A 57,671-nucleotide genomic window follows, 5' to 3' on the forward strand; every position below is an offset into this window, starting at 1 on the left:
ACCCGTGTGAGCCGGCCTGCTCACGGGCGCGGAAGGCCAGGGCACGCTCGCGCCCTGGCGGGCACTCCCGCGTGGGCCTTCACCCCGGCGTGAACACCGGAGCACTGGCCCACAGTTCGGTAGAAGTCGGCGCTCGCGATCGGGAGGACCACCTCATAGGTGAAGACGCCCAGGATCGGGCAGAGCGACCTCTCCGGGCCCACCCTCGTCAAGCGCAACGGCACGGGCGTACGTCGTCTACCACGGCAACAGCGGGAACATGTTCATCACCGAGGTGGGAAACTCGTTCGACCGGGAGGTCCACCTCGGGGTCTTCCACCGGCCGCTGGCCGGGGCTCCCGACAACGGCCGCAGCGCAGCGCCCTCCTTCGGCACCGACGGCGGCGTGCAGTACATGTTCTACGAGGCCGGCCAGCGAAGCCGGTCGACGATCGCCGTCGCCCGCGCCTTCCAGGGACACGCGTTCCCTGACGGCGCGATCCGGGAACGCGAGGTTCTGGGGTGCGAAAGCGGCATCCCGCACCGGGTGGTGGGGGTCAGGGTCTCGATCCTGGTCTAGTCTCACGATCGTGACGATCAGGAACTCGCACTGCTCCTTCTGCGGTGCGGCCTTCGCCCCCGGCCAGTCCTGGCCGCGTACCTGTGCCGGCTGCCGGAACACCTCCTACCTCAACCCGCTGCCGGTCGCGGTGATGGTGCTGCCGGTCGACGACGGCCTGCTGGTGATCCGCCGTGACGTCGAACCACACCGGGGCGGGCTCGCCCTGCCCGGCGGCTACGTCGACATGGGCGAGTCCTGGCAGCGGGCGGCCGTCCGGGAGCTCCGGGAGGAGACGGGAATCGTCGTCGACGCGGACGAGGTGCGCCTCCTCGACGTGCTCAGCGCCCCCGACGGCACCGTACTGATCTTCGCTCTGGGGCCGAGGACCCTTTCGGCCGCCCTCCCGCCGGTCACGTCCACGGCCGAGACGACGGAGTGGCTGCTGATCGACGGGCCGAGGGAACTGGCGTTCCCGTTGCACACCAGGATCGTGGCGAAGTACTTCGAACGAAACGATCACTAGTGCGACGTTCCTCATTGGAGGCACAGATTCCTGCTGGCACGGGATGCCGAAGGCGAGGGAAGGCCTCCCGGCAACCTCGGGTTCTCCGCCGCGTGTTCACTACCCCGTTGAGGAACGCAGCACTAGATGCACACGAGCGCCCCGGCGTAGCGGGCGCCAAACACCACCCGGAGGAAATTTGGGCGATGGCGCCCAGATCGGCGGCGATAGACAGGTTCAGCCGAGCCGTCCGCCGATACCGCCCTCAGGGATGATCTCGGCGATGCGGGCGAGTTCGTCGGCGGTCACGGTCAGCTCGGCCGTGGCGATGTTCTGCGCCACACGGCCGGAGTCGCGAGAGCCGGGGATAGGGACGATGGAGTTCTTCTCGGCGGACGACTCAGCTGACCCCTCACTCGCCCACCCCGACGTCATGAGGCTGTGTCTGCAGTGAATCCAATGCTGTGGCCACACCCACACCCACACCCTGCCGACACGCCGAACGAACCGCCTGCCGTTACGGCCGCCTCGCACGTCGCCCCTGATAGGCGGCTGACGAAGCGTCGGCGGGGAAACCTCAAAACAGCGGTATGGCCGGTATGAGCAGGACGACGCTCATCACCGGCACGACCCTCCATAGGCCTCAGGTGCCGGTGGGGATGACTTGGTCTCCCAGCGTGCTGATCGCGGCCGGGAATGCCTCGCCACCTCCATGTCCGCCCTGATCTGCAGGACAACCGGTGCTTTGGCCGCCTCGAACACGAACCGGGCCTTGCAGCCGTTACGGGCGCCGTGGTGTCCGATCCGCCACTCCCTGCAGGACAGGACAGTCGCGGTCCCGGGCGCGCCTTTCATGCCGAGTGCCGCCCGTACGTCGGGCAGGGTGGAGTCGATGGCGCTGACATCGACGACTCCGATTCGTGCGGTGGGCCGGGCGGGGCGTCTTCCAGATCCTGACGAACGGCGTGCTCACCGAGGCGGCCTTGCGTGGACAGGTAGATCTGAGCCTGGTCGGCGTGGACTCCACAATGGCCCGTGTCCACCACGATATGCCAGGAGCGCCACCGGCAACCCCGCCACCGAGGACCTGCCCTGGCAACTGGCCGGACTCGGCATCGACACAAGCGTGGACCTGGACAAGCCGGTCGAGGCGAGCACCTGGCTCATCGCGCCTCTGAAGCGTCCGAGCCCTTCGCCTACGGTCCAGGCTCTCACGCGGTCCGCGTGTTGAGCGGGAGCCGGAGGACGAAGCGTGCTCCGCCCGAGGACGCGTCCTCGGCGTGGAGGGTGCCGTGGTGGGCATGGGCGATGTCACGGGCGATGGCCAGGCCGAGCCCGGTGCCGCCGCGGTCGCGGCTGCGGGCGGTATCCAGCCGGGCGAAGCGCTGGAAGATGTGCTCGCGCTCCGCTGGAGGCACGCCCGGGCCGTCATCGGTGACGCTGAGCTCGGCCATGTCTCCGGCGCGGCGCACCGTGACCACCACGTCGCGCGCGGCGTGTCGTTGCGCGTTGTCCAGCAGGTTGTCCAGCACCCGGCGGATCTGTTCGGGGATGGCATCGGCCATCACGCCGGCGGTGAGGTCGAGCCGTGCCAGGTGCGGATCGCCGGTGCGGCGCGCGGTTTCGGCCTCGGCCAGTACGGCCAGGTCGACGGGCTCCAGGGCGGCGGGAGGTGCCGCTCCGATCCGGGCCAGCATGAGGAGGTCGCTGATGATGGCCTGCAGCCGGTCCACATCGCCCAGGGCGTGTTCCACCAGGTCGGCGAGCTCGGTCTCGTCGGGGTGAAGTTGCGCCTCCTCCAGCTTGACCCGTAGCCCGGCCAGCGGAGTGCGCAGTTCGTGCGAGGCGTCGGTGGTGAAGTTCCGCTGCTGGTCGAGCGCCTGCTGCAACGACGCGGTGACGCGTTCCAGCTCCGCGGATATAGCGTGCTCGCGGGTGTAGCGGCGGGCGTTGTCGACGCACACCGCGGCGCGGCCGACCAGTTCCTCAGTCAGGGCGAGTTCGTCCTCCTCGAAGGCGTCCTTGCCCGTGGCGCGATAGAAGCTCACCACCCCGAGCGTGGCGCCCCGGGCCCGCATCGGCACCGCGATGAGCGAGTGGATGCCCTGCTCACAGATTCTCTGGCCGCGCTCGGGGTCTTGTGCCAGCCACCCGAAGGTGGTGGACAGCACCGGGCCGAGCACCGGCTGCTCGGTGGCGAGGCTGCGCCCCTGCGGCGTGGACGGGAGCGGGTGGATGAGCGTGCCAAGCTGGTATAGAGCGGCCCCCTCCCCGATGCCCGCGAAGGCGACCCGGCGCAGCCCCGCGTCCGTGCTGCCGGGCTCGTCGCCCCGCAGGACGCAGTCGGTCAGGTCGACGGCGACGTAGTCGGCGAACCGGGGGACGGCGACCTGGGTCAGTTCCTCGGCGGTCCGGGTGACCTCCAGGGTGGTGCCGATTCGAGAGCCCGCGTCGTACAGCAGGCTGAGTCGCTCGCGTGCTCGCAGGGCGAGCCGGCCGATACCCGGCTCGCTCGCGGCGAGCAGCCACCCCTCGGTTCCGATCACTTTTCCCCGTTCGGCCGGGCCTCCTGGTCGTCGGTGAGCCGCGCCTTCACCGCGATGGCGGTGGAACCGATGATTGGCTGGGCCACGAGCGTGGCGGTGCGGCCGTCTGAGAGGGCCATCTTCACCACCGCCGCCCGGCCCTGCGCGACCAGCCTGACGGCGGCGTCCTCCAGGGCAAGCCGATCACGGCGGCACAGGTCCGGGGGCGTGGAAGCCGTCGCGCCGTCTCCGTCAGGTGTCCGGAGGAACTCCTCTGTCAGGGCCCGCTCGTGTTCGGCCGCCATTTCGAACAATCGCCGCTCGACGGCGGCGGCCGATCGCCGGGCCAGGACCATCATCTCCGCGTTGGCCGTGTCGTTCGGGCCGACGACGCTGATGACCCCGTTCACCCGCCCGCTGAGCGGGTGGCGTATCGGGGCAGCCACGCCGGTGAGCCCGCGCAGTTCCTGCGCGAAGTGCTCATTGCCGGTGACCTGGCAGATTCGCCGTTCCACCAGCGCCGAGCCGAAGGCGTTGGTGCCCATGTCCGCCTCGGCGAAGCGGAACCCGGGCGCGGCACCGACCGCGTCCAGAGTCCGGCACAGGGCCGGTTCGCCCTCGTTGCGCAGGAACATGACCCCACTCGCATCGCCCAGGAACATGCTCACCGGGGTGCCCCCGATGACGGTACGCAGCCGCTCGAACACGGGTCGGGCCGCGCGCGCCACTTCGCAGTCGAAATCAAGATCGCCGAGCAGGCGCGGCTGCACGGTGCTGGGCGTGAGTCCCGCCTCCTGGCACCGCCGCCACGAATGCAGGGTCGCGGCGCGTACCTCATTCCCCGTGAGCTTCCCATCCAGGAACCGCTCCACGAGCTTCTCGTCGGGCCCTTCCCCGTCGTCCCAGCCATCTGCCATCCGGCTCACTCCAAAGACTTCCACACGGTGAGCTTTATGCACCTTCCGCCCAGAATATGGAGGAACCACATCCCTAATCTCATATCCCGGCAAAGAAATACCAGGTCCTGGCTTTTTCTACAGAGGCCGCCATGCCCGGGCCCCCTCAGATGGCGGCCTTGCGCTCGCGCAGCAGTTCGCGCGCCCGCAGGAAGGCCAGGTGATCCTCCTGCCCGTGCCGATGGCCGACCTGGCCGGGGAGCCCTCCGGGGCCATTACCGCGATGGCCTCGAACCGCCTTTTGGGGGCACCGCCTCTCTCAACAGCTTGTCGGCGCGCCTAGTCACGGCCAGTTCGGTCTCCAACTCGGCGATCCGGCGCCGGGCCGCGACTGGCTCGGTGTGATCCGACAAGGTCAGGCCGGGTTTCTGACCGGTGCCGATCAGCTCTTGCTCGCGCCAGTTGTAGATCGTCCGATCGCTGATCTGTAGATCGAAGGCCACTTGGCGGACGGTTCGACCGGCCTTCAGCAGGTCTAGGCCTTGCGGCGGAACTCGGGGAGATATCTCCTTGCCATGCCGATCTCTACTGAAGGGGATGTAGACATGTAATCGATCAAAGCAACTCCACGAAAGCCGGGGTGCGTCAGAGTCTCCACCGAACCCGGCGCGGTTCACTGCCGAGGTAGGAGGCCATCGCGGCGCCCTGGGTGCCGACCTGACCCGGAGTGCCGCCGGTGCTTATCGTGAAAGAGCAGGTGGTTGCCATGGCGTCATGGGCAGGTGGCATTGTGAAAGCATCCGAGATCGACTATGAGGCGGTATTCCAGGCACTGCCGAGCGCGGTGGCCCTGTTCACCACAGACCTGGTGTACGCCGACGTCAATGAGGCGTTCTTGAACAGCATGGGGCGCACCCGTGAGCAGGTGGTGGGCCACCACCTGGCTGATGCCTTCCCCAGCGACCCCAAAAACCCCACCATGACGGGCATGCTCCAGCTGCAGGATTCGCTGCGGTGGGTGGCCGCCACCGGGGAGCGCGACGCCATGACGCTGCACCGCTACGACGTGGAGTACCCCGATCGGTCCGGGGTCTGGGAGCAGCGGTACTGGAGCCCGATCAACGTCCCCGTCTTCGGCCCGGACGGGCGGGTGGCGCTGCTGCTTCACCGGGAGGAAGACATCACCGAGTTGATCCGCACCCGCGGTGGCCAAGGCAGCGGAGAGCAGGTGACGGTACTGGAGGCCGAGCTGTTCACCCGAGCCCAGGAACTGCAGGAGGTCAACGAACGGCTGCGCCAGGCCCACGCCCGCGAACACGAAGTCGCCCTGAGCTTGCAACAGGCGATGCTGCCCGCCCCCGGGCCTTTGAAAGACCACCGCTCAGCAGTGCGCTACCACCCGGCGGTCGGGGCCCTGAACGTGTGCGGGGACTGGTATGACCTGGTCGACCTGCCGGGTGACCGCATCGCGGTGGCCGTCGGCGACGTCGTCGGCTGCGGCCTGGCCGCCGCCGGTGTCATGGGCCAGCTGCACAGCGCCCTCAGCGCCGCTTCCCGCGTCGCCGACAGCCCCGCCCAGGCCCTGCACGTCCTGGACCTGTACGCCCGCTCGGTCGACGGCGCGGAGTCGACCACAACGGTCCTGTCCGTCATCGACTGCACCAACCGCACCATCGCCTACAGCAGCGCCGGCCACCTTCCGCCGGCCCTGCTGCACCCCGACGGCGCCGTGGACTTCCTCGACCAGGCCACCGATCCCCCACTCGGCGCCTGCCCTGAACATCTCCCCCGCCCCCAGGCCGAGGCCGCGTTCACCGAGGGGGCCACCCTTGTGCTGTACACCGACGGGTTGATTGAACGCCGCGGTGAGGACATCGATGTCGGCCTGGCCCGGCTTGCCGACTCCCTCACCCGCCACCAAGGCGCCGACCCCGAAACACTCGCCGACGCCCTCTTGAGCGACCTGCTCCCACCTGCCGGTGCCACCGACGACACAGCCCTGGTCATCCTCCGTTTGTAGCGAGAGTGCCATCGGTCGTGTCGCCCCGAGCGTCTCAGTGCGTGTTTGAGAGGTGGTCGTGGTGCTGTTTTGCCAGGTGGGTATGGGTGAGGCATGACACGAGACCGGTTTTTACCCCTCTGATCTGATCGATGAGCAGTGGGCGCTGATCGAGCCGCTGCTGCCCGCCCCGCATTGGGACGGCCGCCCGGACAAGCATCCACGGCGAGAGATCGTGGACGCGATCATGTACCTCGTACGCACCGGCTGCTCCTGGCGGCAACTGCCGGCCGACTTCCCGCCCTGGCAGACCGTCTACTGGCACTTCGTCCGCTGGGAAGAGCAGGGAGTGACCCAGCAAATCTTGGATGTGCTGCGTCGGCGGGTCCGCAGGAGCGTCGGCCGCAGTGATCGACTCCCAGAGCGTCAAAGACGCCGACACCGTGTCCGGAAGGCTGGGGGCTCCTCACCCTCTCAAACACCACCTCCCCGGACGTGGCCCGGTACGTCCCCCGAGCATTCGGGTTGTACCCGTACGTGGCTAACACCATGTCCGATTTCCGCCAGAGCCCACGAGAAAGTTTGAGACAGGCTGTCCGTGGGCCGGCACACGACGTGCCCTACGGCCTGGACACCTCTGTCGAGATGAGAATGCGTGAACCACGACGACCATATGTTCTCGGACTCGCCGGTTGACGACCTAGAGTTCGGTGACATTCTCCAGCGTGCGTACCGGCACGTGCTGAGCTGGCGGCAATCGGTTACCGATCGCCCGGTTTTTCCCGTGGTGACATCGGATGAGCTGCGCGATCTTCTCACGGACGGGGGCCCACCCGAAGCCGGCACCGATGCGATCTCGACTCTGGACATCCTGGCGCGGGCCGGTGAACTGGGGTCGACAGCCAGCGCGGGGCCGCGCTACTTCGGCTATGTCATCGGCTCCTCCCTGCCCGTGGCCGTGGGCGCGGACTGGCTGGTCACCGCCTGGGACCAAAATGCGACGCTGTACTCGTGCGGCCCTGCGGTCTCGGTGATCGAGGAGGTCTGCGCCGACTGGTTGGTGAAAATGCTCGGACTGCCTCCGCATACGTCAGCGGGATTCACCACAGGTACCCAGATGGCCGCCTTCACCTGCCTGGCGGCGGCCAGGCACCATCTGCTGGCCCGGCAGGGCTGGGACGCTGAGGCGGACGGGCTGTGGGGAGCGCCGCGCATCCCGGTGATAGCCGGCGAGCAGCGCCATGCCTCGATCGATCGCGCCCTGCGCTACCTGGGAATGGGGACGCGTGTTCACAATGTCGGGTGCGACGCCAACGGCGCGATCGACCTCTCCGCGCTACGCGCGGAACTGGACCAGGTGGATCGACCACCGATCGTCTGCGTGCAGGCCGGCAATATCAACACCGGTGCCGTCGACCCGCTGCGCGAAGTGTGCGAGCTCACGCACGACCGAGGCGGATGGGTGCACGTCGATGGAGCGATCGGACTGTGGGCTTTGGCCAGCGACAAGTATCGCCACCTTTTTGACGGAGCACACCTGGCGGACTCCTGGACCACAGACGCGCACAAGTGGCTGAACGTGCCCTTCGACTGCGGCATCGCATTCGTCGCCCATCCCGACGCGCACCGGGCGGCTGTCGGGGTCACCGCGGCCTATCTGGAGGCATCCGCCCACCGAGATCAGATCAACACCGTGCCGGACTGGTCCAGGCGTGCCCGCTCGGTTCCCGTCTACGCAGTACTGCGGACGCTGGGCCGGGCAGGCATTGCCAGGCTCATCGACCGCAACGTCGAGCACGCTCACCGCATCGCCGCCCACCTCGCGGCGGAACTCGGCATCGAAATCGTCAACGAGGTCGTCCTGAACCAGGTCCTGGTGCGATTCACCGCACCCGGCCACGACGATGACGAGCTCACCCGAGAGGTCATCGCCAGGGTCCAGGACGACGGCACCTGCTGGCTCAGCGGATCGGTCTTCGATAACCGAGTAGTCATGCGCATATCGATCTGCTCGGCGTACACCACGGTCGAAGACATCCGGCGAAGCGCCGATGCCATCATCCGCTGCGGCCGCGACGCCATGGCCAGACGGGCGCGGACCACGGGTACCGGCTGACCCGCGCCAGTCCGTTGGCGCGGAGCCACAAGGTAGAACGAATCAGCACTTCACACCGTCTCTGGGGTTGAGGAACCCGCGGACAGGGCCTGTCTAATCATGAATCTTCGCCCCTGGTCAGAGGTCGATCATTTTCCAGCACGTCGTCCGAGGGTGTGTGGCCGCCCGGCCAGCCGTGGCTGCGCCGGCCGCTTGCCCGTCCTCGCCCCGGGCCTGCGCGGCGCGTACCCAGATCCACAGCGTCTCGCGGCCACCCCCAGGTCCCGCGCGATCGACGTGATCGTCCATCCGGCCTCGACAGCACCAGCGCCACCGCGTCGGCCTTGAACTCGGGCGGGTAGTTCTTCATCACCATCAGGGACGTCTCTTCCCCGACCGTCCTTCTCCGCCGGCCGCGGCCCCGCACCCGGCTGGCGGTCCCCTGGCCGAAGAACCGGAACCCGCCTTCTTACTCACCCCTGGGGTTCTCACCCAGGCGCGGGCGGATAGCCCCGATCGGCCGTAACAGCCCTCGCCGATCTTCCTGCGAATAACATGCAGGTGCATCTGACTCGTAGAATGTTCGCCACCCGGGAGGGTTCGCCTCGTGCACGCCGTCGACCAGGAGTCCGCACTGCCCATTCGCCATGTCGGCGACCCGATCCTGCATCGTGCGTGCGCGCCGGTGACCGCCTTCGACGCCGACCTCGCGACACTGGTGCGGGACATGTTCGCCAGCATGTACGCCGCCCGGGGCGTCGGGCTGGCGGCCAACCAGATCGGCGTCGGCCTGCGGGTGTTCGTCTACGACTGCCCCGACGACAGCGGGGGGTTCCGCAAGGGCGTCGTGGTGAATCCCACCTTGGTCGTGCCTGAGGTAGGACAGCGCAGGCTGCACGAGGAGGAGGAGGGTTGCCTGTCGGTACCCGGCCAGCGGGCCCTCCTGGCCAGGCCCGACCGCGCCATCGTGCACGGTTTCGATGTCACCGGCGCCCCGATTACCGTCGAGGGCACCGGCCTGCTGTCTCGCTGCCTGCAACACGAGAGCGACCACCTGGAGGGCCGTCTCTACATCGACCGCCTGCCGGCCAAGCGGCGCAAGGAGGTCCTGATATGAGATCTACAAGGTGGGCGCCGCTCCTCATTGGCGGCCGGGCCTGGACCTGCTGGGCGTCCTCGGCCTCAAGGTGGCGGTCGTCCCGCACTACGACAACGCCGAGGGCGGCACCCACGACACCCGCTACTGCTATCTGGGCGAGCGGCGGCTGACCCAGATGGAATCAGAACTGCCGCCGGGCGCTGCCGTCCTGGGGATCGACGAGCACACCGCGCTGGTCGTCGACCTGGGCACCGAGGAGGCGCTGGTGGCCGGTCGGGGCCGCGTGACGATCCGCCGGCCCGGCTCCCAGGCCGTCCTGCCTGCGGGCACGAGCACGAACCTGGAGGAGATCCGCCGCTTGACCCGCGGTGAGACGACGGTGAGCGGCGGGGCACCGCAGGTCATTTCCCCGGCGCCGCACCAGATGAGTCTGGCAGAGGCGACCCGCTCCTGTGAGGAGCGCTTCACCGCCGCGCTCACCGGGCACGACGCCGCCCGGGCCGTACTTGATCTGGAGGCAGAGGTCGCCCGCTGGGGCGCCGACACCGAGGAAGACGAGGGCGGTGTCGAGCACGCCAGGGAGAGCCTGCGACTGCTGATCGCGAAGCTGGGCGCCCGAGCGGGCGCCCCGAGTCCGGGGGATCTGCTCGCCTCCCTGGTCGGATCCGTGCTCGCGCTACGCGGTGAGTTGCGCCGCCAGGGACGCTACGACATCGCGGACGCGCTGCGCGCGGCACTGCTGCGCGGCGGGGTACTGGTCGCAGACACCCCGGACGGCCCTCGCTGGACCTCTGCCGGGAGTGACCGGCCACCGGTGAACGCTCTGCTGACGCCCGGTTACTGACGGAGACCCGCTGGGTGTCCTCGTTCGGTGATGTCGACGAGCGTGTAACTCACGGCGGTGAGCCTGCACTCCGGGTTGGGAGCCGGGCCTGGTACGGCCCGTCCCTGGTCGAGGCGCCCGATGCCCTGCGGGCCGCCCTGGGATGACAGACGCCTGTTCCTCTTCACACCGTTTCCGCCTCACACCGGCAGTTGCCGCTTACCGCCGTCAACCGTCGATGCCGGCCTCCCGGTTGACGACCGGATAGGGAACGTGGGTGCGGCGGTTCTCGCCGATCGACAGCCGCCCCCTGCCGGGGGGCGCTCGCTGCACACAGTCGCGCCGCTCACAGATGCGGCAGCCGACTCTACGAGGACGAGGACGGCTTCGTCGCCTGGATGCTCGACGGCCCCGACGCCGCCCACACCGTCTCGCTGCCGCAACCCGGCGAGCCTTTGCGCGCGATCCCGCAGACCTACACCGAGCAGCACTCCGCCGAGTACCAGGCCCAGGCCGTCATCGACCTGGCCCACAGGCTCCGCGACAAGATCGGCCCCTTGGCCGTGGAGAAGATCGTCCTGCACACCAGCCTCACCCTCCAGGCGGTCAAGGCCATCGGCCGGGCCGACGCGTTCCTCGTCCTCGACAAAAGCGAGGCCAAGCACGACCTGATCCGGCTTGGCCAGGGCATGATCGAGACGCACGCCCGCGAGCCGTACCGCCTGGCGGGGACCTGTGACCCCGAGCGGGCCGGGCCACCCCGCCTACGCCGCAGTCGTCGAGGAGTGGCGGACACGACGCTTGGCCGCAAGAGCGCTGGTCCAGCATCACGGTTCCCTGTTCGCCGAGACGCCTTCTTCGGGGCTCACCACGGAAAGCTCTTGGACGAGCGGGGCTTTCCCCGCTCTGACCAGGCCAGGCGGGGTGAAAGCGTGCAAGGTGAGGATGTCGGGCATCGGTGCGAGGCCGGGACCACCGGCCTGAACCCAGGCGGCGATATCCTCGGCGGCATCGGGGTGGTTGACCAGGCCGAGCCATACCGGCCGCCCGCCCGCGGCGCGTCCGGCGGGTGAAGGCCGCACGACGATCACGTTGGCCTGCTCGCACACGTCCAGGCAGTCGCTGATGTGGACATCGGCGATCTCCGACAGGCGGCGAAGCTGCTCGTCATGGTCGAGGGCGGGGATTTTGCGGATGCTACCGCAGCAGCAGTCCCGGCAGACGGTGAGCCTGCTCATGCGTGCTTGAACCCCTTTCCGGTGCGATCCAGCGGGTCGGGCTCCAGCCCAAGGTAGGTGGCCCTGAGTTCGTCCCAGGCCGTGAGGCGCTCATAATCGGGCGGGTCGAGGATCTGCTGGCGGTCGGTGAGGAACGGGTTGGGCAGCAGCACCGTCATCAGCTGGTCGCCTTGGCCGTTGAACATCCGCACGCCCCAGGAGACGGGGCTGCCGCCGGCGCCGATGGAGCGATACAGCTCGGCGCGGGCGCAGCGGCGGATCCGCCCGAGTTCAGGACCGCTGGCGGTGTGCTCGCCGATGCACAGGTGAAAATGCCAGCGGCCGAAGTCGACGGTGACATAACCGTCGTACAGGCTGATCCGCTCAGGTGCGTTGGGCGCGGCGACCTCCCAGGCCGCGCCTTGGACGATCACGCCGAACCAGATGTGCTCCCAGTGTTTTTCGAAGATGCCGGTGACCAGGGCCAGCAGGGTCTGCTCATCGGTGGGCAGTGCCCACACGTGCAGGGTGCCGGCCCCGAACTCCTCGACGACGGTGTAGCTCATCAGGCTCCTTCGGTCTGTCGCAGGGACGGCGCCCACTGCTCACGGCGGGTTTCGGGGTCGATCAGGGCGCAGTCGCCGCACTTGCCGCCGCCGGGCAACCGGTAGTACAGGCAGCAGCTGCGCCGCACGAAGAACGGCCGGCCAGGGGCGGGCTCGACCAGGTCGCCGCTGCCCCTTAGCATTTCCAGCGCCAGCAGTTCGCGTCCGAGTGAGACGGCCCGCGCGGTGAGCTCGGGGCGTTCGCGGGCGACGGCACGGACGGTGCCTGCCAGGGCGGAGGCGGCGTTGCCCCACAACAGCCCAGGGGCGATCTTCACGACCTCCTGTACGGCCTGCGCCAGTGGCTCCAGCAACTCGGTCATCACGTTGCGGTGCAGCGGTTCGGCGATCCTGGCGGGGTCGAGAATCTGCCAGCCGGTCAGGCGCTCGGCCCGCAGCGGCAGCGGCCCGCTGGACACCGCCTGCCAGTGGACTCGGAAGGGGGCCAGGTCCAAGAGCAGGTCGTGCGCTACCGCCGCGCCGACGACGGGTGACCACAGCCGGGCCGCCAGCCCCTGGAACAGGATGGAGGCCGCCACCCGGAGCTCATCGGTACCCAGGCGTCCGGCGAGATCGGTGATCCGCTGCCGCAGGGGCTCGGGGTCGACCAGCAGGTCGGTGAGCGGTCGCCAGCCTGTCTCGATCGGGCCGATCGGGCCGATTCCGAGTTCGAAGTAGCCGCTGATCGTGGAGACGTCGGCGACCGCGGCCGACACCGCCGACGGCGCGGCAGGAAGCAGTCCGGGCCGGGCGACGGCGAGCCGGGAGCGCGCCGTGCGCGTCCAGGCGGCCAGGTCGGGCAGGGTGGCGAACCAGTGGGTGGTGCCGTCGTAGGCCGCCTCGTAGCCGTCGCCCGTCCATTCCACCGCCAGCTCGGCTGGCTCGCCGCCGGCCGTACACCAGCCCTCTCTGGCCAGCGCACGCTCCAGCAGCGGAGTATGCAGCCCCTGGGCGAGGAGGTGGACGGTGCCGCCGGCCCCGTTCTGGAGTACGAACATGCCGGAGGCCGCGTCGAAGGCCAGTTCGCTGCCGTCGAAGGAGGCTCCGATCGCCCCGCGCAAGGTCAGCTCCTCCGGGGTGCCGGTGTGCAGGTGGCCCGCCGGGTCGATCAGCCACATCCGGTCGGCGACCCGCAGCGCGAGCTCCAGATCGTGGGTGGAGACCACGATGACCAGGTTCTTCTCGCGGGCCAGGCGGCGCAGCAGGCCCATGAGGGAGACCCGGGAGGTGACGTCGAGGAAGGCGGTCGGCTCGTCCAGCAGGATCGCCGCCGGTTCCTGGGCCAGGGCGCGAGCGACGAGCACCCGCTGGCGCTCGCCGTCGGACAGCTCACTCACCGCCCGGTCGGCCAGGTGGCCCGCGTTCACGGCGGTCAACGCCCACGTGATGACCTCGTGGTCACCGGGCGACAGCCGTCCGGTGAATCCGGTATGCGGGTGACGGCCCAGCCCGGCCAGTTCGCGGGCGCTCAACAGCGGCGGCAGGTCGCGTTCGGTGAGCACGACGGCCAGGCTCCTGGCCAGATGGGCGGCGGCCAGGGTCTCGATGCCGACGCCGTCGACGCGCACCTGGCCGCCCAGCGCGGGCTGGAGCCCGGCCATGGTGCGCAGCAGCGTGGACTTGCCGGTCCCGTTTGAACCGATCAGCACGGTCAACTCCCCCGCCACAGCCTCGGTGTCCAGGTCGTCGAGCACGCGACGCTCCCGCTGCCCCCGCCTGGCGGGGTATCCGGCGTGCAGTCCGCGCAGTTCCAAGCCCATGCTCATACCGCCAATCCGGTTCGGGCCGCGCGGCTGCGCAGCAGTACGGCGATCACCACAGGCGCGCCCAGGATGGTGGTCACGGCGTTCAGCGGCAGCACGACCCCGCTGCCCGGTGCCTGGGTGGCGACGCAGCACGCCAGCGCCACGGCGGCGCCCAGCAGGACGGCCGCGGGCATCAGCACCCGGTGGTCGGCGGTGCCCAGCAGCAGCCGGGCCACGTGCGGCACCGCCAGGCCGAGGAAGGCGATCGGCCCGCAGTAGGCGGTCACCACCCCGGCCAGCACCGAGGAGGTCAGCAGGGTGAGCGTGCGCACCGCCCGGACCCGCACACCCATCGTGCGTGCGTAGTTCTCGCCCAGCAGCAGCGCGTTGAGCGGTTTGACCCCGGCCAGCGCGCCCGCCAGCGCGGCCACGCAGACCGGCACGAACACCCCGAGGTCTCCCCAGGTGGTGCCGGCGAAGCTGCCCAGACCCCACATGATGAACTGCTGGGCCCGCTGCGGCTCGGTATAGACCAGCAGCAAGGTGATCACCGAGACGGCGGCCGACCCCACCATCACGCCGATGATCAGCAGCGTCACCACCGACCTGACCCGCCGCGACAGCACCAGCACCAGCCCCAGCACCGCGGCCGCACCGGCCGAGGCGGCCACCACCACACCCGCGCGGCCCAGGCCCGCGACACCCGCGGTGAACGCGCCCGCCGCGCCGCCCCACCCGATGATCACCAGGGCGACGCCCAGGCTCGCGCCCGAGCTCACCCCCAGGATGTACGGCTCGGCCAGCGGGTTGCGAAACAGGGTCTGCAGCTGTACTCCCGAGACCGACAGGGCCGCTCCGGCCAGAGCCGCGGTGATGGCGCGCGGCAGCCGTACCGTCCAGATGATCTCCTGAACCCCCGGATCCGCGCCGGTGCCACGCAACAGCGCGAACAGCGCCTGGTTCAGCGGGATCAAAGTCGAGCCGAGCAGGACCGCCAGCGCGAACGCCAGCGGCACCGTGATCCCCATGACGACCAGGACGACGCTCCGGCGGCGTCGGGCCGCTTCCGGAACATCGGGGAGGGCCGGAGCCGTCACTTGGTCAGCTGCTGGTAGAAGGTGAAGGCGTGATCGGGCGCGAGGTCTGGGTGCAAGATCGCGACCAGGTCGGCCAGGATCAGGTCCGGGTGGCCGACGCCGCGCTCGTAGAAGTCGTTGCCGCCCCCAGGCCCGAGCGTCCTGTTCGCCGACCAGACGCTCCCGGACTCGAACGCGCCGAACTTGGCATAACGCGGGTCGGTCTTCTCCACATCGGCCAGGCTCTTCCACTCGTTCACGTTGGCGAGCCACACCTTGGCGTCCTTGGCCTTGGACAGGACGGCCTCCAGGTCCAGGGTGGTGCTGCCGGGGCCCAGCGTGTCCGCCCACGGGTAGGTGCCGCCCGCGTCCTTGATCAGTCCCGCGACGTAGCTGCCTCCGTTGGGCACCGACCACTGCCCCTCATACATCTGGCCAGGTAGCACGGTGACCGGTGTGGCCGCCTTGGCCTTGGCGGCCAGGGCGGTGTAGTCGGCCTCGACCTTGCCGAACACCTCGCCGGCCTTGGCCTCGGTACCGGTCAGCGCGGCCATCACCTTGATCCACTCGGCGCGGCCCAGTGCGGTGGACTCCAGCCATTCCGCGTTGGCCACCACCTTGATCCCGGCCTGACGCAGCGGGCCGTAGGACTTGTCCTCGGTGCCGCCGCTCATCAGCACATCCGGCTTGGCGGCGATCTCCTTCTCGGTGTCGACCTCCTGCCCCTTGGCATACTCGGTGATCTTCCCGGCCTTCACCTGGGCCAGCACCTGAGCCGAGGTGATGTACCCGGCCGACGAAACGCCGCTGAGCCGCTCCAGCACGCCCAGGTCGGTGATGAACGGCAGGTGGGTCGTCGAAGCGGAGAACAATCGCTCGATCGGGGTCTCGACGGTGACCGCTGCGGCCAGCTCACCGGTGAGCGCGGGAGCCGGAGTGCCGCACCGCACCAGCACGTAGGTCTCCGGTTTGGCGCCGGGGGCGGGCTGCTTGACGGTGAGGACCTGATAGTTCTTGGCGTAGGTCAACGTGAAGTTCGTCGCGTGCTCCACCTTCTGCTTGACCGGGAAGTAGTCCCGGCCCGCGTCGAAATCGGTGACGCAGCGGCCCTCGGCCGCCGGGGCCGCAGGCGTGGCCGCCTCCGGGGTGCCACAGGCGGCGACGGCGAATAAGGATGCGAGCAGTGCTGCGGTGATCGAGCGGGGGATGCCCATGCATGCTCTCCTGAAGGCGGGCCGCGGACGCCGTTCCTCGACGGCCTCCGCGACGGTTGGGAGGCCGGGTCACCAGGAGAGTCCGGCACGCCGAGCATGCCCAGGGCCGGTAGGCCGAGGTCCAGGCATGGCGATCGCCGTTCCTCTCTTGGGGAGATCCGCCCCAATTTCTGCGAGGAGGCGACCGCGTGAGTCTCCTGGCTCTCGGGTCGAGGCTCGTCCCGGCCTTCCCACCCTCGCGGGCAGTGGCTTCGTCGGGATTCGCTCGCCGATCACAGTGGCGGGACCGCGCCGGATTCACACCGGCTTCCTCGTTCCGCGCTCGCCTACGCCGACCATGCTCGCACACCACCCATCAACGACAAAGAGCGCACCCCCTGTCAGACTCGGCGTGCCTCCCCGCGTTCGACGGGAGCACCGGCGCGCACACTGTGGAGGATCTGGGCGAGGCCCCCGTACCACGCGCGGCCCGGACCTGTTGGAGTACGCCGGGCCGTCCAGCACCCGCACCTGGCTCGCGCGGACCGCCGGCAGCTCGGCTCGGCCTGGATGGCGGGTCAGCCCCTCCGTACGGGAGACTGGTCTAGTCTCACGATCGTGACGATCAGGAACTCGCACTGCTCCTTCTGCGGTGCGGCCTTCACCCCCGGCCAGTCCTGGCCGCGCACCTGTGCCGGCTGCCGGAACACCTCCTACCTCAACCCGCTGCCGGTCGCGGTGATGGTGCTGCCGGTCGACGACGGCCTGCTGGTGATCCGCCGTGACGTCGAACCACACCGGGGCGGGCTCGCCCTGCCCGGCGGCTACGTCGACATGGGCGAGTCCTGGCAGCGGGCGGCCGTCCGGGAGCTCCGGGAGGAGACGGGAATCGTCGTCGACGCGGACGAGGTGCGCCTCCTCGACGTGCTCAGCGCCCCCGACGGCACCGTACTGATCTTCGCTCTGGGGCCGAGGACCCTTTCGGCCGCCCTCCCGCCGGTCACGTCCACGGCCGAGACGACGGAGTGGCTGCTGATCGACGGGCCGAGGGAACTGGCGTTACCGCTGCACACCAGGATCGTGGCGAAGTACTTCGAACGAAACGATCACTAGGGGCACGGACTGGCGGGGCGACCTGTCCGGCTACTCGGCGGGCTCCGGGACACGCCAGGCAAGGCCGGTGCCCTCCACCTGGACGCCGACCCTGGTGCCGGTGGCCATCGGGTCGGCCGGAGCCGGTATTCGCGCGGTGACGTGCGTGCCGTCGCGCAGGCGCACGGTGACCAGCGCGTCGTGGCCGTGAAAGTCATCGCCGGTCACGGTCGCGATCACGGCCTGCGGGGCCGGTGGCGCGGTGATCCGGACCTGTTCGGGACGTACCAGCACGGTGAGCGCCCCGTGACCGGAAGGGAGTCCGGCCACCGCGACCGGACCGAGCGCGGTGCTCAACACCGCCGGATCGTCGCGGTGGCCGGGCTCGGCCTGTGCGGGCAGCAGGATCGCGTCACCGACGAAGGTGGCCACCCAGGCGTCGGCGGGCCAGCGATAGACACTCGTGGGTGAGCCGTGCTGGACGATCACGCCTTCGCGCATGACCGCGATCTGATCGGCCGTCGACAGTGCCTCGCCCTGGTCATGAGTGACGAGGATCCCGGTCGCGCGGTCCGCGCGCAGCGCGGACCGCACATCGTGCCGCAACTCCGCGCGCAGTCCGGCGTCGAGCGCGCTGAACGGCTCGTCCAGCAGGATGAGAGAAGGCCGCGGCGCCAGGGCGCGGGCGACCGCCACCCGTTGTTGTTGTCCTCCGGACATCTGATGCGGCATCCGCTCGCCGTACCCGGCCAGGCCTACCAGGCTCAGTGCCTCGTCGATCCGGCCACGACGCCGCTCGGCCCGGCTCAGCCCGTATCCCACGTTGTCGCGTACCGACAGATGAGGAAAGAGCGCGCCCTCCTGCGGCACGATCACGATCTGGCGCCGCTGGGGCGGCGTGTGCGCGGTGGGGCCGGCGACCACTTGCCCGTCGACGACGATCTCGCCCGCGTCGATCCGCTCGAAGCCCGCGACGCAGCGCAGCAAGGTCGTCTTCCCGCAACCGGAGGGACCCAGCACAGCCGTCAGGGTGCCGCTCGGCACGGTAAGATCGACACCGTCGAGAGCCGCGACAGTTCCGTAGCGCCGGACGATCCCGCGTAGTTCCAACCGGCTCACCGCTGAACCTCCTTGCTGAGAATCCCGGTACGCGCGGCCAGCAGCCACGTGGGCACCGACGACAACACCACGAGCAACACCGCATAAGGCGCCGCACCGGCGTAGGCGGCCACCGCCGTGTTCGTCCACAGCTCAGTGGCGAGGGTGTCGACACCGGTCGGGCGTAGCAACAACGTCGCCGGCAGTTCTTTCATGCAGGTGAGGAAGACCAGCGCCGCGCCGGCACCGATGCCCGGCAGCGTGAGCGGCAGGGTCACCGTACCCAGCACCGCCAGCGGCCCGCGCCCCAGGGACCGGGCGACCTCTTCGAGTACGGGCGGCGCCTGGGCCGTCGCCGTGGCGACGGCGGTGACGGCCAGCGGAAGGAAGAGCGCGGCGTAGGCGAGCGCGAGCAGCCAGGTCGTCTGATAGAGCGGGTAGGCGACGTTGATCCCGAAGAACACCAGGGACAACCCGATCACCACCCCGGGCAGGGAGTGGCTGAGGTAGCCGAGCCGTTCCAGCGTCGCGGACAGACGACCGGGCACACGGGCACTCAACACCCCCAGCGGCAGCGCGAGCAACATGGTCAACGCCGTCCCCGCCAGGGAGAGCCACAGGGAGTTGCCCGCGGCCACCATCACCTCCGGCCAGGTTCCCGGGCGGGAGACACCCTCGGCCATCCGCCGGGCGAGGCTGAACGCGGTGACGCCGAGAGCCGAAACCGCGACGGCCAGCAGCGCGGCCACCGCGGGCCAGCGCGCCCGGCCCAGGCCGGCCCTGCCCGGCGGGCGGCGGGTGCCGTTCAACCGGGCGTAGCGAGCCCCGCGCCGCCGGGTCGCGCCTTCCCCCGCCAGGACGAGCACGGTCAGCGCCACGAGCACGGTCGACAGCACCAGCGCGCCGGTCCGGTCGAAGCCGAGGTCGAACGCCAGGAAGATGGCGCGGGTGAAGGTGTCGGCGCGCACGATCGAGACCGCGCCGAAGTCCGACAGCACATAGAGCGCCACCAAGAGCCCGCCGCCGGCGATCGCGGGGCGGATCTGGCGCAGCGTCACCTGTGTGAAGGTGCGCCAGCCGCCGTGGCCCAGCGATCGCGACACCTCCTCCTGAGCCGGGTCGGCACCGGCCAGGGCCGCGGCCACCGGCAGCAGGACATAGGGATAGGAGCACAGCGTCAGCACCAGGGCCGCCGCCCAGAAGCCCTCGAAACCATCCACCGTGGACACCCAGGCGAAACCGGCGATGTAGGTCGGCACCGCGAGAGGCAGAACGGCCAGGACGGCGAAGACACGGCGGGCCGGCAGATCGGTGCGCACGAGCAGGAAGGCCGAGCCGACACCGAGCACCAGGCAGCCGGCGGTCACCACGGCCGCCAGGGCGAGCGTGCCCGCGGCCAGCGCCGCGACCCGCCCGGTCAACAGTTCCTCGGCGATCCGGACGCCGCCCGCCTCGGCGGTCCTGACCGCGAGATAGACCAGCGGGATCAGGGCGACCGCCACGGCCACCACGGACGACGTGAGCAGCACGGGCCGTGCCGGCCGCGGCGACCGGCCACGGCCCCGTGGCCGGCTCGCGCTTTCTGTCGTGGGGCTACTGGGGTGTGGCGGCGGAGACCCGCCGCGCCCCTTCTGCCTCGCGGAGAGCGATGACCTTCTCAGGGGACCAGTCCCGATTCCTTGATGAGCGCGATCGTCGCCTCAAGCTGGTCGAGGTCGTTCAGGTCGACCGCGGGAACCTTCAGGTCCTTCAGCGCGGGCACTCCTGCGGGCGATGCGGCTTCGGCGATGACGGGGTACTCGAAGGTCTCCTCGGCGAAGTACTTCTGCGCCTCGGCGCTGAGCAGGTAGGTGACGAAGGCCTGCACGTCAGGATTCTGAGCGGCCTTCTTCAGCACGCCGACACCCGCCACGTTGACCAGGGCGCCGCTGTCGCCGTCGGGGAAGAAGTGCAGCTTGGCGGTGAGCGTGTCAGGCGTCGCCCCCTTCTCCTTGGCCAGCTCGCCCAGGTAGTAGTGGTTGATCAGGCCGACGGCGAGCTTGCCGGAGTCGACCTCCTCCAGGATCGGGCCATTGCCTTCACGGATCTGCGGGTCATTGGCCTTGAGCCCGGCCAGCAACTCCTTGGCCTTGGCCTCTCCATGCTGCACGGTCACAGCGGTGACGAACGCCTGGAAGGACGCGTTGGTCGGGGCCACCCCGACCTTGCCCTTCCAGGCCGGATCGGTGAGGTCGAACACCGAGGTGGGCAGCCGGTCGGCGGGCACCAGGTCGGGGTTGTAGACCAGCACCCGCGAACGGGCGGTGACACCGACCCATTCCCCGCTCTTGGCCCGATAGGTGGCCGGCACCTGGTCGAGCACGGCGGCCGGCAGCGGCGCGAACATGCCCTTCTTGGCCACGGCGCCGAGCGCGCCGGCGTCCTGGGCGAAGAAGGCGTCCGCCGGTGACCTCTCCCCCTCTTCGAGAAGCTGGGTGGCCATGGCCGCGGTGGCGGCGTAACGGGCTTCGACCGCGATGCCGCTCTGCGCGGTGAACTTGTCCAGCAGAGGCTTGACCAGCGACTCGCTGCGCCCGCTGTAGACGGTGATCTTCTTCTCGGCCGTCGGGTCGGCGGTGTCCGTGGATTCACCGCACGCGGCCAGCCCGAGGACGAGAACACCGGTGGCGGCCAGTGCGAGCACAGTTTTGGGGAGGAATGTCGGCACTGCGGTACTCCTTCGGTCCCGGAGAAGAGCCCCGGCTACAACTACATCGCTGTAGAAGTTAGCAGAGGCTAACCTAAGGGTCTTCTATGGGGGCCCGATGGGCACCGTAGGGCATCTGGCCTGCGACGCTGCGACACCACGCGCGGGTTCCCCATGTGTCCGCGGTCACCTGGGGACCACCGGCCACGCACGTTCTTCGCGGCGAGGAGAGCGGGTCTCCCGGGACGGTCATCGAGATGGTGCCCCGACCTTCACCGGGCCGCTCGCGTGCAACGGGCCGGTCGCCTCCGGCGGCTGGAGGACGAGCGGGTCATCGCCATACCCGCCCTGGTGAAGTCGGCGGCGGGTATCGACGTCCGGCGTCACCTCACCGCGGACGCTCGGCGCTGAGACCACCGGTGCAGGGGCCGCCGGGCTGCGTCAGGTCGACGATGGCCTCTCCGGTCCACACCACCGATCCCGCTGCCACCAGGACGGGAACCACGAGCAGGAAGGCACCGCGCGGGCCGGGCAGTGGTTTGAGCAGGGCGGCGATCCGGCGCGGGACGGGCCCGGGACCTCGCCGGGCCAGGAACGGCACCGCCCCGGACGGCGCCCCGTCATCGTGAGACAGCAGGGCCGTCATGGCGATCGCCCGGGCTGTCGCCCTGCGGTCACCGATCTGCTCGGCCGCCTGTTCGTCGGCCCAGCGCTCGATCAGGTATCCCACCAGGTGGCGGACCTGCCACAGGAACGGGTGCGCCGCGACCGCCAACCGGCTCGCCAACAGCCACCGGTGATGATGCCCGGCCAGGTGGGCGCGCTCGTGCGCCATGACCACCGCGTGGTTCTCTTCGTCGAGAGCGTTCAACATGCCCTGGGTCACCACGATCCGGCCCGGCCGCCCGGGGAGGGTGAAGGCGGCCGGCCGTTCCTCGGCCACCACCACGACGACGTCATCACCGGGAAGAGCCGCGGCCTGTTCACGGGCCGCGCACAGCGATCGCCGCTCCCGCCGGGCGCCGCCGGCGAGGGTGGCGACAGCGGTCACCAGGAAGGCGAGAGCGACCCAGTACGGCCATTCCAGCGGTTCACCCTGGACGAGAAGCAGGACGGCATGGATCGAGACAGCCATCACGCTCACCGAACTCGCGGCCGCGACCACGACGGCGGAGGATATGAAGGCCACCGTCGCCGCCGCCGGTTGTTGCCGGTCGACCAGCGCGGCCATCGAGACGACCAGTGCCGCGGGGGCGACGAGCGTCGACAGGACGAAATGGTCGATCATCAGGTTCCGTTCCCGTCTTCCCTCAGCAACAGTCGCCGGACCAGCTCCTCGTCACCGGTCGAGAGCCCGGAGATGAAATGCGTCAGGACGGGTGCGTGGTCGGCCTCGGCATCGAGCAGCCGGCTCATCCGCCAGGCGACCAGCCCCGAGGGGTCGGCGGGCGTGGCATAGCGGTAGGCCCGCCCGGACCGCTCGCGCGTCACGATGCCCTTGTCGTACAACCTGGTCAGGGTGGTCACCACGGCACTGTAGGAGAGCTCGCCACCCCCCTTGTCACCGAGCAGGCCGCGCACCTCACCCGGAGACAGGGCACCGGACGCCTCGTGCAGCACGGTGAGAATCTCCGCTTCCAGGACACCCGGGGATCGGCGAGGGCTCATCGGATGAGCCTAGCGGCCCCGTTCACCAGCCGAAGAGCGGCCTCGACGGCACGCCGATCGTCCCGGACACCCCTGCCTTCACGGAAGCGCGGAAGCGCCTGACCGACGAGCCGGCACTCGTCCCGAGTCCGAAACCCGCCGCGTGCCACGACGCGATCCCGCGCCGGGACGAATCGCCGGCCCCGATGCCGGACCTCGGGATCGTGTCGACCCGTACGCCGGGCCGACGTCGCGACGGGCGCGCTCTACAGCTCGACCTCGCCCGTGACGCAGGTGATCGTGCCGCCGCCGACCCAGATCGTCCCGTCGGCGTCCCGGGAGACGTGGGCACGCCCGGCGCGCCCGAGGACCGTCCCCTGGCTCGCCACATACGGTGCCTCGGCGCGGCCGGTACGGAGCAGCCACTGAGCGAGCGAGGCGTTCAGGCTCCCGGTCACCGGGTCCTCGACCGTGGCACCGTCCTTGGGGAAGAACGCCCGCACCTCGAACGCCTCCGGCGACCCCTCGGGGTATGGGCCGACCACGCCCACGTCGAGATCCACGAACCCCGGCCGCAGCGCGAGCACCTCGTCCGCGCTCGCCAGCAGGACGGCCACCCAGCCGGGTCCGTTGTCCGCCCACTCGGCGTCCAGGATCTCGGCACGGCCGATGCCCAGCATCCGCGCGACGCGCTCCACCACCGGCTCCTCGACCGGTCCCGAGCGGAGCAGCGGCGGCGCGGCGAAGGCCAGCCCGTATCCGGTCCGGCGCACCGGCACCAGCCCCGCCCCGCACTCCTGGACGATCACGTCGGCCCCGCTCGGCGTCCCGCCCGCCGCCAGCCAGGCGTGACAGGTGCCCAGCGTCGGGTGCCCGGCGAAGGGCAGTTCCGAACCCGGTGTGAAGATCCGCACCCGGTAGTCCGCGCCGGGCACGCTAGGCGGCAGCACGAAGGTGGTCTCCGACAGGTTCGTCCAGCGCGCGAACCCCAGCATCTCCTCGGTGGTCAGCCCTCTCCCGTCGAGCACGACGGCGACCGGATTACCCCGATATGGAGTGGTGGTGAAGACGTCGACCTGCCGGAAGGGGCGCGGCATGCCGCCGAGTATGCCACCCCGGGCCTCGTGTCCACGCCTTGACAACGTTCACGGCGGGGGCTTGTAATGATCCACGTCGCGTGTCGCCGGCCGGGAGGACGGCGGTGGCATGGAGGCGCCGGACCAAGGGACGATGTCGTGACCTCTCACTTCACAGGCTGCGCCTGACCGCATCGCGCCCGCGCGCCGTTCCCGCATCCGATGGTGCTGAGCACCGCTTTCGCACGTGAGCTCCTCTCGAATCCGACAGCCCACTGCCCCGGGTGCCCTTCGAGGCTCCACGCCCGCGGCGGACCCAGCCCCGGGGCTCTCCCCGCCGAGGCCGACCGGCCCACAGCGGAGCCGGAAGCACACCTGGACCACAAAGAACGGCGACCGGTCCCGAATCCCGGCGCGATGACCACCCGGACCAGCCGGACCAGCCGGACCAGCCGGACCAGCCGGTGCCGGCCGTTCCAGTGGCATCGTGCCGCTCGCCGAACGCGCCGGCCGGGCCGCGGGAAGCGGGTCGCCACCACGCTGCCATCGGTGCCTTCACCCAGGGCCGACCGGCCGCACGCCATCCGGTGACCGCTCTCGTCACCGGGTCTGTCCCGTCAACGAGCTTCACCCCGTCGTCCGCACAGCGGAAGGATCGCGTTTTGAACGTCACACACATCCCCACCACGCCCGACGACAGCGCCGCGGCTCTGGCGGAGCTCGGGACCCTGCGGTCCCGTCCCCCCGTCCTGCCCGCCGACGCCGACCTCACGCCCGTCCTGCCGCACACCGGCGGCATTTCCGGCGCCTGGGTCAGCGCGCCCCGCCACCCGGCGGGCCTAGTGGCGACCGAGACGGGGGTCACGGTCTACGTCCACGGGGGCGGATTCGAATACAAAAACCCCCACATGGAACAGGTCATGGCTTATCGCTTGTCCCGAGCGACCGGCCGCCCTGTCCTGGCGGTGGACTATCGTCTCGCCCCCGCCCACCCGTATCCCGCCGCACTCGACGACCTGGTGACCGCCTATCGAAGTCTGCTGGACCAGGACGTGCCCGCCTCACGGATCATCCTGGCGGGTGAGTCCGCCGGGGGCACGTTGCTGCTGTCGGCGCTGCTCGTGCTCAAGCAGGCGGGCGATCCCCTCCCCCTGGGGGCGGTGGCCGTTTCCCCGCAGACCGACCTCACCCTGTCCAGCCCGTCCATCGACGCGAACGACGGCCAGGACTTCGTCAACCGGGCCGTACTCGACCACGTCCGTACCCAGTACCTGGCTGGAGCACAGCCGGACCGAGCGCCTCAGTCCCCCCTGCACGGCGAACTCGACGGGCTGCCGCCGCTGCTGCTCGCGGTGGGCTCGAAAGAGGTGATGCTCGACGACGCGCGGCGCTTCGCCGAAGCCGCCTCCGCCGCCGGAGGAAACGTCTGTCTCGACATCTACGACGGCATGCCCCACGCCTTCCACGCCACCGTGCTGTCGGCCACCCCGCCCCCCGTCGCCACCACCCTGCTGCGCCGCGTCGCGGACTGGATCGGCCAACGGGACCGATCAGTGACCGTCCCAGGACTCCGCGTCAGATGAACGGGCCGACGAGGCCGGCGAACTCCTCCGGGCCGACGATCCGCACGCCCAGGCTCTCGGCCTTGGCCCGCTTGGAGCCGGCCTTCTCCCCGGCCACCAGCAGGCTGGTCTTCTTCGAGACGCTGGAGGAGGATCTGCCTCCGGCCCGTTCGATCAGCTCGTTCATCTGGTTGCGGGTCAGCGCCTCCAGCGCCCCGCTCATCGCGCCGGTGACCACGACGGACATCCCGGCCAGCGGCAGCCCGGACGTGCCGCCCGGCTCGGCACCGGGGTCGACGTCGGCGCCGGGATCGGCGGGTGGCGTCCAGCCCGGCTCGGTCATGGTGACCCCGGCCTTGACCAGCTTGTCGATGAGATCGGCGAGCTCGACCAGCTCGGCCACCACCACCGGTGACTTCTCCGGGCCGATGCCCTCCACTGCCTGGATCGCCTCGGCGTCGGCCGCGCGGACGGCGTCCATGCTGCCGAAGTGCCGGGCGATGCGGCGGCTCATGGACCGGCCGGTGCCGCGCACGCCCAGCGCGCAGAACACCCTGCTGAGCGGCTGCGCCTTGGCCCGCTCGATGGCGGCCAGCAGGTTGTCGGTGCTGGTGGCGCCCATCCGCTCCAGGCCCAGCACCTGCTCGCGGGTCAGATAGAACAGGTCGGCGAAGTCGGCGATCAGCCCGGCGTCCAGTAGCTGCTGGATGCGGTTCTCGGCCAGGCCCTCGATGTCGAGCTGGTCGCGACCGGCCGCGTAGCCGATGGAGGCGATCGCGCGGCAGGCACGCCCGCGTACGCACCGCCACCGCTCCTGGGAGGCGTCGATCGCGTCGCCGCAGGATGGGCAGACCTGCGGGATCGCGATCGGCCGCTCGGCTCCGGTGCGCAGGTGCACGACCGGCGCCTCGACCCGGGGGATCACGTCTCCGGCCTTGTAGACGACCACGGAGTCGCCGAGCATCAGGCCGCGGCGGGTGATGTCGGCGACGTTGTGCAAGGTGGCGTAGGTGACGACGCTGCCGTCGAGCTCGACCGGCTCCAGCACGGCGCGCGGGGCGATGATGCCGGTACGGCCGGTGTTCCACTCGACACCGATCAGCTTGGTGATCTTCTCGGTGGCGGGCAGCTTGTAGGCGATCGCCCACCGGGGGGCGCGCGAGCTGAAGCCGGCCTGTGCCTGGTCGGCGGCGAGATCGCACTTGATCACGATGCCGTCGATGCCGAAGGCCAGATCGGCCCGCTTGGCGGCGATCTGTTCGACCCGCCGCTGAACCTGTTCCAGCGTGGTGGCGACGATTCCACCGACGTCGGTGACGGCGGGAGTCTGCACGCCCTGTCCGGCGACCCAGGCCATGACCTCGCTGTGCGGCAGCTCGCGCAGCCGCACGGCCGGCTCGGAGGCGTCGCCGGGGTGTGGCAGCGCGCCGTAGCCGAAGAACGTCAGCTCGCACACGTACGGCCGGTCCTGGGCGCGCAGCGTGCCGGCGGCGGCGCTGCGCGGGTTGGCGAACGTGGTGCCGTCGTGCGCCTGGCGCTTGACGCACGCCTGCTCGAACTGCGACGCGGTCATCATCACCTCACCGCGCAACTCCACCGTGACCGGCTCGGCCAGCCTGGCGGGCAGCCCCACGATGGTGCCGATCGCGTGGCTCACGTCCTCACCCGCGACGCCGTCCCCCCGGGTGACCAGCTGCGCCAGCCGCCCGCCACGGTAACGCGCGGCGATCGCCAGCCCGTCGAGCTTCGGCTCCACGCTCCACGCCGTGACCGGCCGGCCCAGCCTGCGCTCCAGCGACGCGGCCCAGTCGTCCAGTTGCTCGGCGCCGAAGACGTTGTCCAGGCTCAGCATCGGCACCGTGTGCGGCACGTCGCCGACCACCGCGCCACCGGCCACCTTGCCCGTCGGCGAGGTCGGCAGCACCTCGTCCGGATGCTCGTCCTCATAAGCCTGGATGCCCCGGACCAGCCGATCGTAGGCGTCGTCGTCCAGCGCGGACGTGCCGTCGCCGTAGTAGGCCGCGGCGGCGTCCAGAGCGAGCTGAACGGCTTCGGCGTAGGCGGTCTGATCGGCGAGAAGAGTGCCGGGGAGTGCGTCGGTCATGATCCCATCATCGCGTCCGGCACCGACAGTTTCGGCTTGTGGACCACGGCCCCGGGGCATCCCTCCCGGGTGCGGCCGTCGAAAAGGTGCCGCACCGGCGGTGTGGCCGCCGTGCCGCTGCTGTCTGTCGCGCACCGGCGGAGTGAATGCGAGCCGGGCATGGCGAGCGGCGGGGCAGGTGGTCGTCGCCACCAGTTGGTGGGGTGGCGCGGGGTCACCCCGCTGCGTCCGGCGAGCATGCCGACGAGCACCAGGACGACGGTCGCGACGACACTCGAAGGGCAGCGAAAACGCTTGATCATTCGAGCGGCCGCGGACCTGGCCGGACACGCTGGACGGAGTCGGGCGTGTCCACCTGGCCTTACTCACCGCACGCGCCGATGGCCCCGAGGCCGGCTCGGCGCGCGCGTCGTGAGAATCAGGACCGTCGGCGGCTGCCCTTGACCGCGACGACGTCGATCTCCACAAGGATTCCGCCGAGGCTGGATCCCGCGGTCGTGCGGGCCGGTCGCGGTTCGTCGAAGAACTCGCGGTAGGCCGTGTCGAAGCCGTCCCAGTCGTTGTCGATGTCGGCCAGGTGCGCGGTCACCTTGACGACGTCCTGCAGGTCCGCGCCCGCGGCCCGCAGCGCGGCCGCGACGTTGCGCAGCGTCTGGCGGGTCTGCTCGGCGACGTCGTCGCCGACGATCGCCCGGGTCACCGGGTCGACCGGCCCGAAGCCCGCGGTGTGGACGAGATCTCCGACGGCGACCGCCTGGGAGTAGGCGCCTCGGGGGGGCGGAGCCTGGTCGGTGTGGATACCCACCTTCATATGATCTGTCATGCCTGATTCCTCTCGATGGCCGGCGCCGGCTCCGAAGGTCGACCGGGTGTCGTCGCCAGATGACCGGCGGTTTTCCCGGCAAGGGGTGTGTCACGGGTCCCTAGAGCACCAGGGAGATCGCGCCCTGAAAGCCTGTCCCGCCCGATCTGGGGGTGCTGGACCAGGGGTTGCCCGAGGTGGCGCCGTTGTCGGCGTAGATCGACAGTCCGCCGGAGGCGTCGCCGACCACCAGGTCCGGCCCGGAGCTCCCGGTCACGTGGCCCAGGCCGAGCGACTGCGTTCCGGTCCAGTTGCCCGGAATCGCGATCGGATCGGTCGACGCGCCGGTCGGGAAGACCCACAGGGATCCGTCGTTCTCCAGGTCGACGAGATCGGCGATGCCGTCGCGGTCCACATCACCCAGGGCGAGCCGGGTGGCCGTCTGCCAGTTGCTGCCGACCCACGCGCGCGGCGTCCAGGGGAAGGCGGTGGTGGATCCGTTGCCGGGGTAGGCGTACATGTCGCCGGCACTGTCGCGTCCGACGAGGTCGGCGCGGCCGTCGCCGGTGACGTCCCCGGCCATCAGGTGGTTGAAGATGTTCCAGCCGGTTCCGCCGAAGTGGCGGGTGGTCCAGCGCAGGCCGGTCGTGGACCCGTTGTTGAGGTAGATCCACAGGGTGCCGTTGGACAGGCGTTTGTCGACCGCGAGCACGTCCTGAAGGTGGTCGCCGTTGACGTCGGCGAGGAGGATCTGCGAGGCGAAGCCCCAGCCGGTGCCGGCAGTGACCCGGTCGGGCCAGGGATTGCCGGTGGCCGCCTTGGTGTTCGGCAGAAGCCAGAGGTCGCCACTGCGGGCGACATGGGCGACCAGGTCGGGCCTGCCGTCACCGGTCACGTCGCCGGTCACGACGTCGAGCGCGTACTCGAAGCCGGTGCCCGCGGCGAAGCGGGTGGTCGGCGACCACATCGAGCCCGCCGTGGCGCTCTGCCAGGGGTGGATCCACAGAGCTCCGGAGGGGTCCCGTGAGATCACGTCCGGACGTCCGTCGCCGGTGACGTCGTCCATGGACAGCCGGTCGGCGCTGCTCCAGCCGCCGGTGCTCCCGTACACGATCGAGGTCCAGAAGTTCGACGTGGTCGACCCGTTGTGCGGGTAGACCAGGAGGGCTCCGGTGGTGTCGCGTGCGACGATTTCGGGTTTGCCGTCGCCGGTGACGTCGTCGAGCATCATCATCTGGGCGAGGTTCCACCCGTTGCCCGACCAGATCGGAGACCGGGTCCATGGGTTGGAGGTGACCGAGCCGTTGTTCGGGTAGACGTAGAGGGTTCCGCTGCTTTCGACGGGGTTGCGCGCCAGCAGGTCGGGTTTGCCGTCACCGGTGACGTCGCCGACGAGGATCCGGTCGACGATGTTCCATCCGGTGCCGGCGGCGAAACGGCTGGGCCACGGGTTCGCCGAACCGGAGCCGTCGTTGGGGTAGACGTACAGCGTGCCGTTGTTCGCCGAAGGGTCGCGCACGACGACGTCGACGCGGTTGTCGCCGGTGACGTCGGCGATGATCAGGGTGTCGGCGAACTCCCACCGCGGCGGAGTCGCGGTGTAGGTCGTCTCCCACGGGTTGGAGGCGGTGGCCCCGTTGCCGGTGTAGACGCGCAGCGCTCCGGCGTCGGCGCCGGACAACTGGGCGACCAGGTCGGCCCGGCCGTCGCCGGTGACGTCGTTCGCCGCCGGCGCCGGGGTCGCGGCGGCGCGGGACGCACCCGCGCGGGCGGTCGGCTCGGGGGCCGTGGTGAGCGCCTTGGCGCGGAGGCCGCTGACATCCCACTTCTTGGTCTTGACTCTGCCCGGCTTGCTGGGCTTACCGGATTTGCCGGAGTGATAGGACTCGGTGGGAACGGGGGTAGGCCGCTCGCGGTCGCCGCCGGGCGCCGCGTGCGCGGCCGGGGCAACGGTGAGGACCGCGAGGGAGAGGACCGCGGCGACCGCGGTCACCCGAATCGACGTCGTCATCAGAGTTCAATCCTTCTTCCGGCGCGGTACCTGTTTCCGTTCACGACGATCCACTTCAGTCCCGGTAGCGGCGGTGTCTCGACGATCACGCGCCCCGGCTTGTGGTGCCAGTCACCGCTGAACTCCACCTTGAGCGTGTCGTGGCCGCTACGGTCGTCGTCGCGATCGCGGCCGCCCTCCAGCTTGAAGCGCAGCGTGACCGGCCCGAACTTGGTCGGGACCTTCTCGAAGCGGGTCTGCTTCTTGCCCGACAGCCACTCCAGCGGGCAGAGCCGCAGCAGTTGCAACTGGTTCGGGACAAGGCTGTCGTCGATGACCGCGTGAAGGAGCGACCAGGTGATGATGGGGTGGGAGAAGAGGTTGCCGTAGATCGCGTTGCGGTGCTCGCTGGAGATGTAGGTGTCCTGCGAGAGGCCGCCGGTGAGCAGGCCGTACAACCCCTCGATGAAGGGCGCCCGCTCCCCCAGCTGCCAGGTGTGGAACATGTTCCAGCTGTAGCAGGGCTCGGCCGAGGACTGCTCGTGGTCGAGGACGGCACGGTCCAGCGCGTTGTGGTGCACCGCGTCGAACACCAGGGTGTTGGGGCCGACCCGGAAGAACTCGACGAACGACTTCATCATCGGGTCGGAGGCCGGCATCAGCCCGGCCCACACCGACATCAGGGCGCCGGTGTCGAGCATGGTGAAGGCGTCCCAGACACCCTCGCCCGCGAACTGCGGCCGGAAGACCGGCCACTGCCTGCCCTTGGCGTCGGTCCACTTCGCAGACCGGTCGGCGAGGTCACGAACGGCCTGGACGAACGTCGTACGGAAGGTGTTCGCGAACGTGGCGAACTCGGCTGCTCGAGGGTGCTTGATCCGCTGCAGGAACTCGACGGCGGAGGTGAGCCCCTTGTAGGTGAAGCACTGGCTGATGAAGCCCTGGGTCTCGACACCCTCGTCGGTGGAGTGACCGGGGGGCATCAGGCCCTGGACGCCGCCGTGGTTGGTGAGCCCGCAGGCCTGGACGATGTAGTCGCAGGCCTTGACGATGACATCGGTCCACTTGGCGATGAACGCCGGCCGGTTGGTCAGCAGCGCGTGAACCGACAGGATCTCCAGGATCGCGCCGTGGTCGCTGATCCAGTCGATGGCCTGCAGCGTCTTCGGGGTCGACAGGTATCCCGGGTAGGTTCCCCCGGCGAAGACCGAGCCGGGCGGCGTCCGCGTTCCCTGGGTGGCCGCGTAGATCTCGATGTGGTTCTCGACGACGTCGTGGTAGCCGAGCCGATCCATGAACATGTGGCTGACCATGGAGGTCGGCGTGCTCCACAGCACGTCGTAGGCGTACGAGCCGGACAGGAACGTGAACAACCCGGTGTCGGGGCTCTTCTCCGCGACCACTTGAGCGAGTTGCGGACCGCGGCGCACGACCTGGTTGACGTAGTTCTCCGGAGTGTCGACCACGGCGATGGACGCCGCGTTCTCCTTCCAGAACGCCTGGCACTTGGCGAGCGCCGCGTCGCGGCCGAGCGCGGCCTCGGCCTTGGCGTCGGCGAGCGGCGCGGGAATCATCGGGATCAGCACGTCGACGTAGGCCCCGACCGTCGCGGGCAGGCCGAGCCGCAGGTCGTACACGCCCTTGACCTTGTTCTCGGTCATGGCGATGGAGCCCTTGTCGGCGGTGGTCACCATGACCTTGACGTTGCCCTCGTTGTCGGTGATGGGCACCGTGATGGGCTTGCCGGTCGGGTTCCACACCCGCCCCATCGTCAGGCCGGCGAGGATCGGCGCCGTCCCGGGAAAGACGGTGAGCGGCACACCGTCCTCGTCCTGATACGGCCCCGCGGGCTTCATGTACGAGCCACTGAGCCAGAGCTGGAACACGAAGTCCTTGACCGCGCTGACCGGGTCGACGTGGGTTACCTCGAAACGGGTCCAGGAGTAGATCGGCTCGGTCGCCGTCTGGACGGTCTGCTCCCCCGGGACGTGCGCGAACACCGATTGCTTGATGACCAGGCCCTCCTGGCGGCGGTGTTCGGTCCACAGGACCGGGGCGTCGCTGTCCTCCTCCCAGCCCTGCTTGCCCTGGCCGAGGTCGTCGTCCCAGACCTCGTACTGGAAGGTCGGGAAGGGCCGGAAGCCGCCGCCGCGCATGGGCATGACGACGGTCGTCTGGAAGTTCTTCCCGTGCCAGGGCTGGGTGTTGGGCTTGGCCGCCAAGACCCAACTGGGGTCGCAGATGAGCGCGCCGTTGTAGACGACGTTGAACCGGAAGAGGTGGCCCTTCCAGCCGACGGGCGTCCACACGTTGCGCTGCGCCGGCCACCAGTGCTTGGAGCGCTCGACGTTCGGCTCAGGGTCGGTCGCGGCCAAGGGGGTCGGCACGAACGTGTCGGCGTGCGCGGCCGGCGGTCCGGTCAGGGGGGTCGTGGCGGCCAACGCGCCTCCGGCGACGACGGCTCCGCCGGTCATCTGGAGCATTCGGCGCCTGGATGGTTCAGTCACTTGGACAGCCTCCTCGAACGGCACTCGCACAGCGTCGGTGCCGGACGTGATGACAGGGGGAAGAATTTTCGGTATCCCGAAGACATATTCGGAGTATCGATAATTGGAAACTGTGACACCGGCATCCGGGAAAGGCAAGGGGTGCGTCACGGTAAGCAATGATTCGCCCGCATGGGATTTGTCAGACGGACGGCATGAAACCCATACTGGGCGGCGTCAGGATCCGGTGGCAGCGGGTGGCGGCAGGCGGATCGGCGGCGCCGCGCCGCGGCGCTCCCCCCGGCGGGCTCGAGGCACGCCATGTCGCCGGAGTCCGAGCTCACCTGTGACGTGGACCCGCCTGCCCGCGGCCACCGGACGCCATGGCGTGCTTTACGTCGTGTGGCCTGCCCTCACCGGACCGCCGTGCCGTCCGGCAGGTCGAGCATGGACAGCTCTGCGCGGGTCGGCGCTCCCTCCCAGTCGCCGTGACCACCGACCGCGAAGGCTCCCGTGGTGATCGCCCGCGCCAACCGTCCGTCCAGTGGCAGGCCGTCCAGCAGCCCGGAGAGGTATCCGGCGACGAAGGCGTCCCCGGCGCCGATCACATCGACGGCGGTGACGGGCCTGGCCGGAAGGGTGAGCGTCTGGTCGGCGGTGAACACCGTGGCGCCGGCCGGCCCGCGCTTGACGACGACCTCGGCCACTCCCCCGGCGAGCAGCGTCCGTACCCTGCTCGCCTCGTCGTCACCGGCCGCGGCGAGGGGGAGCTCGTCGTCGGAGGCGATGACGATGTCGGCCTCGGCTGCCAGTTCGGTCAGCACCTGGCGGGCCAGGGTCTCGGACCAGAGCCGGTTGCGGTGGTTGACATCCAGGCAGACTCTCGCGCCGGCGGCCCTGGCCAGGCGCACCGCGGCGCGCACGGCCCGCTCCGGGCCCTCTCCGAGGGCCGGGGTCACCCCGGTGATGTGCAGGATCCGCGGTGGGGCCGGGATCGCCGCGAACGCCTCCGCCACGTCGGAGACGGAGAGCCTCGCGCCGGCCGAGCCGTGCCGGTGGTAGTCCACCCGCGTCAGCCCGGCGACGCGCTGTTCGAAGACCACGATGCCGGTCTGCGCCGGGTCGGTGCGGATCGCGTCAATGCCGACCCCCTCGGCGCGCAGGGTGCGCCGTACGAGCTCCCCGAGTTGGTCGGGCCCGACGGCACCGACGAACACGACGTCGTGCCCCAGCCGGGTCAGGCCGATGGCGACGTTGGCCTCGGCACCGGCGACGCCGATGCGGGCGGTTCCCCCGAGCCGGACCTGGCCGTCGGCCCGCAGGCAGGCCATGACCTCGCCGAGTGTCAGGACGTCAGGCATCTCGCCGTACCAGCCCTTCGTGCCACGCCGCGGCGAAGGCGCCCGCGCGTTCGGTCATCGTCTCCCAACGGCGGTCCGCAACGAGGTCCGCCGAGACGAGCGCGCCGCCGACGCCGACGCCGACACACCCCATCCGGGCATAGGGGACGAGGTCTTCCACTCTCACCCCGCCGGTCGGCAGCAGCGGAACGTCGTCGAGCGGTTCGCGCACGGCCCGCAGGTAGTCGACGCCACCGAGGGCGGAGACGGGGAAGACCTTGACCGCGGCGGCGCCGTGCCGCCGGGCCAGATCGATCTCGGTCGGGGTGAGCGCACCGCACGCCACCGGTACGCCGGCGGCGTGGGCGACGGCCAGGACGTCCGGCATGGTCGTGGGGGTGACCAGGAAGCGGGCACCCGCGGCGATCGCGGCGTCGGCGTCGCAGGCGGTGCGCACGGTTCCGGCTCCGACGAGAATGTCGGGGTGGGTGTTCCAGCGGCGGATGGCGGCGAGGGCCCCGGGGGTGGGCAGGGTCACCTCCATGACCTCCACTCCGCCGTCCAGCAGGGCGGTCGCGATGGCGTCGTCGGGTTCGTCCTCACGCAGGCGGATGATGGCTACGACACCGGAAACGGCCGGCCCCGGGTTCGTGTGTTCGGCGCTCATGAATCCCATCTTTTCGATATCATGAAATTATTATCGGAATATCAGAATATCGAACCCCGTTCCGAGGGGCAGCCACCGACGCCGGTGCCGCGAAGCACGGGAACGACGAGCCGAAAGGTAGGACCGATCGATGTCTGATGGTGGCAGTGGGGCGGAGCGCCCGGCGTCTCCGGGTGTGGACCGCACGCTGACCGTCCTTGAGCAGCTGGTGACGGCCGACGAGGACCTCACGCTGACGGCGCTGGCCAAGGTGACCCGCATCCCGCTGGCGACCTGCGCGAGCATTGTCTACACCCTGGAGCACCGCGGGTACGCCACCCGCCGGGTGGTCGGGCGCAGTCACTTCTGGCGTCCCACGCTGCGACTCTACAGTCTGGCCAGCCAGCTGGTGCGCAAGGTCGACCTGTCGCAGATCGCGACCGCCGAGATGCGCGCGCTCGCCGAGGAGCTGGGGATGCCCGTCCACATCGGGGTCCTGGACGGCGCGTCGGTGGTCTACGTGGCCAAGGCCGCGACCCCGGGTTTCATCCAGTTCGACACCTATCCGGGCAAGGTCGCCCCCTTCGACCTGACCGCGCTGGGCCGGGCCATCGCGGCCCACCTGCCCGCCGACGAACTCGCCACCCTGCTGCCGCGACTGGCGGCCGGACAGGGACCGCGGGCCCGGGAGTCCAGCTCGAAGGCGTTCATGGAACTGCTGGAGAGGGTGCGCGCCGACGGCTACGCCATCGAGGAGGAAGAGGAGCAAGCCGAGATCTCCTGTCTGGCCGCGCCGTTCTTCGACGCCGAGGGCCGGATCACCGGGGCCGTCGGAGTGACCGGTTTCGCCCGGGACTTCGTCGGCGGCCGGCGTGACGCCGCGGCGGCGGGCGTCGTCCATCTCGGCATCGTGATCTCCCGGCGGCTCGGATGTCGGAACGGGTCATTGCCATCCGAGCTCGTCGGCTCCTAAGATTCGATGTATCGGAAATAAATACGATATATCGAAGGATGTTTGATGTGTCGGTAGCTCTGCGATGGTCCGAAACGGATCGTGACCAGCTAAGGCGGCACCTGCCCGGAGCCGTCGTCGTCATCCCGGTCGGCGCGACCGAACAACATGGGCCGCACCTGCCGACCTCGACGGACGCCCTCATCGCCGCCGCGGTCGCCGACGGCGCGACGATGGCGGCGGCGGGCCGTAGCGACAGGCCGCTGATCGTCACCCCCGCGATCGCCTGGGGTGCCTCGGATCACCATCTGCCCTACGGCGGGACGCTCTCCCTGTCACCGGAGACGCTGCTGGCCGTGATCTGCGACCTGTTGCGCTCGATCGCGGCGCAGGGCGGGCGGCGGGTGGTCCTGCTCAACGGGCACGGCGGCAACGTCGGGGTCTGCCACGCCGCGGCCGCCGCGGGCTCGACCCGGTTCGACCTGTCCGTCGCACACCTGGACTACTGGCGGCTCGCCGACACCGAAGGCGAGCCGCCGGTGCCAGGACACGCCGGGGAGTTCGAGACCTCAATGATCCTGGCCCTCCGGCCCGACCTGGTCGGCCCGCGCGCCCCCCGGCCCCAGGTGCCCGAGGTCGTGACCGTCCGGGGGGTGGACCTGCACTCCGAGTCCGTGTGGCGCCGGATCGACGGCTTCACCGACCGGCCCGAACTGGCTCAGGCCGACGAGGGCAAACGGCGGTTGGAGGACCTCGTCGGCCGGGCGGCGGACCGCCTGGTCGAGTTGGCGGGCGTCCTGTGATCGACTTCCACACCCACACCCCCACCTGGCGCACCACCAGTTGGCTGGGCGGCGTCACGTTCGGCGCGGACGAGTTCGTCGCCTTCATGGACTCGGCCGGCATCGACCAGGCGGTGGTCCTCAGCCACGACGGCCTCTTCGACGCCACTCCCGAGACCAATGACGACCTCGCCGCGTTCGTCGGGCAGTACCCGTACCGGCTCGCCGGCTTCGGGACCGTGCACCCACGCCGCGCGGACGCCCCCGAAGAGGTCGACCGCATGCTCAACGGGCTCGGGCTGCGCGGTCTCAAGCTGCATCCGTGGCTGCAGGGCTTCAGCATGCACGAGTCGGCGCTCGATCCGATCTGTGACGTCCTCGCCCAGAGCGGTGGCATCCTGCTCAGCCATGACGGGACACCGCCCTACTCCACCGGCGGTCAGATCGCGGCTCTGGCCCGGCGGCACCCCTCCCTGCCGGTCGTCCTGGGGCACGCCGGCCTGCACGACACCTGGCGGGAGTCGCTCGCCCTCACCATCGAGACCCCGAACCTCTACATCTGTATCTGCGGCACGCCGCCCTACGCGGCGCGCGAGATCCTCTCCCGGGCGCCCTCCCACAAGGTCCTGTTCGGCACCGACGCCGGGCTGTCGGACCGCAAGAGCCAGGACTACGCGGTGGCCCGGGTGGCCGAGATCGACGGGTGGGGAATCACCGACGCACAGCGCCGGGCGATGCTGGTCGACAACCCCCGCGCACTGCTGGCGGGGCGGTGAGACCGACCGTCGCCGCGGTCCACACCGCGGCGATCAGCCTCCAGGTACATCCGGACCTGGTCGTCACCGGCGCCAGGGGAACCCACGCCCGTTCGGACTTCCTACTGGTCCGCGTGGTGACCAGCACCGGCGTCGAAGGGTACGGCGAGGTCAGCGCGACGCCGCTGTGGAGCGGCGAGGACGGCGTCAGCTCCGCTCATTTCATCCGCGAGATCCTGGCCCCCGCCCTGGTGGGCCGGCCGCTCGCACCGGTCGGCGGCCTGGAGCTCCTGATGGACCGGCTGCTCGCGGGCAATCCATTCACCAAGGCGGGTGTGTCCATCGCGCTGTGGGACGCGTTCGCCCGGACTCTCGACGTCCCGCTCACCGTGGCGCTCGGCGGCCCGTACCGCGACGAGGTTCCGATCAAGCTCTCGCTGTCCGGCGACGCCACGGCGCTGGACTCGGTCTTCCGGGCGGCGACCGGGGCCGGATTCCAGGCGTTCAAGGTCAAGGTCGGGCTCGGCGTCGCCGGTGACGTCGCCCGGGTGTCCCGTGCCCGGGAGCTCGCCGGTCCCGGGGCCTTCCTGGGGGCCGACGCCAACGGAGGGTGGACGCGCAGCCAGGCGGCCCGGGCGATCCCCGCGCTGGCCCAACAGGGCGTCTCGTTCGTCGAGCAACCGGTCGCACCGGCCGATCTGGACGGCATGCGGCAACTACGAAACCTCGGCCTGCCGGTGATCGCCGACGAGTCGGTCTTCGGCCTGGCCGACCTGGCCGCGCTCGTACGGGCCGAGGCCGCCGACTGCGTCAGCCTGTACGTGGGCAAGAGCGGCGGGCCCGGCCGCGCCGTGGAGATGGGGCGGCTCGCCTCGTCCTTCGGGGTCGACACGCTCCTGGGCTCCAACGGCGAGCTGGGCATCGGCGCCGCCGCACAGCTCCACGTCGCCTGCGCGTTGCCGGCGTTGTCACCGGAGTTCCCCTCCGACATCATCGGCGCGCACTACTACACCGAGGACATCCTCGCCGAGCCACTGGACAGCGACGGCCGCCGCGTCAAGCTCGGAGACTCACCCGGACTGGGAGTCCGGCCACGAGCGGACCTGATGAGGAAATTCCAATGATCGTCGATGTTCACGCCCACACTCCAACCCATCGTGACGCGGTGCCGGCCGAGGAGGCGTGCGTCTTCACCTCCTGGCGCACCGACCGTCCCGTCGTCACCACGAACAGCTGGGCCGACTTCGACAGCGCCATGTCCGCGGCGGACATCGCGATCGTGTTCAACATCGCGGTGGCCGATCCGGCCGCCGCGACCGGCATACCGCATGCTCCGGAACGTACCAACGACGCGACCGCGGAGTTCGTGGCGAACGATCCCGCCCGCCGCATCGGGTTCATGTCCGTCGACCCCACGTCCGCCGACTGCCTGGAGGAGGCCGAGCGATGTCGTGAGATGGGACTGGTCGGCGTCAAGCTCGGCCCGAACTACCAGAACTTCGATCCACTCGGGGAGCCCGCGCTGGCGTTCTACGCCTACTGCGAGCAGAACGCGCTGCCCATCCTCTTTCATCAGGGGGCGTCACCGATCCGTGCGGCGCCGCTGCGCTACACCTACCCTCTGGTGACCGACGAGGTCGCGCTGCGCTTTCCCGAGCTGCGCATCGTCATGGCCCACATGGGCCACCCCTGGGGTAAGGAGACCGTGGCGACGATCCGCAAGCACCCCCATGTCTACGCCGACGTCTCCTCGATCTATCTGCGGCCGTGGGTCTGTTACGAGTCGCTGCTGGCCGCGGTCGAGTGGGGGTGCACGCACAAGCTCCTGCTCGGCTCGGACTACCCGATCGCCAACACCGGCGAGGCGATGGCGGGGCTGCGCGGCGTCAACAGGATCCTGGAGGGTACCGCGCTGCCACGCGTGCCGGCCGAACTCATCGAACAGATCATCCACGCCGACGCGCTCTCCGCCCTCGGCCTGACCGTGGGAGACCCCGTTGATCATTGACGCGCATGTACGGCTGGGGCAGGGACGTGAGGCCGGCCTGGAGGTCGATCAGCTGATCGCGACGATGGACTCACTGGGCATCGACGTGGCCCTGGTGGCACCGGACGAACGCTGTATCGCCTACGACAACCGGGCCGGCAACGAGCGGGTGGCCGCGGCCGCGGCGGCGTCGAAGGGACGGCTGATCCCGTACGCGGTCGCCAATCCATGGCGTGGGCGAGCGGCCGTGGAGGAGCTGGAACGTGCCAGGGACGCCGGTGCCCGCGCTCTCAACGTGGACAGCGTGCTTCAGGGATTCGATCTTCTCGACGGGCTCCTGGACCCGTTGCTGGACTTCGCGGCCGAGGCGAACTGGCTCGTCTACGTTCGCACCGGCACTCCCCCGAGCGCGTTGCCGCTGCCCCTGGCCAGCCTGGCCCGACGCCGGCCGGAGACGCCGTTCGTGATGGGCCGCAGCGGTGCCACCGATTTCTGGATCGACGCGGCGCCGGCGTTGCGCTACGCGCCGAACCTCTACGGCGACACCAGCTACGCGCCGTGGGACACCGTCCTGGCCGAGCTGGGCCGGGATCCGCAGATCGGCCCGTCGCGGCTGGTCTTCTCCACCGACGCCCCCTACGCGGTGCCGCGCTCCGAGCTGGGCCGGGTGCTGGACTGGCCGATCGACGGCGACGCGCGACGCGAGGTGCTCGGCGGCACCATCATGCGCCTTCTGGGCCCTTCGCTCGGCTGACATCCGCCCCTTCCTCCCATGACCCCTTGTCGTGGGAGGACTTGGACGTCTATCGTTCCTATTTAAGAAAATATTTTCGGTATTTCGTACATCGAGCTTCATTGAGACAGGAGGGCGAATGAACGTCCAGACGAGTGCCTCACCCGTGGCGACTCCTCTCGACGGCGGTGGCCTCACTGACGCCTCGACCCTGGTCCGGGGGATCTCGCCCGTTCTCGCGGTTCCGTTCACCGACGCCGGAGAGGTCGACTTCGAGGGATTCGGCCGGGTCGTCGACCACGTCCTCGGCACAGGCGTGACGAGCGTGATGTTCCCCGGGTTCGCCTCGGAGTACTACAAACTCACCGAGGACGAGCGCCGCGAGCTGACCGGAATCCTCCTGCGGCGGACTGCCCACCGGGAGGACCTCGCCGCGATCGTCGCGGTGCAGGACCACACCACCCGGATGGCCGTCACCCGGGCCCGCGAGGTCGTGGCCGCCGGGGCGGACCTGATCAACCTGCTGGCGCCGCACTTTCTCAGCCCCTCGCGCCGCTCCCAGATCGAGCATGTGACGGCGGTCCTGGCGGCGGTCGCCCCGACCCCGGTGGTACTGCAGTACGCCCCGAACGAGACGGGGAGCAGCCTGGACGCGGCCACCATCGCCGACCTGGTGCGCACCCACCCGAACCTCCGACTGGTCAAGGTGGAGTCCAACCCGCCCGGACGGCTCATCGGCGAACTGGCCGCCCTCGACCCGCCGGTGACCTCGCTTGAGGGCTACGCCGGAGTGCAACTCCCAGACGCCTGGCGGCGCGGTGCGGTGGGCAGCCAGCCCGGATGCTCCTTCACCGAGATCTACGTCGAGATCTGGCGCCGGCTCACCTCGGGCGACGAGGCGGGGGGCGAGGACCTGCACCGGCGGCTGCTGCCGTACATCTCGTACTGGATGCTCGACACCGAGCTCATCATCGCCGCCGAGAAGCAGATCTCGTTCCGCCGGGGCCTCATCGACAGCGCCCATTGCCGCAGGCCCGCCCACGTGCTCGACGCCGAGGAACTCCGCCGGATCGAGGTGTTCCTCCAGGAGTTCGCGGATCTACTGCCCGATCTGTCCAGACGGGACTGATCAATGGGACAAAAGCCTGGAAATGCGGACACAAAACCCGATATCACTAAGAATGGAGGTCTCGCGGTGAAAATTGCACACAAGTTGCTGGCTGGTTTGGTCGTCGTTCCCTGCCTGGCTCTGACCGCGTGCGGCGGAGGCGGTGGAGACGGCACGAACCAGGCCACCGCGAAGGCGCCCGACGCCAAGAGCTGGCAGCAGGACATCAAGGGCGGGCCGATCGAGGTCGGCGTGCTCCCCGCCGTCGGCACCCCCTCCCTGAAGTTCATGGAGGACATCGCCGCCGGGATCGAGAAGGACCACGCCGGCGCCGATCTGAAGCCGACCTTCGCCAACACCAAGGCGCGCCCGGCCCTGGAGCAGAGGTGGCGCGCGGGCGACGGGCTGGACGTCGACTACACGATGTTCGACGGCACCAACCCGGCGCTGCTGGAGTGGGCCGACAGCGGCGCCCTGCTCGACCTCAAGCCCTACCTGGACCAGGTCGACACGAGCACCGGCAAGCCCTGGCTGGACCAGTTCAGCCCGGCGGTCATGCAGTTCATGGAGCACCCGGCGACCAAGAAGATCTACGGCGTCCCCTCCGAGCTGTCCCTGCAGGTGCTGTTCTACAACGCGGGACTCTTCAAAAAGCACAACATCACCCCGCCCGCCACCTGGGACGACCTGACCAAGGCCGCCGACGGGCTCAAGGCCGCAGGCGTGGACCCGATCGCGGTCACCGGCCTGTTCGAGCCCTATATGGGCATGTGGAGCGACAACATCTGGCTGCGCACCGTCGGCTATGACAAGGCCCACGACATCCTCACCGAGGGCAAGGGGAACATCACCGACGATCCGGGATTCCTCAAGGGACTGCAGATGCTCCAGGACCTACGTGACAGGAAGGGCTTCCTCAAGGGGTTCGAGGGCACCGACTTCACCGCCGCCCAGGCCCAGTTCTTCCAGGGCAAGGCCGGCATGATCCTCATGGGCAGCTGGCTCGTCAGCGAGATGGCCGACGTGATCCCCAAGGACTTCGAACTGGGCGTCCTGCAGTTCCCGACCGTGGCCGGCGGGACCGGCGACCAGGCGAGCATGCTCGCCGCCGCCCAACTGATGTCGGTATCCGCGAAGAGCGAGAACATCCCGCTCTCACTGGAGTGGATCCGCCGGGTCACCAGCGTGGAGACCCAGACCCGCAGGGCCAACGAGATCGGCGAGGTCTCCGGGGTCAAGGGGGTGGCGAGCCCTCCCGGCCTGCCGGGCATCTCCGACGTCGTGGCCAAGGCCGACCGGCTCCAGGCGAGCTACTACGGCCTGATGGAGTCCAAGGCCAAGGACATCGTCTATCCCGAGATCGCCAAGCTGCTCTTCGGCAAGCAGGACGCCCAGCAGGCTCTCGACAACCTCGACAGGGGACTGCGCCGGGTCCACGGCAACTGAAACCCGTCAACCGAACCCGCCTTCCGGGCTCCGCTCCCGTGGCGGAGCCCGCGGCGGATGTGAACCCCGGAGGTCACATGCTCAAGGCGGCCCAGCGACGCATCATCATCCCCTTCCTGATACCCGCGCTCGCGCTACTGGGGATCTTCTTCCTCTACCCGTTGATCAAAACGGTGGACCTGTCGCTGAACGAGTTCTCCCGCACGGGGACGATGCGATTCGTCGGGATCGACCAGTATCGCCTGCTGACAGGTGATCCCGCCTTCTTCAACTCGCTCAAGAACACGTTCCTGCTCACCCTCATCGGCAGTGGCATGCTGTTCCCGCCCGCCATGGCGATCGCCTGGGCCCTGTCGCAGCGAATCCACGGCGAACGCTTCTTCAGGTTCGTGGTGTTCGCCCCGGTGGTCCTGTCGGTCGCCGTCGTCTCGCTGATGTGGAAGTTCCTCTATCACCCCACCCTCGGCCTGATCAACCCCACCCTGGAGTCCATGGGACTGGGCGCCCTGGCCAAGATCTGGCTCGGCGACCCCTCCACCGCGCTGGCCGCCGTGACGTTCGTGTCCGTGTGGCACGGCATCGGCATCTGGATCGTCCTGCTGTGTGCCGGCTTCGAACGGCTGCCCACCGACGTCCTGCAGGCCGCGCGCATCGACGGGGCGGGCGAGTGGCGGGTGTTCTGGAGCATCATGCTGCCGATGATGCTCGACCTCATGCGCATGCTCGCCATCTTGTGGGTGGTTCAGAGCCTGCAGACGTTCGCCTTCGTCTACATCATGACCGGAGGCGGTCCCTTCGGCTCGACCGACACCGTCGGCACCCTGATGTACCGCGTCGCCTTCGACCAGGCCGACTTCGGCTATGCCGCGGCCATCGGCGTCGTACTCGTGGTGGTCATGCTGACGGTGGCCAAGCTCCTCAACAAGGTGATGAAGCGCGATGACCTCCAGTACTGACCTGACCGAGCGCCCCACCCCGGCCGGCCCCGCGGTCACGCCCCACCCGCCCGTCCCCGCCCCAAGGCGCAGGAGTGGCCCGCCCCGGCCCCGCGCCCCTTTCCGCCCACACCACCTCTTCTTCTACCTGCTGCTCGGCGGGGTCGCGCTGTCCTCGATCAGTGCCTACGCCTGGGTCTTCAACGTGTCGATGAAGACCAACCGCGAGTTCATCTCCTCACCCCCCTGGCAGATCGCCGACGCCTGGCGCTGGGACAACTACGTCAACGCCTGGAACCAGGCCAACATCGGCCTGTTCTTCGGCAACAGCGTGGTCATCAGCGTCGCCTCCACCGCGATCGGCGTCGTGCTGGCCGTGTTCGCCGCCTATCCCCTGGCCCGGATCACCTTCAGGTTCAGCGGCGTGGTGCTCAGCACGTTCCTGCTCGGGCTGATGATCCCATGGATGGTCACCTTCGCGCCGCTCTACCTGATCATGCAGGATCTCGGCCTCCTCGACAGCCGGCTCGGGCTCGTTCTCGTCTACGCCACCTACAACCTGCCGTTCAACGTCTTCGTCCTGGTCGGCTTCATGAAGACCCTGCCGTACGACCTGGAGGAGGCAGCGGCGATGGACGGGGCAGGCCCGGCCCGCACGTTCATCTCGGTGATCCTCCCCCTCATGGGGCCCGGACTGGCGTCGGTCGCCATCATCAGCTTCCTGCAGAACTGGAACGAGTTCTTCTACGCCTTGCTGCTGATCCACTCGCCGGAGAAGATGCCCCTGCCGCTCGGGCTGTTCCAGCTGGGCCAGGCCGCCGACTACGGCACCAACTGGGCCACGCTGTTCGCCGGGATGATGATCACGGTCACCCCCGTACTGTTGGGATTCGCCGTACTGCAGAAGCAGATCACCAAGGGGCTGACGGCCGGCGCGCTCAAGGGCTGAGCCACAGCGGAGAAAGGGAGATCCATGTCATCTGGTCCTCGGGACACGACGTCACCGCGCCGCGCGCTGATCACCGGCGCCGCCGGGGGGATCGGGGCGGCGATCGCACGGGTCCTGCACACCGGCGGCGCCACGGTGATCGTCACCGACGTCGACCTGGACGCGGCGCGCGCGACCGCGGCCATCATCGGGGGCGCCGAGGCGGTCCACCTCGACGTGCGCTCGGAGAAGTCCGTCCGCTCGGCGATCGGCTCGATCACCTCGCGCCACGGCCCGCTGGACGTCCTGGTCAACAACGCCGCCGTCTGCAGCAACCTCGAGTTCGAGTCCGTGCCCGAACCGGTCTGGTCGGTCGACGTGGACGTCGTCCTCGGCGGGGCGATCCGCCTGTGCCAGGCGGTCCTGCCCGGCATGCGCGAGGCCCGGCGGGGAGCCGTGGTCAACGTGGCATCGGTCAACGGCCACCGCTACTTCGGCAACGACACCTACAGCGCGGCCAAGGCCGGGCTGCTCAACCTCACCCGCGGCCTGGCCGCCCAGTACGGACCGTACGGCGTGCGCGTCAACTCGGTGTCGCCAGGCACGATCGCCACCCCGATCTGGGAGGAGCGGCTCGCGACCGATCCGCACGCCCTGGACAAGGCTGCCTCGTGGTACCCGATGGGACGGGTCGGCACCGTGGACGACGTCGCCGAGGCCGTCGCGTTCCTGGCAGGCGACCGCGCATCGTGGATCAACGGGATCGACCTGCCCGTGGACGGTGGTCTCCTGGCCGGAAGCCGCGCCATGGCCGTGGACATCGGCGCGGCCGTCGTCGACGCCGATTGACCCCGCTTTCCGCACGTGCCGCGTCACTGCGGGTCAGCGGTTACGTCTGAGCCAGTGCAGCGGGCGATCACCTCAGGTCGAGGGGGGCGCACCGAGAACGGTCTGTGACTATATGCCATCGATCCAATACACTGCGCAACCAATGATTGTGGCAACGGCACAACCGACACAGGAGGATGCTCCATGCGACGCGTATTCACCAAGATCGGCAGTTGCGCGGCGGTCGCGATGCTCGCCCTCGCGGGGATACAGCCCGCCCAGGCCGAGCAGGTCGCCGCCGACCCGCCGGCCTACTTCGAGATGACCGACATCAGCAGGGGGTCGTTCATCGTGAAGATCGAAAAAGCGGCGGACATCGAACACGCCAGGGACCTGGTGAGCGGCGCGGACAAGGAGAAGCCCCACCTGCTGGGCCGGATCACCAAGCGTCCCGCCCCGTTCAACCCCGGCTGGAGCTACCACTTCGACCCGGCCACGCTGGGCTTCTTCGACGTGGCCATCGAGGTGTGCGACGCCACGATGACATACGTCGAGGAACACCTCGACGAGGCGGGCGGCGCGTTCCTGCCCGGAAATCTCTGGTGTCCCTGGAGCTCGAAGCTGGTGAAGGAGGTCCCCGCGCCGTAACGGCGTCCGCACTGCCGGGGGTGATCATCGCTCCGGGGAGAGGCGCGAGGGCCACGCCCACGACGGACAGTGGCCCGCCTCCTCGCGTACCGGCCTAGCCGCGCAGCCGCTCCATCGCCGGGTCGTAGAGCGGCTCCTCGGCGACGACGGCACGCACCCGCCGGTCGAAGTAGCCGATGTGCAGCTCTCGCCCCGGCACGGACAGCTCGGCGGGCAGCCAGGCGTAGGCGATGCCCCTGCCTATCGTGTAGCCGTATCCGGCGCTGGTGACGTATCCGACGCAGGATTCGCCGTCGTACACCGGCTCCTTGCCCATGACGACGGCGGCGGGATCGTCGACGGTGAGGCAGGTCAGCCTGCGCCGGGTCGCCGCGCCACGCTCGGCCAGGGCCGCGCGGCCGATGAAGTCGCCCCTGTCGGCCTTGCGCACGGCGAAGCCGAGGCCGGCCTCGTAGGGATCGTGCTCGTAGGTCATGTCGGTGCCGAAGGAGCGATAGCCCTTCTCCAGCCGCAGGCTGTTGAAGGCGCCCCGGCCCCCGGCGATGATCCCGTGGGCCTGGCCGGCCTCGGCGAGGGTGTCCCACAGCTTGGCGCCCATGTCGGCGGTCGTGTAGAGCTCCCAGCCCAGCTCCCCGATGTAGGAGAGCCGCAGCGCGGTGACGGGCACGGTGCCGACGTGGGCGCGCGCGCCGCGGAAGTAGCGGAAGCCGCCGGGGCCGAAACCGGGACCGGCCAGCGGGGCAACGACGTCACGGGCCCGCGGACCCCAGACGCCGACGCAGCAGGTGCCCGGCGTGACGTCGGTGACGGTGACCGATCCGTCGGCGGGTAGGTGACGGTGGAGCCAGTCGAGGTCGAGGTTGCCGTTGGCGCCGACCTGGAACAGGTCGCGGCCCAGCCTGGCCACGGTGATGTCGCTGCGGATACCGCCGTCGTGGTCGAGCAGCAGGCAGTAGGTGACGGAGCCGACGGACTTGTCGACGTCGCCGGTGGAGATCCGCTGGAGGAAGGCGGCGGCTCCCCGGCCCGCGACCTCGATCCGCTTGAGCGCGCTCATGTCGTAGAGCGCGACGGCCTCGCGTGAGGCCTGAGCCTCGGCACCGACGATCGGTGACCAGTAACGGGCGGCCCAGTCGTTCGGCCGGGGGATGTCGCGGCCTTCGAGCAGTGGCGCGTTGGCCTCGTACCACTGGGGGCGCTCCCAGCCGGCGGCCTCCAGGAAGTACGCGCCCAGCTCGCGCTGGCGGGTGTGGAAGGGGCTGGTGCGCAACGGGCGCAGGTTCTCGGCCGGCTGGAGCGGGTGGATGATGTCGTAGACCTCGACGAAGTTCTGGCAGTCGCGGGTGCGCACGTACTCGGGGGCCAGCTGGTGGACCTCGAACCGGTTGACGTCGCACTCGTGCAGGTCGAAGGAGGAACAGTGGCCGTCGGCCAGCCATTCGGCCATGGCCCGGCCCACCCCCGCCGAGTGGGTGACCCACACGGCCTCGGCCACCCAGAAGCCCCGCACCTCAGGTGACTCGCCGAGCAGCGGCATGTTGTCGGTGGTGAAGGAGAACAGGCCGTTGACGCCCTCTTCGAGCGTCGCCTGCTCGGTGGCGGGCAGCAGCGCCCGCGTCTCGGCCCAGGCGGGGGCGAAGTCGTCGCCGGTGAACGGCAGCACCGAGGGCATGACCTCGGCATCGGCGACCGGGAGGATCTCCTCCGGGGTGATCGGCATCGGGCGGTGGCCGTAGTAGCCGATGCCGAGCCGCTCGAACCGCTCCCGGTAGTACAGGTCGGCGTCCTGGTGACGCAGGATCGGCCGGACGGCCTCCGCGCTCTGCCCGCCGAGCGCGGGGACGGGGCCGGTCCAGGCGAGCTGGTGGGCCAGGGGGGTCAGCGGCAGCGCCATGCCGACCATGCCCGCGACCTTGGGGCCCCAGATACCGGCGCAGCAGACCACGAGGTCGGCGGGGAGCTCGCCCCGGTCGGTGACGACGGCCGCCACCCGGTCGTCCTCGACCCGGATGTCTCGCACCTCGTGCCGGTCCAGCACGCGTACGCCCCGCTCCCGTGCTCGCTCCAGCTGGACCTCGACGGCGCGTACGGCTCCGGCCAGGCCGTCGGTCGGGACGAACAGCCCGCCGAGGACCCTGGCCTTGTCGAGCAGGGAGTGGTGCTCCACGCACTCCTCGGGGGTGAGCAGGCGCGCCTCGAGCCCCCAGGCGGTGGCCCAGCCGTGGCGGCGGTGCAGTTCGGCGAGCCTCTCGGGCGTGGTGGCCACCTCCAGGCCGCCCACCTGGAGGAAGCAGTCGAGCGCGACGAGCTTTTCGACCGTGTAGCGGGCCAGTTCGGTCATGGTCTTGGACGGGTTGGTCTGGAACACCAGCCCTGGCGCGTGGGAGGACGATCCGCCGGTGGCGGGCACGGCACCCTGGTCGACGACCGTGATGTCGTCCCAGCCCCTCGCCGAGAGTTCGTCGGCCAGGGCCGCCCCGACGACACCGGCTCCGATGATGACAACGCGTTGGCCCGCCATACACACCTCCGTCGTTGCACAGTCCGGAACGCGGTGCGCTTCCCGCAACAGATTCTCCCTTTGCGGGTGGCACTGTCAAGAACGGGCCGTACCCGCCGCTGAAGGGTCCGGGCACGGCATCGGAGCACGCCGCGGGCGCTGTCGCCGTCCGCGCCGCGCCCGATCCGCACCGCTCCGTATGACGCCGCGCCCGAGGTGTGTCACAGTCCGCCGGGACCGTCGCCCGCTCAGCCGGTGGGGAGCCAGGCCTTCACCTTGTCGGGGTTGTCACCGACCCACTTCTCCGCGGCCTCCTCGGCCGTCATCTTGTCCTCGGAGATGTACTTGGCCACCAGGTTCTGGTCCTCGTTCGTCCAGGAGAAGTTCTTGACCAGCTCGTAGGCCGGGCTGCCGGAGTCGGCGAACTTCCTGCTCACGATCTTGTCGAGGTCGTAGAGCGGGTAGTCGCAGGCCACCTTCTCGGCATCGGCGTCGCAGCCCTCGGTGTACTCGGGCAGGTTCACCTTGACGAGCTTGACCTCCGCCAGGAACCACTGCGGCTCGTAGAAGTAGCCGAGCAGCGCCTTCTTCTCCTTCTCCGCCTTCCTGAACTCGGTGATCAGCGCCGCCTCGCTGCCCGCGTAGACGACCTTGTAGTCCAGTTTCAGGTTCTTCACCAGGGCCGCGTCATTGGTCACGAAGGACGGGTCGCCGTCGAGCAACTGCCCCTTGTCGCCCGACTCCGAGGTCTTGAACAGCTCGGCGTACTTGTTGAGGTTCTTCCAGTCGGTGATGTCGGGGTACTTCTCGGCCATCCACGGCGGCACGTACCAGCCGATGACTCCCTTGTTACCCGTCGAACCCGCCGCGACGGCGACCTTCTGTTCCTCGATGTACTTCTTCTTCAGGTCGTCGTGCGCCCAGTTCTCCACGATGGCGTCGACCTGGCCGGTGGCGAACCCCTGCCAGGCGACCTCCTCCTTGAGGTCCTTCTTCGTGACCGCGCAGCCGAGTTCCTTCTCAGCCACCTGGGCGATGACCGCCGCGGTCGCCTCGTACCCGACCCACGGGTTGATGGCGATGTTGACCGCGCCGCAGGGCTTCTTGCCGTCCGCGCCCGAGGTGGCGGACGCGGCTGTGCCGTCGCTGCTCTCGCCGACCTTCGCCCCGCCGCACGCGGAGACGAGGAGGCCGGTGGCGAGCAGGAACGCCAACGTCCGTGGCCGCCCGGTCCTGGAAACTGTCACCAAAGTCCTCCTGTACATGAGGCCGCCGACGGCGGCCGTCCGGGATTTCCGTCTGTCCTGCTCAGCGGGCGCCGTGTGCCTCGGCGTCCGCCCGCCGCGCCGCCGTCCTGGTGATGCGCTCCAGCATGATCCCGAGTACGACGATCGCCACGCCCGCCGCGAGCCCCTTGCCCCGCAACTGCAGCTGGGAGAAGCCCGCCACCACGTCGTAGCCGAGCGCGCCCGCGCCGACCAGACCGCCGACGACGACCATGGCCAGCACGTAGATGAGTCCCTGACCGGCCGCGAGGGTCACCGCGCTGCGCGCCATCGGCAGCTGCACCTTGGTGATGAGCTGCCAGGTGTTCGAGCCCGCGGCCGTGGCGGCCTCCACCGCGCTCGGGGAGACGCCGCGGATGCCGTCCGCGACGAGCTTGATCGCGACCGGCGCGGCGTAGACGACCGCGGCGGTGATCGCGGTGACCCGGGTCGCGCCGAACAGGCCGAGGATCGGCACCAGGTAGACGAACGGCGGCATGGTCTGCCCGGCGTCCAGGGCGGGCCGCACCAGTTGGTCGACACGGTCGCTGCGCCCCATCCAGACGCCGAACGCCACGCCGAGGACCATCACCAGGACCGTGGCCACCAGCGTCGAGGCCAGCGTCACCATGCTGTCCTGCCACAGGCCGAGCAGCACGAGCAGGGCGAGGCAGGCCGCGGTGACGAGCACGACCCTGACGTTCGCCAGGACGGCGGCGAACGCGACCACCACCGCGGCGATCAGCCACCACGGCGAGCCGGTGAGCAGGGCCTCGAACGGGTTGAGCAGACCGTAGGAGACGGCGTTCTTGAACGCGCCGGTGTAGGCCGCCAGGTTGTCCTGCACCCACAGGGTCGCCGCGTCGACGCCCCGGCGGACGTACGGCCCCAGGTTCGCCTCGCTCGGGAACTCCGCGGCCCACACGTAGGTGTGGGAGAGGTAGACCAGCACGCCGGTGCCCGCCAGGACGGCGCCGATCCCGGCACGGCGGCGGCCGGGCCTCCGCGGGCGGCCGGCCCGGTAGCGGATCTCGACACGCCTGCCGGCGGCGGAGGTGACCCGGTCGAGGACGATGGCCATGATGACGATGGCCAGGCCCGCGTTGAAGGCGCTGCCGACGTCGAGGGTCTCCAGCGCCTTGATGACCGTCTTGCCCAGTCCCGGGGCGTCGATCAGCGCGGCGATGGTGACCATGCAGAGCGCGGCCATGATGGTCTGGTTGACGCCGACGATGATGGTCCGCTTGGCCAGCGGGAGCCGTACCTTGCCCAGCAGCTGCCAGGCGGTCGAGCCCAGCGAGGTGCCGGCCTCCAGGGTCGCGGGGCGCACCTCGCGGATGCCGTGCGCGGTGATGCGGATCGCGGGCGGTGCGGCGTAGACGACCGTCGCCACGGTGGCGCTCGCCGGGCCGATGAGGAAGAACAGGGTGAGCGGCGCGAGGTAGACGAACGTCGGCATCGTCTGCATGAAGTCGAGCACCGGGGTGACCAGGCGGTTGAACCGGTCGTTCACCCCGGCCCAGACGCCGAGCGGGATGCCGATCAGCAGCGAGATCACGACCGCGGCCAGGGTGAGGGCGAGGGTGTCCATGCTCTCCTCCCACAGGCCCAGCAGGCCGAAGGAGGCGAAACCGGCCGCGGTCAGCACCGCGACCCTGAGGTTGCCCCAGAGCAGCGCGGCCGCCGTGGCGACGGTGACCACGCCCAGCCAGCCGATGACCGGCAGCGGCCGCCCGAAGGACGGCCTGCTGATCAGCGCCTGGACGAACGTGACGGCCTCGTCGAGGAAGAGCCGGACGTAGTTGACGAAGTACAGGAAGAACGGGTTGTCGTTCCTGCTGTTGTCGATGACCTCGCTCGCCTCGTTGATCCGCAGGTGCAGCGGCGTCAGCTCCGCGCCGCCGAGCTGGAAGGTGTCACGGCCCTGGACGAACACCCAGATGAGCACCCACGCCGCGACGACGGCGGTCAGCAGGTAGCGGCGGGGCCAGGTGGGCAGGCGCCGCAGGCCACCGGCCGGGGTGGCCGGGGTGGCCGTCACCCCTGTTCCCCTGCCCTGGCCGGCTCGGCGGACTCGCCCGTGCCCTCCTCCGGGAGCGGCTCGGGGAACTCACCGGAAGTCCTCCCGGTGAGTTCCCCGGGGGCCCTCTCCTCCGGTGGTTCGGTGCGCGTCACGGAGACCTCCGCCGGGGACTGCTCGGCGAGGACGCCGAGGAGTTCCTCGGCGGTGACGACGCCCAGCGGCCCGCCGCCGTCGACCACCCTGACCGGGCTCGTCGCGCGCAGCACCGTGTGCACGGCGTCGCGTACCACGACGTCCGGCCCGATCTCCGGCCCGTCCAGCGGCTCGTCGGAGCGGGGCGGACGCATGATCCAGCGAGTGGTGAGCACGTGCGAGCGGGGCACGTCCCTGACGAACTCGCGCACGTAGCCGTCCACCGGTGCCCCGACGACCTCCTCAGGCGTGCCCAGCTGGACGAGCTCGCCGTCGCGCATGATCAGGATGCGGTCGCCGAGCTTGAGCGCCTCGCTCAGGTCGTGTGTGATGAAGATCATCGTCTTGCCCACCTCGCGGTGCAGCCGGATGACCTCGTTCTGCATGTCCCGCCTGATCAGCGGGTCGAGCGCGGAGAACGGCTCGTCGAAGAAGAGCACGTCGGGATCCACCGCGAGCGCCCTGGCCAGTCCGACGCGCTGCTGCATGCCGCCGGAGAGCTGGTCGGGGTAGGAGTCCTCGGAGCCGGAGAGCCCGACGAGCTCGACCATCTGTCTGGCCCGCTCGTAGCGGGCCTCCTTGCGCGTCCCGCGGATCTCCAGCCCGTAGGCCACGTTGTCCAGGACCCGCCGGTGCGGCAGCAGCCCGAAGTTCTGGAACACCATCGCGAAGCGGTGGCGGCGCAGCTCGCGCAGCCGCCGGCCGTCGGCCTTGCGGATGTCCTCGCCGTCGAACAGCACCTCTCCCGCCGTCGGCTCGACGAGCCGGGTCAGGCAGCGTACGAGGGTGGACTTGCCCGAGCCGGACAGGCCCATGACGACGAAGACCTCCTGGGGCCGCACGGTGAAGGAGACGTCGCGGATCGCGGTCACGCAGCCCGTCCTGGCCCTCAGCTCACTTCGCGAGAGCTCCGCCAGCGGGGTTCCGACGACCCGGTCGGCACGCGGGCCGAAGACCTTCCAGAGACCACGCACGTCGAGGACGGCCCGCTGATTCTCCGCGACGAGATCTCTCCGGTCGCCGTCGAAGTGGAGATCTGACACGAAGGGGCATCCTTCCGGTCATCGCGTAGCTCGTTGCGTATGGCGCATCGGACCGCTTAGCGAGAAACAGAATCGACCCTCTTCATTCACCCAGTCAAGGCTTTACGGGCTTCGTTACCGTGCCAGCGCAATCGCGGAAATCTCACCCCCGCCATTATCCGAATGGTGAACCGGCTTTTTTCCGCGGGAATTCGACATCCGGCCCGTAATCGGACCGCACGGCCGGATGGCCGGTCAACGCACCCGTGATCAGTGGGCCAAGCCGTCGCGATGGCGGTAGAAGTCGACGTGTTCGGCAGCGAGCGGGGTGTTGCCCAGGATCAGGTCCGCCGCCTTCTCCGCCACCATCATGACCGGCGCGTAGATGTTGCCGTTGGTCACGTACGGCATCACCGAGGCGTCCACCACGCGCAGCCCCTCGAGGCCGTGTACCCGCATGGAGAGCGGGTCCACCACGGACATGTCGTCGACACCCATCCGTGCGGTGCACGAGGGGTGCAGCGCGGTCTCGCCGTCCCTGGCCACCCAGTCGAGGATCTCCTCGTCGGTCTCGACCCCGGGCCCCGGCGACAGCTCCCCCGCGTTGAACTCGTCCATGGCCGGCTGGTTGAGGATGTCGCGGGCGACCCGGACCGCCTCCACCCACTCGCGCCGGTCCTGCGCGGTGGACAGGTAGTTGAAACGGAGCGCCGGGTGGACCCGGGGGTCGGTGCTCCTGATCTTCACCGAGCCTCGGGAGTCCGAGTACATCGGCCCGATGTGCACCTGGTAGCCGTGCCCGCCCGCCGGAGCCGAGCCGTCGTAGCGGACCGCGATGGGCAGGAAGTGGAACATCAGGTTGGGGTAGTCGACGTCGTCGTTGCCCCGGATGAAGCCGCCCGCCTCGAAGTGGTTGGTCGCACCGGGGCCGCTGCGCGCGAACAGCCAGCGCGCGCCGATCCACGGCCGGTTGCGCCACTTCATCGCGGGCTGCATCGAGACCGGCCGCCTGCAGCCGTACTGGATGTAGACCTCCAGGTGGTCCTGGAGGTTCTCGCCGACGCCCGGCAGGTCGCACACGACGTCGACGCCGAGGGCGCCCAGCTCGGCGGCGTCGCCCACCCCGGAGAGCTGGAGCAGCTGGGGGGAGTTGATCGCGCCGCCGCAGAGGATGACCTCGCCCGCGCGAACCTTTCGGCCGTCGTACTCGACACCGACGGCCCGCTTTCCGGCGAAGAGGACTCCGGTGACGTGCGCCCGCGTTCTGATCTCCAGGTTGGGGCGGTTGGCGACCGGGTGCAGGTAGGCGCGGGCGGCGGACAGCCGGCGTCCCCTGCTGATGTTGCGGTCGAAGCGGGCAAAGCCCTCCTGGCGGTAGCCGTTGACGTCGTCGGTCAGCGGGTGTCCGGCCTGCTGCACCGCCTCGAAGAACGCCCCGAACAACGGGTTGCGCACCGGCCCGCGCTCCAGCACGAGGGGCCCGCCCCGCCCGCGCATCGGGTCGGCGGGGTCGGCGGCCAGGCAGTTCTCCATGCGCTTGAAATACGGCAGGCAGTGGGCGAAGTCCCAGGTCTCCATGCCGGGGTCGGCGCCCCAGCGCTGGTAGTCCAGCGGGTTGCCCCGCTGGAAGATCATGCCGTTGATGCTGCTCGATCCGCCCAGCACCTTGCCCCGGGCGTGGTAGATACGGCGGCCGTGCATGTGCGGCTCGGGCTCGGAGGTGTACTTCCAGTCGTAGAAACGGTTCCCGATGGGGAAGGGCAGCGCGGCCGGCATGTGGATGAAGACGTCCCACGGGTAGTCCGGGCGGCCCGCCTCCAGCACCAGTACCCGGTTGGCAGGGTCGGCGGAGAGCCGGTTGGCGAGGGCGCTTCCGGCCGAGCCACCTCCAACGATGACAAAGTCGTACATGTCTGCCTCGCCTCCCTCAAGCAGGAACAGTGTCCGAAATTGGAGCTAATAGCGCAATAGGGTGCACTATTCGCAACGGATATTGTCGTCCCCGATGACGTTCGTTCCCTTTCCAGCGCCTACAGTTGCGCCATGGGCAACGATCGCACCGACAGCGGCGGTGGAGTCCAGTCCGTCGACCGGGCCATCACCATCCTGGAGATCCTCGCCGAACGCCGCGAGGCCGGGGTGAGCGAGATAGCCCAGGAGATATCGGTGCACAAGTCGACGGCGTTCCGGCTGCTGGGCGCGCTGGAGGCGCGCGGCCTGGTCGAGCAGGCCGAGGACCGGGGAAAATACCGCCTCAGCTTCGGCCTCGTCCGCCTCGCGGGCGGGGTGGCCTCCCGGCTCGACCTGACCCAGCAGAGCCGCCCGGTCTGCCGCCGCCTCGCCGAGGAGCTCGGCGAGACGGTGAACCTGGCGGTGCTGCGCTCCCACTACGCGGTCAACCTGGACCAGGTACGCGGCCCTTCCGCCGTCACCACGCACAACTGGGTCGGCCAGCTCACCCCGCTGCACGCCACCTCCAGCGGGAAGGTCCTGCTGGCCCACCTCGACGAGGCGCACCGGGCCCGGCTGCTCTCCGCGAGCGGCCTGGAGCGCTACACCCCGAACACGATCACCTCCGTCGCCGCCCTGGAGGAGCAACTGGGAGAGGCCCGCGAGCGGGGTTACGCCGTCACCGTCGAGGAGTACGAGATCGGCCTGAACGCCGTCGCCGCGCCCATCCGCTCCTACGACGGTGAGATCGTCGCCTCGGTCAGCGCGTCAGGCCCCGCGTACCGCCTCGGCGAGGACCGGCTGCACGAGCTGGCACCGCTCGTGATAGCCGGCGCCCGCGACATCAGCCACCGCCTGGGGTACGCCGGACGAGTCTGACCACCACGCTCTTGGAGGTGGGGGTGTTGGAGGTCTCCGCCACCGAGTCGAGCGGGACGAGCACGTTGGTCTCCGGGAAGTACGCGGCGCAGCAGCCGCGCGCGGTCGGGTAGGCGACCGCGCGGAAGGCCTCCGCCCTGCGCTCCCCGTCGGGCCACTCGCTGACCAGGTCCACCATGTCCCCGTCGGCCAGTTCCCGCTCGGCCAGGTCGTCGGCGTGCACGAAGACCACCCGGCGGCCGTTGCGCACGCCCCGGTAGCGGTCGTCCATGCCGTAGATCGTGGTGTTGTACTGGTCGTGGCTGCGGACCGTCTGCAGCAGCAGCCGCCCCGGCGGCACCCGCAGCACCTCCAGCTCGTTGACCGTGAAGTTGGCCTTGCCCGTCGCGGTCGGGAAGCGTCGCTCGTCGCGGGGCGCGTTGGGCAGCGCGAAGCCGCCGGGAGCGCGGACCTTGGTGTTGAAGTCGTCGAATCCGGGCACCACCCGAGAGACCCGGTCGCGGATCGCGTCGTAGTCGGCCGCGAACTCCTGCCACGGCACGTGCGGATCGTCACCGAACAGCTCCACGGCCAGCCGGCAGACGATCTCCACCTCGGAGAGCAGATCGTCGGAGGCGGGCCGCAGCCTGCCCCGCGAGGCGTGCACCATGCCCATGGAGTCCTCGACCGTGACGAAACGGTCGCCGTCGCGTTCGGTCCGTCCCAGCGTGGGCAGGATGAGCGCCTCGCGCCCGCACACGGCGTGCGAGCGGTTCAGCTTGGTGGAGACCTGCACCGTCAGCCTGGCCCGGCGCATCGCCTCCTCGGTCGCCGCCGTGTCGGGGGTGGCCGACACGAAGTTGCCGCCCATCGCGATGAAGACCTTCGCCTGCTCGGAGCGGAGCGCCCTGATCGCCTCCACGGTGTCGAAGCCGTGCTCGCGGGGCGGCTCGAAGCCGAACTCGTCGCGTAGCGCGTCCAGGAACCGAGCCGGTGGCTTCTCGTAGATGCCCATCGTGCGGTCACCCTGGACGTTGGAGTGGCCCCTGACCGGGCAGACCCCCGCGCCCGCGCGACCCACGTTGCCGCGCAGCAACAGGAAGTTGACGACCTCCCTGATGGTGGCGACGGAGTTCTTGTGCTGGGTGAGCCCCATCGCCCAGCACACGATCACCGACTTCGCGCCCAGCACCTCCCGTACGGCCTCCTCGACGGCCGGGCGGTCCAGCCCGGTCGCCTCCTCGACCTCCGCCCAGTCCAGGGAGCGCAGATCCTCGGCCCATTCGTCGAAGCCGTGGGTGTGCGCCTCGACGAAGTCGCGGTCGATCACGGTTCCGGGGGCGGCCTCCTCGGCCTCCAGCAGCAGCAGCGACATCGCCTTGAAGAGCGCGAGGTCGCCGTTGAGCCGGATCTGCAGGAACCTGTCGGACAGCCTCGTACCCTTGCCCACCAGCCCGGAGGCCCGCTGCGGGTTCTTGAAGCGGAGCAGCCCGGCCTCGGGCAGCGGGTTGACCGCGACGATCCGGGCACCTTCGCGCTTGGCTCGTTCCAACGCCGAGAGCATGCGCGGGTGGTTGGTGCCGGGATTCTGACCGACCACGAAGATCAGGTCGGCCCGGTGGAGATCCTCCAGCGAGACCGTGCCCTTGCCGATACCGAGGGTCTCGGTGAGCGCCGAGCCGCTGGACTCGTGGCACATGTTGGAGCAGTCCGGCAGGTTGTTGGTGCCGAACCTGCGCACCAGGAGCTGGTAGACGAACGCGGCCTCGTTCGAGGTGCGCCCCGAGGTGTAGAAGAGCGCCTCGTCCGGGCTGTCCAGCGCGCGCAGCTCCCGCGCGATCAGGGAGAAGGCGTCGTCCCAGCTCACCGGGACGTAGTGGTCGGAGCCGGCGGGCTTGTGCATCGGCTCGGTGA

Annotated in this window: 49 protein-coding genes, 1 pseudogene and 1 riboswitch (1 of these 51 running past the window's edge); of the genes and pseudogenes, 23 read left to right on the forward strand and 27 right to left on the reverse strand. The window is 69.8% G+C overall.

What is annotated here, in order from left to right; all coding sequences use genetic code 11:
* The first annotated feature begins 259 nt into the window (after window positions 1-259).
* The gene (locus tag AB0J58_RS15725; RefSeq protein ID WP_364215613.1) at window positions 260-559 is read left to right on the forward strand and encodes a hypothetical protein; all 300 of its coding nucleotides are present in this window, start codon (window positions 260-262) and stop codon (window positions 557-559) included.
* Window positions 560-569: 10 nt separating this feature from the next.
* Window positions 570-1,064, forward strand: coding sequence for an NUDIX domain-containing protein (locus tag AB0J58_RS15730; RefSeq protein WP_364215616.1), 495 nt, complete (start codon window positions 570-572; stop codon window positions 1,062-1,064).
* A 1,190-nt stretch (window positions 1,065-2,254) separates the two neighbouring features.
* Here AB0J58_RS15730 and AB0J58_RS15735 read toward each other — a convergent pair.
* The 3 genes from AB0J58_RS15735 to AB0J58_RS15745 all read right to left on the reverse strand — a co-directional run bounded on the left by AB0J58_RS15735 (window position 2,255) and on the right by AB0J58_RS15745 (window position 5,141).
* A complete protein-coding gene (locus tag AB0J58_RS15735; protein WP_364215619.1) occupies window positions 2,255-3,589 on the reverse strand; it encodes an ATP-binding protein in 1,335 nt (444 codons plus the stop codon).
* Complete coding sequence (locus tag AB0J58_RS15740) at window positions 3,586-4,485, reverse strand: GAF domain-containing protein (RefSeq protein WP_364215622.1); 900 nt, start codon at window positions 4,483-4,485, stop codon at window positions 3,586-3,588. Before AB0J58_RS15740 ends, AB0J58_RS15735 begins: the two co-directional genes overlap by 4 nt.
* A 254-nt stretch (window positions 4,486-4,739) precedes the next feature.
* Window positions 4,740-5,141, reverse strand: a complete 402-nt coding sequence (locus AB0J58_RS15745) for a transposase (RefSeq protein ID WP_364215625.1) — start codon at window positions 5,139-5,141, stop codon at window positions 4,740-4,742.
* A gap of 113 nt (window positions 5,142-5,254) precedes the next feature.
* Here AB0J58_RS15745 and AB0J58_RS15750 point away from each other — a divergent pair, with 113 nt between their 5' ends.
* The 5 genes and pseudogenes from AB0J58_RS15750 (at window position 5,255) to AB0J58_RS15770 (ending at window position 10,501) form a co-directional block, all read left to right on the forward strand.
* The gene (locus AB0J58_RS15750) at window positions 5,255-6,484 is read left to right on the forward strand and encodes a SpoIIE family protein phosphatase (protein ID WP_364215628.1); all 1,230 of its coding nucleotides are present in this window, start codon (window positions 5,255-5,257) and stop codon (window positions 6,482-6,484) included.
* 124 nt (window positions 6,485-6,608) lie between these two features.
* Window positions 6,609-6,842: pseudogene (locus tag AB0J58_RS15755) on the forward strand (transposase); the annotation flags it as partial.
* 276 nt (window positions 6,843-7,118) lie between these two features.
* Window positions 7,119-8,579 (forward strand): aminotransferase class V-fold PLP-dependent enzyme, encoded by a 1,461-nt coding sequence (locus AB0J58_RS15760; RefSeq protein ID WP_364215631.1) that lies wholly within the window; start codon window positions 7,119-7,121, stop codon window positions 8,577-8,579.
* A 586-nt stretch (window positions 8,580-9,165) separates the two neighbouring features.
* Window positions 9,166-9,675 carry a peptide deformylase gene (def, locus tag AB0J58_RS15765; RefSeq protein WP_364215634.1) on the forward strand — a complete coding sequence of 170 codons (510 nt, stop codon included), beginning with the start codon at window positions 9,166-9,168 and terminating at the stop codon, window positions 9,673-9,675.
* 10 nt (window positions 9,676-9,685) lie between these two features.
* Window positions 9,686-10,501 carry a hypothetical protein gene (locus tag AB0J58_RS15770; RefSeq protein WP_364215637.1) on the forward strand — a complete coding sequence of 272 codons (816 nt, stop codon included), beginning with the start codon at window positions 9,686-9,688 and terminating at the stop codon, window positions 10,499-10,501.
* 207 nt (window positions 10,502-10,708) lie between these two features.
* Here AB0J58_RS15770 and AB0J58_RS15775 read toward each other — a convergent pair whose 3' ends face one another.
* On the reverse strand, window positions 10,709-10,813 hold the full coding sequence (locus AB0J58_RS15775) for a hypothetical protein (RefSeq protein ID WP_364215639.1): 105 nt from the start codon (window positions 10,811-10,813) through the stop codon (window positions 10,709-10,711).
* Between the two features lie 65 nt (window positions 10,814-10,878).
* Between AB0J58_RS15775 and AB0J58_RS15780 the strand changes: the two genes are divergently transcribed.
* Window positions 10,879-11,553: a hypothetical protein gene (locus AB0J58_RS15780; RefSeq protein ID WP_364215641.1), complete on the forward strand. Its 675-nt coding sequence runs from the start codon at window positions 10,879-10,881 to the stop codon at window positions 11,551-11,553.
* Window positions 11,554-11,714: 161 nt separating this feature from the next.
* On the opposite strand, the gene AB0J58_RS15785 is transcribed toward AB0J58_RS15780, so the two are convergent.
* From AB0J58_RS15785 to AB0J58_RS15800, 4 genes are all read right to left on the reverse strand, one after another.
* Window positions 11,715-12,263 (reverse strand): hypothetical protein, encoded by a 549-nt coding sequence (locus AB0J58_RS15785; RefSeq protein WP_364215644.1) that lies wholly within the window; start codon window positions 12,261-12,263, stop codon window positions 11,715-11,717.
* On the reverse strand, window positions 12,263-14,068 hold the full coding sequence (locus AB0J58_RS15790; RefSeq protein WP_364215647.1) for an ATP-binding cassette domain-containing protein: 1,806 nt from the start codon (window positions 14,066-14,068) through the stop codon (window positions 12,263-12,265). The genes AB0J58_RS15785 and AB0J58_RS15790 overlap by 1 nt, the downstream gene beginning before the upstream one ends.
* A complete protein-coding gene (locus AB0J58_RS15795) occupies window positions 14,065-15,075 on the reverse strand; it encodes an iron ABC transporter permease (RefSeq protein WP_364215650.1) in 1,011 nt (336 codons plus the stop codon). Before AB0J58_RS15795 ends, AB0J58_RS15790 begins: the two co-directional genes overlap by 4 nt.
* Before the next feature lie 65 nt (window positions 15,076-15,140).
* Window positions 15,141-16,337: an ABC transporter substrate-binding protein gene (locus AB0J58_RS15800; RefSeq protein ID WP_364215653.1), complete on the reverse strand. Its 1,197-nt coding sequence runs from the start codon at window positions 16,335-16,337 to the stop codon at window positions 15,141-15,143.
* A gap of 169 nt (window positions 16,338-16,506) precedes the next feature.
* A riboswitch (cobalamin riboswitch) is annotated at window positions 16,507-16,703 on the reverse strand.
* Window positions 16,704-16,934: 231 nt separating this feature from the next.
* On the opposite strand from AB0J58_RS15800, the gene AB0J58_RS15805 reads away from it, so the two are divergent.
* The gene (locus AB0J58_RS15805; protein ID WP_364215656.1) at window positions 16,935-17,429 is read left to right on the forward strand and encodes an NUDIX domain-containing protein; all 495 of its coding nucleotides are present in this window, start codon (window positions 16,935-16,937) and stop codon (window positions 17,427-17,429) included.
* 30 nt (window positions 17,430-17,459) lie between these two features.
* On the opposite strand, the gene AB0J58_RS15810 is transcribed toward AB0J58_RS15805, so the two are convergent.
* The 6 genes from AB0J58_RS15810 to AB0J58_RS15835 form a co-directional block, all read right to left on the reverse strand.
* Window positions 17,460-18,527, reverse strand: a complete 1,068-nt coding sequence (locus tag AB0J58_RS15810) for an ABC transporter ATP-binding protein (RefSeq protein WP_364215659.1) — start codon at window positions 18,525-18,527, stop codon at window positions 17,460-17,462.
* Window positions 18,524-20,035 (reverse strand): iron ABC transporter permease, encoded by a 1,512-nt coding sequence (locus AB0J58_RS15815; RefSeq protein ID WP_364215662.1) that lies wholly within the window; start codon window positions 20,033-20,035, stop codon window positions 18,524-18,526. The genes AB0J58_RS15810 and AB0J58_RS15815 overlap by 4 nt, the downstream gene beginning before the upstream one ends.
* Window positions 20,036-20,163: 128 nt before the next feature.
* On the reverse strand, window positions 20,164-21,213 hold the full coding sequence (locus tag AB0J58_RS15820) for an iron ABC transporter substrate-binding protein (protein ID WP_364215665.1): 1,050 nt from the start codon (window positions 21,211-21,213) through the stop codon (window positions 20,164-20,166).
* Window positions 21,214-21,580: 367 nt separating this feature from the next.
* Window positions 21,581-22,480, reverse strand: a complete 900-nt coding sequence (locus AB0J58_RS15825) for a M56 family metallopeptidase (RefSeq protein ID WP_364215668.1) — start codon at window positions 22,478-22,480, stop codon at window positions 21,581-21,583.
* Window positions 22,480-22,860, reverse strand: coding sequence for a BlaI/MecI/CopY family transcriptional regulator (locus tag AB0J58_RS15830; protein WP_364215671.1), 381 nt, complete (start codon window positions 22,858-22,860; stop codon window positions 22,480-22,482). The genes AB0J58_RS15825 and AB0J58_RS15830 overlap by 1 nt, the downstream gene beginning before the upstream one ends.
* Before the next feature lie 245 nt (window positions 22,861-23,105).
* A complete protein-coding gene (locus AB0J58_RS15835; protein ID WP_364215674.1) occupies window positions 23,106-23,936 on the reverse strand; it encodes a PhzF family phenazine biosynthesis protein in 831 nt (276 codons plus the stop codon).
* Between the two features lie 641 nt (window positions 23,937-24,577).
* Between AB0J58_RS15835 and AB0J58_RS15840 the strand changes: the two genes are divergently transcribed.
* Window positions 24,578-25,498, forward strand: coding sequence for an alpha/beta hydrolase (locus AB0J58_RS15840; RefSeq protein WP_364215677.1), 921 nt, complete (start codon window positions 24,578-24,580; stop codon window positions 25,496-25,498).
* On the opposite strand, the gene ligA is transcribed toward AB0J58_RS15840, so the two are convergent.
* From ligA to AB0J58_RS15875, 7 genes are all read right to left on the reverse strand, one after another.
* Window positions 25,491-27,581: an NAD-dependent DNA ligase LigA gene (gene ligA, locus AB0J58_RS15845; RefSeq protein ID WP_364215680.1), complete on the reverse strand. Its 2,091-nt coding sequence runs from the start codon at window positions 27,579-27,581 to the stop codon at window positions 25,491-25,493. The genes AB0J58_RS15840 and ligA overlap by 8 nt on opposite strands.
* The gene (locus AB0J58_RS15850) at window positions 27,578-27,883 is read right to left on the reverse strand and encodes a hypothetical protein (RefSeq protein WP_364215683.1); all 306 of its coding nucleotides are present in this window, start codon (window positions 27,881-27,883) and stop codon (window positions 27,578-27,580) included. The genes ligA and AB0J58_RS15850 overlap by 4 nt, the downstream gene beginning before the upstream one ends.
* Before the next feature lie 116 nt (window positions 27,884-27,999).
* Window positions 28,000-28,404: a Rid family hydrolase gene (locus tag AB0J58_RS15855; RefSeq protein WP_364215686.1), complete on the reverse strand. Its 405-nt coding sequence runs from the start codon at window positions 28,402-28,404 to the stop codon at window positions 28,000-28,002.
* A 100-nt stretch (window positions 28,405-28,504) separates the two neighbouring features.
* The gene (locus AB0J58_RS15860) at window positions 28,505-30,394 is read right to left on the reverse strand and encodes a VCBS repeat-containing protein (RefSeq protein WP_364215689.1); all 1,890 of its coding nucleotides are present in this window, start codon (window positions 30,392-30,394) and stop codon (window positions 28,505-28,507) included.
* Window positions 30,394-32,880, reverse strand: coding sequence for a hypothetical protein (locus tag AB0J58_RS15865; RefSeq protein WP_364215692.1), 2,487 nt, complete (start codon window positions 32,878-32,880; stop codon window positions 30,394-30,396). Before AB0J58_RS15865 ends, AB0J58_RS15860 begins: the two co-directional genes overlap by 1 nt.
* Before the next feature lie 392 nt (window positions 32,881-33,272).
* Window positions 33,273-34,220 carry a sugar kinase gene (locus tag AB0J58_RS15870; protein WP_364215694.1) on the reverse strand — a complete coding sequence of 316 codons (948 nt, stop codon included), beginning with the start codon at window positions 34,218-34,220 and terminating at the stop codon, window positions 33,273-33,275.
* Window positions 34,213-34,866, reverse strand: a complete 654-nt coding sequence (locus AB0J58_RS15875; RefSeq protein ID WP_364215697.1) for a bifunctional 4-hydroxy-2-oxoglutarate aldolase/2-dehydro-3-deoxy-phosphogluconate aldolase — start codon at window positions 34,864-34,866, stop codon at window positions 34,213-34,215. Before AB0J58_RS15875 ends, AB0J58_RS15870 begins: the two co-directional genes overlap by 8 nt.
* 130 nt (window positions 34,867-34,996) lie before the next feature.
* Between AB0J58_RS15875 and AB0J58_RS15880 the strand changes: the two genes are divergently transcribed.
* From AB0J58_RS15880 to AB0J58_RS15935, 12 genes are all read left to right on the forward strand, one after another.
* Window positions 34,997-35,818: an IclR family transcriptional regulator gene (locus tag AB0J58_RS15880; RefSeq protein ID WP_364215700.1), complete on the forward strand. Its 822-nt coding sequence runs from the start codon at window positions 34,997-34,999 to the stop codon at window positions 35,816-35,818.
* Between the two features lie 47 nt (window positions 35,819-35,865).
* Entirely contained in the window at window positions 35,866-36,600 is a 735-nt protein-coding gene (locus AB0J58_RS15885; protein WP_364215703.1) for a creatininase family protein, read from the forward strand.
* Complete coding sequence (locus AB0J58_RS15890; RefSeq protein ID WP_364215706.1) at window positions 36,597-37,355, forward strand: amidohydrolase family protein; 759 nt, start codon at window positions 36,597-36,599, stop codon at window positions 37,353-37,355. The genes AB0J58_RS15885 and AB0J58_RS15890 overlap by 4 nt, the downstream gene beginning before the upstream one ends.
* The gene (locus AB0J58_RS15895) at window positions 37,352-38,458 is read left to right on the forward strand and encodes an enolase C-terminal domain-like protein (protein WP_364215709.1); all 1,107 of its coding nucleotides are present in this window, start codon (window positions 37,352-37,354) and stop codon (window positions 38,456-38,458) included. Before AB0J58_RS15890 ends, AB0J58_RS15895 begins: the two co-directional genes overlap by 4 nt.
* Window positions 38,455-39,342, forward strand: coding sequence for an amidohydrolase family protein (locus tag AB0J58_RS15900; RefSeq protein ID WP_364215712.1), 888 nt, complete (start codon window positions 38,455-38,457; stop codon window positions 39,340-39,342). The genes AB0J58_RS15895 and AB0J58_RS15900 overlap by 4 nt, the downstream gene beginning before the upstream one ends.
* Window positions 39,332-40,075 (forward strand): amidohydrolase family protein, encoded by a 744-nt coding sequence (locus AB0J58_RS15905; protein WP_364215715.1) that lies wholly within the window; start codon window positions 39,332-39,334, stop codon window positions 40,073-40,075. Before AB0J58_RS15900 ends, AB0J58_RS15905 begins: the two co-directional genes overlap by 11 nt.
* A gap of 118 nt (window positions 40,076-40,193) precedes the next feature.
* Entirely contained in the window at window positions 40,194-41,183 is a 990-nt protein-coding gene (locus AB0J58_RS15910) for a dihydrodipicolinate synthase family protein (protein WP_364215717.1), read from the forward strand.
* A gap of 66 nt (window positions 41,184-41,249) precedes the next feature.
* Window positions 41,250-42,608: an extracellular solute-binding protein gene (locus AB0J58_RS15915; protein ID WP_364215720.1), complete on the forward strand. Its 1,359-nt coding sequence runs from the start codon at window positions 41,250-41,252 to the stop codon at window positions 42,606-42,608.
* 77 nt (window positions 42,609-42,685) lie between these two features.
* Window positions 42,686-43,564 (forward strand): sugar ABC transporter permease, encoded by an 879-nt coding sequence (locus tag AB0J58_RS15920; protein ID WP_364215723.1) that lies wholly within the window; start codon window positions 42,686-42,688, stop codon window positions 43,562-43,564.
* Window positions 43,548-44,492: a carbohydrate ABC transporter permease gene (locus AB0J58_RS15925; RefSeq protein WP_364215725.1), complete on the forward strand. Its 945-nt coding sequence runs from the start codon at window positions 43,548-43,550 to the stop codon at window positions 44,490-44,492. The genes AB0J58_RS15920 and AB0J58_RS15925 overlap by 17 nt, the downstream gene beginning before the upstream one ends.
* 24 nt (window positions 44,493-44,516) lie before the next feature.
* Window positions 44,517-45,320, forward strand: a complete 804-nt coding sequence (locus AB0J58_RS15930; RefSeq protein ID WP_364215728.1) for an SDR family oxidoreductase — start codon at window positions 44,517-44,519, stop codon at window positions 45,318-45,320.
* A 183-nt stretch (window positions 45,321-45,503) separates the two neighbouring features.
* Window positions 45,504-45,947: a calmodulin-binding protein gene (locus AB0J58_RS15935; protein ID WP_364215731.1), complete on the forward strand. Its 444-nt coding sequence runs from the start codon at window positions 45,504-45,506 to the stop codon at window positions 45,945-45,947.
* A 94-nt stretch (window positions 45,948-46,041) separates the two neighbouring features.
* Here AB0J58_RS15935 and AB0J58_RS15940 read toward each other — a convergent pair whose 3' ends face one another.
* The 5 genes from AB0J58_RS15940 to betA all read right to left on the reverse strand — a co-directional run bounded on the left by AB0J58_RS15940 (window position 46,042) and on the right by betA (window position 54,860).
* Window positions 46,042-48,468, reverse strand: coding sequence for an FAD-dependent oxidoreductase (locus tag AB0J58_RS15940; RefSeq protein WP_364215734.1), 2,427 nt, complete (start codon window positions 48,466-48,468; stop codon window positions 46,042-46,044).
* Between the two features lie 227 nt (window positions 48,469-48,695).
* A complete protein-coding gene (locus AB0J58_RS15945) occupies window positions 48,696-49,694 on the reverse strand; it encodes an ABC transporter substrate-binding protein (protein WP_364215737.1) in 999 nt (332 codons plus the stop codon).
* A gap of 61 nt (window positions 49,695-49,755) precedes the next feature.
* Complete coding sequence (locus AB0J58_RS15950; protein ID WP_364215740.1) at window positions 49,756-51,753, reverse strand: ABC transporter permease subunit; 1,998 nt, start codon at window positions 51,751-51,753, stop codon at window positions 49,756-49,758.
* Window positions 51,750-52,901 (reverse strand): betaine/proline/choline family ABC transporter ATP-binding protein, encoded by a 1,152-nt coding sequence (locus AB0J58_RS15955; protein WP_364215888.1) that lies wholly within the window; start codon window positions 52,899-52,901, stop codon window positions 51,750-51,752. Before AB0J58_RS15955 ends, AB0J58_RS15950 begins: the two co-directional genes overlap by 4 nt.
* A gap of 318 nt (window positions 52,902-53,219) precedes the next feature.
* On the reverse strand, window positions 53,220-54,860 hold the full coding sequence (gene betA, locus AB0J58_RS15960; RefSeq protein ID WP_364215743.1) for a choline dehydrogenase: 1,641 nt from the start codon (window positions 54,858-54,860) through the stop codon (window positions 53,220-53,222).
* A 132-nt stretch (window positions 54,861-54,992) separates the two neighbouring features.
* Between betA and AB0J58_RS15965 the strand changes: the two genes are divergently transcribed.
* Entirely contained in the window at window positions 54,993-55,778 is a 786-nt protein-coding gene (locus tag AB0J58_RS15965; RefSeq protein ID WP_364215746.1) for an IclR family transcriptional regulator, read from the forward strand.
* On the opposite strand, the gene AB0J58_RS15970 is transcribed toward AB0J58_RS15965, so the two are convergent.
* Window positions 55,744-57,671: the 3' portion of an FdhF/YdeP family oxidoreductase gene (locus tag AB0J58_RS15970; protein WP_364215749.1), read on the reverse strand. The gene runs 361 nt beyond the window's last position; the window shows 1,928 of its 2,289 coding nt (coding positions 362-2,289); its start codon lies beyond the right edge, outside the window; the stop codon is at window positions 55,744-55,746. The genes AB0J58_RS15965 and AB0J58_RS15970 overlap by 35 nt on opposite strands.

Origin of the sequence: Streptosporangium sp. NPDC049644 (assembly GCF_040675205.1) — a bacterium.
Classification (GTDB): domain Bacteria; phylum Actinomycetota; class Actinomycetes; order Streptosporangiales; family Streptosporangiaceae; genus Streptosporangium; species Streptosporangium fukuiense.

Coding starts and splice junctions, on each gene's coding strand:
- AB0J58_RS15855 (WP_364215686.1), bottom strand. CDS start 28,404: ATGACAGATCATATGAAGGTGGGTATCCACACCGACCAGGCTCCGCCC.
- AB0J58_RS15910 (WP_364215717.1), top strand. CDS start 40,194: ATGAACGTCCAGACGAGTGCCTCACCCGTGGCGACTCCTCTCGACGGC.
- AB0J58_RS15870 (WP_364215694.1), bottom strand. CDS start 34,220: ATGCCTGACGTCCTGACACTCGGCGAGGTCATGGCCTGCCTGCGGGCC.
- AB0J58_RS15790 (WP_364215647.1), bottom strand. CDS start 14,068: ATGAGCATGGGCTTGGAACTGCGCGGACTGCACGCCGGATACCCCGCC.
- AB0J58_RS15835 (WP_364215674.1), bottom strand. CDS start 23,936: ATGCCGCGCCCCTTCCGGCAGGTCGACGTCTTCACCACCACTCCATAT.
- AB0J58_RS15930 (WP_364215728.1), top strand. CDS start 44,517: ATGTCATCTGGTCCTCGGGACACGACGTCACCGCGCCGCGCGCTGATC.
- AB0J58_RS15925 (WP_364215725.1), top strand. CDS start 43,548: ATGACCTCCAGTACTGACCTGACCGAGCGCCCCACCCCGGCCGGCCCC.
- AB0J58_RS15825 (WP_364215668.1), bottom strand. CDS start 22,480: ATGATCGACCATTTCGTCCTGTCGACGCTCGTCGCCCCCGCGGCACTG.
- AB0J58_RS15920 (WP_364215723.1), top strand. CDS start 42,686: ATGCTCAAGGCGGCCCAGCGACGCATCATCATCCCCTTCCTGATACCC.
- AB0J58_RS15830 (WP_364215671.1), bottom strand. CDS start 22,860: ATGAGCCCTCGCCGATCCCCGGGTGTCCTGGAAGCGGAGATTCTCACC.
- AB0J58_RS15900 (WP_364215712.1), top strand. CDS start 38,455: ATGATCGTCGATGTTCACGCCCACACTCCAACCCATCGTGACGCGGTG.
- AB0J58_RS15935 (WP_364215731.1), top strand. CDS start 45,504: ATGCGACGCGTATTCACCAAGATCGGCAGTTGCGCGGCGGTCGCGATG.
- AB0J58_RS15965 (WP_364215746.1), top strand. CDS start 54,993: ATGGGCAACGATCGCACCGACAGCGGCGGTGGAGTCCAGTCCGTCGAC.
- AB0J58_RS15875 (WP_364215697.1), bottom strand. CDS start 34,866: ATGAGCGCCGAACACACGAACCCGGGGCCGGCCGTTTCCGGTGTCGTA.
- AB0J58_RS15725 (WP_364215613.1), top strand. CDS start 260: ATGTTCATCACCGAGGTGGGAAACTCGTTCGACCGGGAGGTCCACCTC.
- AB0J58_RS15860 (WP_364215689.1), bottom strand. CDS start 30,394: ATGACGACGTCGATTCGGGTGACCGCGGTCGCCGCGGTCCTCTCCCTC.
- ligA (WP_364215680.1), bottom strand. CDS start 27,581: ATGACCGACGCACTCCCCGGCACTCTTCTCGCCGATCAGACCGCCTAC.
- AB0J58_RS15785 (WP_364215644.1), bottom strand. CDS start 12,263: ATGAGCTACACCGTCGTCGAGGAGTTCGGGGCCGGCACCCTGCACGTG.
- betA (WP_364215743.1), bottom strand. CDS start 54,860: ATGTACGACTTTGTCATCGTTGGAGGTGGCTCGGCCGGAAGCGCCCTC.
- AB0J58_RS15780 (WP_364215641.1), top strand. CDS start 10,879: ATGCTCGACGGCCCCGACGCCGCCCACACCGTCTCGCTGCCGCAACCC.
- AB0J58_RS15795 (WP_364215650.1), bottom strand. CDS start 15,075: ATGGGGATCACGGTGCCGCTGGCGTTCGCGCTGGCGGTCCTGCTCGGC.
- AB0J58_RS15740 (WP_364215622.1), bottom strand. CDS start 4,485: ATGGCAGATGGCTGGGACGACGGGGAAGGGCCCGACGAGAAGCTCGTG.
- AB0J58_RS15800 (WP_364215653.1), bottom strand. CDS start 16,337: ATGGGCATCCCCCGCTCGATCACCGCAGCACTGCTCGCATCCTTATTC.
- AB0J58_RS15880 (WP_364215700.1), top strand. CDS start 34,997: ATGTCTGATGGTGGCAGTGGGGCGGAGCGCCCGGCGTCTCCGGGTGTG.
- AB0J58_RS15850 (WP_364215683.1), bottom strand. CDS start 27,883: ATGATCAAGCGTTTTCGCTGCCCTTCGAGTGTCGTCGCGACCGTCGTC.
- AB0J58_RS15940 (WP_364215734.1), bottom strand. CDS start 48,468: ATGGCGGGCCAACGCGTTGTCATCATCGGAGCCGGTGTCGTCGGGGCG.